The organism is Pandoraea capi, from assembly GCF_902459735.1.
Taxonomy (GTDB): domain Bacteria; phylum Pseudomonadota; class Gammaproteobacteria; order Burkholderiales; family Burkholderiaceae; genus Pandoraea; species Pandoraea capi.
The window spans coordinates 114,785-172,455 of the sequence record NZ_CABPRV010000013.1 but is presented as its reverse complement, the minus strand read 5'-3'; the positions used below and the strand labels follow the sequence as shown (position 1 = coordinate 172,455).

General features: G+C 61.9%; 47 protein-coding genes and 1 pseudogene (1 of these 48 cut by a window edge). 14 read left to right on the top strand and 34 right to left on the bottom strand.

Translation table 11 applies throughout. The features are described from left to right. Positions 1-644, bottom strand: the 5' portion of a protein-coding gene (locus tag PCA20602_RS22695) for an NmrA family NAD(P)-binding protein (protein WP_150723121.1). 451 nt of this gene lie to the left of the window's left edge; the window shows 644 of its 1,095 coding nt (coding positions 1-644); its start codon is at positions 642-644; the stop codon falls past the left edge of the window. Positions 645-743: 99 nt separating this feature from the next. After that, a complete protein-coding gene (locus PCA20602_RS22690) occupies positions 744-1,721 on the bottom strand; it encodes an enoyl-CoA hydratase-related protein (RefSeq protein ID WP_150723120.1) in 978 nt (325 codons plus the stop codon). A gap of 291 nt (positions 1,722-2,012) precedes the next feature. On the opposite strand from PCA20602_RS22690, the gene PCA20602_RS22685 reads away from it, so the two are divergent. Further along, on the top strand, positions 2,013-2,561 hold the full coding sequence (locus PCA20602_RS22685) for a winged helix-turn-helix transcriptional regulator (protein WP_150723119.1): 549 nt from the start codon (positions 2,013-2,015) through the stop codon (positions 2,559-2,561). A gap of 137 nt (positions 2,562-2,698) precedes the next feature. Here PCA20602_RS22685 and PCA20602_RS22680 read toward each other — a convergent pair whose 3' ends face one another. From PCA20602_RS22680 to guaB, 4 genes are all read right to left on the bottom strand, one after another. After that, positions 2,699-3,595 carry an oxidoreductase gene (locus tag PCA20602_RS22680; RefSeq protein ID WP_217432489.1) on the bottom strand — a complete coding sequence of 299 codons (897 nt, stop codon included), beginning with the start codon at positions 3,593-3,595 and terminating at the stop codon, positions 2,699-2,701. A 92-nt stretch (positions 3,596-3,687) separates the two neighbouring features. After that, entirely contained in the window at positions 3,688-5,271 is a 1,584-nt protein-coding gene (gene guaA, locus PCA20602_RS22675; protein WP_069344996.1) for a glutamine-hydrolyzing GMP synthase, read from the bottom strand. Next, a complete protein-coding gene (locus PCA20602_RS22670) occupies positions 5,246-5,947 on the bottom strand; it encodes a hypothetical protein (protein ID WP_150723117.1) in 702 nt (233 codons plus the stop codon). The genes guaA and PCA20602_RS22670 overlap by 26 nt, the downstream gene beginning before the upstream one ends. 6 nt (positions 5,948-5,953) lie before the next feature. Beyond that, positions 5,954-7,414 (bottom strand): IMP dehydrogenase, encoded by a 1,461-nt coding sequence (gene guaB / locus PCA20602_RS22665; RefSeq protein ID WP_044455604.1) that lies wholly within the window; start codon positions 7,412-7,414, stop codon positions 5,954-5,956. A 397-nt stretch (positions 7,415-7,811) separates the two neighbouring features. Here guaB and PCA20602_RS22660 point away from each other — a divergent pair, with 397 nt between their 5' ends. Continuing rightward, the gene (locus PCA20602_RS22660) at positions 7,812-8,741 is read left to right on the top strand and encodes a DMT family transporter (RefSeq protein WP_150723116.1); all 930 of its coding nucleotides are present in this window, start codon (positions 7,812-7,814) and stop codon (positions 8,739-8,741) included. A gap of 36 nt (positions 8,742-8,777) precedes the next feature. Here PCA20602_RS22660 and PCA20602_RS22655 read toward each other — a convergent pair whose 3' ends face one another. After that, a complete protein-coding gene (locus PCA20602_RS22655) occupies positions 8,778-9,116 on the bottom strand; it encodes an RnfH family protein (RefSeq protein WP_150723115.1) in 339 nt (112 codons plus the stop codon). Then, positions 9,106-9,540 carry a type II toxin-antitoxin system RatA family toxin gene (locus PCA20602_RS22650; protein ID WP_069344992.1) on the bottom strand — a complete coding sequence of 145 codons (435 nt, stop codon included), beginning with the start codon at positions 9,538-9,540 and terminating at the stop codon, positions 9,106-9,108. Before PCA20602_RS22650 ends, PCA20602_RS22655 begins: the two co-directional genes overlap by 11 nt. Before the next feature lie 157 nt (positions 9,541-9,697). Here PCA20602_RS22650 and smpB point away from each other — a divergent pair. Beyond that, positions 9,698-10,147, top strand: a pseudogene (gene smpB, locus PCA20602_RS22645) (SsrA-binding protein SmpB); the annotation flags it as partial. 300 nt (positions 10,148-10,447) lie between these two features. Here the strand turns inward: smpB and PCA20602_RS22640 are convergent. From PCA20602_RS22640 to ppsA, 3 genes are all read right to left on the bottom strand, one after another. Then, positions 10,448-11,419 (bottom strand): SPFH domain-containing protein, encoded by a 972-nt coding sequence (locus PCA20602_RS22640; protein ID WP_069345034.1) that lies wholly within the window; start codon positions 11,417-11,419, stop codon positions 10,448-10,450. 185 nt (positions 11,420-11,604) lie between these two features. Further along, entirely contained in the window at positions 11,605-12,039 is a 435-nt protein-coding gene (locus PCA20602_RS22635) for an NfeD family protein (protein ID WP_150723114.1), read from the bottom strand. A 155-nt stretch (positions 12,040-12,194) separates the two neighbouring features. Then, complete coding sequence (ppsA, locus tag PCA20602_RS22630) at positions 12,195-14,585, bottom strand: phosphoenolpyruvate synthase (RefSeq protein WP_150723113.1); 2,391 nt, start codon at positions 14,583-14,585, stop codon at positions 12,195-12,197. A 288-nt stretch (positions 14,586-14,873) separates the two neighbouring features. Here ppsA and ppsR point away from each other — a divergent pair, with 288 nt between their 5' ends. Next, on the top strand, positions 14,874-15,764 hold the full coding sequence (gene ppsR / locus PCA20602_RS22625) for a posphoenolpyruvate synthetase regulatory kinase/phosphorylase PpsR (RefSeq protein WP_150723112.1): 891 nt from the start codon (positions 14,874-14,876) through the stop codon (positions 15,762-15,764). A gap of 100 nt (positions 15,765-15,864) precedes the next feature. Here the strand turns inward: ppsR and PCA20602_RS22620 are convergent, their stop codons facing one another. From PCA20602_RS22620 to rpsB, 16 genes are all read right to left on the bottom strand, one after another. After that, a complete protein-coding gene (locus PCA20602_RS22620; protein WP_150723111.1) occupies positions 15,865-16,644 on the bottom strand; it encodes a TrmH family RNA methyltransferase in 780 nt (259 codons plus the stop codon). Further along, positions 16,641-17,276, bottom strand: a complete 636-nt coding sequence (gene rnhB, locus PCA20602_RS22615; protein ID WP_174981481.1) for a ribonuclease HII — start codon at positions 17,274-17,276, stop codon at positions 16,641-16,643. The genes PCA20602_RS22620 and rnhB overlap by 4 nt, the downstream gene beginning before the upstream one ends. 113 nt (positions 17,277-17,389) lie before the next feature. Further along, positions 17,390-18,565, bottom strand: a complete 1,176-nt coding sequence (lpxB, locus tag PCA20602_RS22610) for a lipid-A-disaccharide synthase (protein ID WP_174981457.1) — start codon at positions 18,563-18,565, stop codon at positions 17,390-17,392. Between the two features lie 3 nt (positions 18,566-18,568). Continuing rightward, positions 18,569-19,360: an acyl-ACP--UDP-N-acetylglucosamine O-acyltransferase gene (lpxA, locus tag PCA20602_RS22605; protein ID WP_069344985.1), complete on the bottom strand. Its 792-nt coding sequence runs from the start codon at positions 19,358-19,360 to the stop codon at positions 18,569-18,571. A 17-nt stretch (positions 19,361-19,377) separates the two neighbouring features. Next, positions 19,378-19,836, bottom strand: coding sequence for a 3-hydroxyacyl-ACP dehydratase FabZ (fabZ, locus tag PCA20602_RS22600; protein WP_150723109.1), 459 nt, complete (start codon positions 19,834-19,836; stop codon positions 19,378-19,380). After that, positions 19,833-20,921: a UDP-3-O-(3-hydroxymyristoyl)glucosamine N-acyltransferase gene (gene lpxD / locus PCA20602_RS22595; protein WP_150723108.1), complete on the bottom strand. Its 1,089-nt coding sequence runs from the start codon at positions 20,919-20,921 to the stop codon at positions 19,833-19,835. The genes fabZ and lpxD overlap by 4 nt, the downstream gene beginning before the upstream one ends. A gap of 14 nt (positions 20,922-20,935) precedes the next feature. Continuing rightward, complete coding sequence (locus PCA20602_RS22590; protein ID WP_069344983.1) at positions 20,936-21,469, bottom strand: OmpH/Skp family outer membrane protein; 534 nt, start codon at positions 21,467-21,469, stop codon at positions 20,936-20,938. Between the two features lie 52 nt (positions 21,470-21,521). Further along, positions 21,522-23,825 (bottom strand): outer membrane protein assembly factor BamA, encoded by a 2,304-nt coding sequence (gene bamA, locus PCA20602_RS22585; RefSeq protein WP_174981454.1) that lies wholly within the window; start codon positions 23,823-23,825, stop codon positions 21,522-21,524. Between the two features lie 73 nt (positions 23,826-23,898). Then, positions 23,899-25,290 carry an RIP metalloprotease RseP gene (gene rseP, locus PCA20602_RS22580; RefSeq protein WP_150723106.1) on the bottom strand — a complete coding sequence of 464 codons (1,392 nt, stop codon included), beginning with the start codon at positions 25,288-25,290 and terminating at the stop codon, positions 23,899-23,901. A 42-nt stretch (positions 25,291-25,332) separates the two neighbouring features. Next, positions 25,333-26,532: a 1-deoxy-D-xylulose-5-phosphate reductoisomerase gene (ispC, locus tag PCA20602_RS22575; protein ID WP_150723105.1), complete on the bottom strand. Its 1,200-nt coding sequence runs from the start codon at positions 26,530-26,532 to the stop codon at positions 25,333-25,335. A gap of 2 nt (positions 26,533-26,534) precedes the next feature. Further along, positions 26,535-27,344 (bottom strand): phosphatidate cytidylyltransferase, encoded by an 810-nt coding sequence (locus PCA20602_RS22570; RefSeq protein ID WP_150723104.1) that lies wholly within the window; start codon positions 27,342-27,344, stop codon positions 26,535-26,537. Further along, a complete protein-coding gene (uppS, locus tag PCA20602_RS22565) occupies positions 27,344-28,126 on the bottom strand; it encodes a polyprenyl diphosphate synthase (protein WP_150723103.1) in 783 nt (260 codons plus the stop codon). Before uppS ends, PCA20602_RS22570 begins: the two co-directional genes overlap by 1 nt. A gap of 64 nt (positions 28,127-28,190) precedes the next feature. Further along, positions 28,191-28,751 carry a ribosome recycling factor gene (frr, locus tag PCA20602_RS22560; RefSeq protein ID WP_069344977.1) on the bottom strand — a complete coding sequence of 187 codons (561 nt, stop codon included), beginning with the start codon at positions 28,749-28,751 and terminating at the stop codon, positions 28,191-28,193. A gap of 86 nt (positions 28,752-28,837) precedes the next feature. After that, positions 28,838-29,551 (bottom strand): UMP kinase, encoded by a 714-nt coding sequence (gene pyrH, locus PCA20602_RS22555; protein WP_069344976.1) that lies wholly within the window; start codon positions 29,549-29,551, stop codon positions 28,838-28,840. A gap of 98 nt (positions 29,552-29,649) precedes the next feature. Next, on the bottom strand, positions 29,650-30,531 hold the full coding sequence (gene tsf, locus PCA20602_RS22550) for a translation elongation factor Ts (protein WP_150723102.1): 882 nt from the start codon (positions 30,529-30,531) through the stop codon (positions 29,650-29,652). A 154-nt stretch (positions 30,532-30,685) separates the two neighbouring features. Then, positions 30,686-31,435 carry a 30S ribosomal protein S2 gene (gene rpsB / locus PCA20602_RS22545; RefSeq protein ID WP_039398738.1) on the bottom strand — a complete coding sequence of 250 codons (750 nt, stop codon included), beginning with the start codon at positions 31,433-31,435 and terminating at the stop codon, positions 30,686-30,688. A 493-nt stretch (positions 31,436-31,928) separates the two neighbouring features. On the opposite strand from rpsB, the gene map reads away from it, so the two are divergent. From map to PCA20602_RS22530, 3 genes are all read left to right on the top strand, one after another. Then, complete coding sequence (gene map / locus PCA20602_RS22540; protein WP_150723101.1) at positions 31,929-32,792, top strand: type I methionyl aminopeptidase; 864 nt, start codon at positions 31,929-31,931, stop codon at positions 32,790-32,792. Positions 32,793-32,882: 90 nt separating this feature from the next. After that, a complete protein-coding gene (locus PCA20602_RS22535; RefSeq protein WP_150723100.1) occupies positions 32,883-35,447 on the top strand; it encodes a [protein-PII] uridylyltransferase in 2,565 nt (854 codons plus the stop codon). Then, positions 35,444-37,132: a pseudouridine synthase gene (locus PCA20602_RS22530; RefSeq protein WP_150723099.1), complete on the top strand. Its 1,689-nt coding sequence runs from the start codon at positions 35,444-35,446 to the stop codon at positions 37,130-37,132. The genes PCA20602_RS22535 and PCA20602_RS22530 overlap by 4 nt, the downstream gene beginning before the upstream one ends. Before the next feature lie 110 nt (positions 37,133-37,242). On the opposite strand, the gene def is transcribed toward PCA20602_RS22530, so the two are convergent. The 5 genes from def to PCA20602_RS22505 form a co-directional block, all read right to left on the bottom strand. Further along, on the bottom strand, positions 37,243-37,776 hold the full coding sequence (gene def, locus PCA20602_RS22525) for a peptide deformylase (protein WP_150723098.1): 534 nt from the start codon (positions 37,774-37,776) through the stop codon (positions 37,243-37,245). A 16-nt stretch (positions 37,777-37,792) separates the two neighbouring features. Then, complete coding sequence (gene ligA, locus PCA20602_RS22520) at positions 37,793-39,928, bottom strand: NAD-dependent DNA ligase LigA (protein WP_150723097.1); 2,136 nt, start codon at positions 39,926-39,928, stop codon at positions 37,793-37,795. Positions 39,929-40,111: 183 nt separating this feature from the next. Continuing rightward, positions 40,112-41,623 carry a cell division protein ZipA C-terminal FtsZ-binding domain-containing protein gene (locus PCA20602_RS22515; protein ID WP_150723096.1) on the bottom strand — a complete coding sequence of 504 codons (1,512 nt, stop codon included), beginning with the start codon at positions 41,621-41,623 and terminating at the stop codon, positions 40,112-40,114. A gap of 39 nt (positions 41,624-41,662) precedes the next feature. Beyond that, entirely contained in the window at positions 41,663-45,178 is a 3,516-nt protein-coding gene (smc, locus tag PCA20602_RS22510; protein WP_150723095.1) for a chromosome segregation protein SMC, read from the bottom strand. Between the two features lie 155 nt (positions 45,179-45,333). Beyond that, positions 45,334-46,332, bottom strand: coding sequence for a DMT family transporter (locus PCA20602_RS22505; RefSeq protein ID WP_150723094.1), 999 nt, complete (start codon positions 46,330-46,332; stop codon positions 45,334-45,336). Between the two features lie 364 nt (positions 46,333-46,696). Here PCA20602_RS22505 and dapC point away from each other — a divergent pair, with 364 nt between their 5' ends. From dapC to PCA20602_RS22470, 7 genes are all read left to right on the top strand, one after another. Continuing rightward, positions 46,697-47,899 (top strand): succinyldiaminopimelate transaminase, encoded by a 1,203-nt coding sequence (gene dapC, locus PCA20602_RS22500; RefSeq protein WP_150723093.1) that lies wholly within the window; start codon positions 46,697-46,699, stop codon positions 47,897-47,899. A gap of 24 nt (positions 47,900-47,923) precedes the next feature. Further along, positions 47,924-48,751: a 2,3,4,5-tetrahydropyridine-2,6-dicarboxylate N-succinyltransferase gene (dapD, locus tag PCA20602_RS22495; RefSeq protein WP_069344966.1), complete on the top strand. Its 828-nt coding sequence runs from the start codon at positions 47,924-47,926 to the stop codon at positions 48,749-48,751. Positions 48,752-48,857: 106 nt separating this feature from the next. After that, positions 48,858-49,205, top strand: coding sequence for an ArsC family reductase (locus tag PCA20602_RS22490; protein ID WP_069344965.1), 348 nt, complete (start codon positions 48,858-48,860; stop codon positions 49,203-49,205). A gap of 4 nt (positions 49,206-49,209) precedes the next feature. Then, positions 49,210-50,361, top strand: coding sequence for a succinyl-diaminopimelate desuccinylase (gene dapE, locus PCA20602_RS22485; protein WP_069344964.1), 1,152 nt, complete (start codon positions 49,210-49,212; stop codon positions 50,359-50,361). Between the two features lie 24 nt (positions 50,362-50,385). Further along, positions 50,386-51,282: a 50S ribosomal protein L3 N(5)-glutamine methyltransferase gene (gene prmB / locus PCA20602_RS22480; RefSeq protein ID WP_150723092.1), complete on the top strand. Its 897-nt coding sequence runs from the start codon at positions 50,386-50,388 to the stop codon at positions 51,280-51,282. A gap of 133 nt (positions 51,283-51,415) precedes the next feature. Continuing rightward, entirely contained in the window at positions 51,416-52,843 is a 1,428-nt protein-coding gene (cls, locus tag PCA20602_RS22475; protein ID WP_150723091.1) for a cardiolipin synthase, read from the top strand. Positions 52,844-53,100: 257 nt separating this feature from the next. Continuing rightward, positions 53,101-55,038, top strand: a complete 1,938-nt coding sequence (locus PCA20602_RS22470; protein ID WP_150723090.1) for an ATP-binding cassette domain-containing protein — start codon at positions 53,101-53,103, stop codon at positions 55,036-55,038. A gap of 156 nt (positions 55,039-55,194) precedes the next feature. Here PCA20602_RS22470 and radA read toward each other — a convergent pair whose 3' ends face one another. After that, positions 55,195-56,568, bottom strand: coding sequence for a DNA repair protein RadA (gene radA / locus PCA20602_RS22465; protein ID WP_150723089.1), 1,374 nt, complete (start codon positions 56,566-56,568; stop codon positions 55,195-55,197). A 22-nt stretch (positions 56,569-56,590) separates the two neighbouring features. Beyond that, positions 56,591-57,661, bottom strand: a complete 1,071-nt coding sequence (gene alr / locus PCA20602_RS22460; protein ID WP_150723088.1) for an alanine racemase — start codon at positions 57,659-57,661, stop codon at positions 56,591-56,593. Between the last annotated feature and the right edge of the window lie 10 nt (positions 57,662-57,671).

Here is a 57,671-nt window from a genome sequence, read left to right as displayed (position 1 = left end):
GGGTTGTCGAAGAGCCAGCGCACGTAATAGCCGCAGTCATCGAGGGCGACGTGCGGCACCGCGCCGTCGCCCAGCGGCACACGCCACGTCACGACACCGTCTTCCACTGAGGGCGACATCGGCGTCATGGCCGCGATGGCCATCTCCATGTACGGCCCGGAGGTGAACACCGCAGCCCCCATACGCTCGCGATTTGTCTGGTTCTGAAACAGGATCCATTCGCCGATGCGGCCCTTGCCGTCGTAGTGACCGGTGCGAAATTTCGAGTCGTACCCGGCCTTCTTGAGCGCGTAATCCAGATTGCCGTAGACGAAGAACCGGATGCCCTCTTCGATGGCAATTTCGTAACAGCGAATCGCCCAGTACATCTCGGTCCGTTCGCCGGTGTTGAAGCCGTCGATGTTGATGAAGGCGCCGTCGCAACCACGCAGTCCTGCACGTAATGTGGCTTCGTCCGCAAACGTACCCTCGACGATCTCCGTGTTGCCGAGCGCCAGCAATTCGCGGGCGCGTCGAGAGTTGGCATCGCGGCTGAGCACCCGCACGAAGTACTTCTTGTCGGCGACCAGCGCACCGATCACCGGCAAGCCTTGTGCGCCGGTGCCACCGACGACGAAAATTCTGGACGTAGCGTGAGACGTCATAACGCGTTCCCTCCCGGGGCATGGATGTGGATGTTCAGATGCAGTGCGCGCCAGCGCGGCGCATTGGCCGCGCTGCACGCCACCTGCGGTGGACGGCGATCAGTTGCCGTGAAAGACCGGTGCGCGGCCCTGTGCCTCGGCCGTGACACCTTCGATGAAATCGTTCGTGCGGTACACCGCGCCGTACTGCGCCCCGAGCGCGGCGAATGCCGGCCCCTGACTCGCATCGATGGCGAGGTGCGCCGAGGCCAGCGTCGTCTGCACGCCAAGCGGGCCGCAAGCTGCGACCTTGTTAGCGATTGCGATGGCTCGCTCAAGCGCAGCTTGCGGTGTCTCCGCAATCTCTTGCAGCGTGCCCATGCGGTACGCATCGTCTGCCGTCCAGTGATCGCCGGTCAGCATGTAGCGCATGGCGTTGCCCCACCCCGCTTCCTGAACGAAACGCACCGTCGAGCCACCGCCCGGAAACCGTCCGTGTGTGTTTTCGTCCTGACCGAACTGCGTATTTGCCGCAGCAATACGGATGTCCGCCGAGAGGAACAGTTCGTGCGCCATGTTCCACGTATCGCCATGCACCGCGACAATTAACGGCTTCGTGCGATGGCCCGGCCCGTAGTTGAGCGGATTGACGATACGCGGCACGCCGACAAGCGGACTGCCAGCGGCCGAGGCCTTGCGGAAGGCATCGACGTCGATGCCATGCGAGAAGTGCTCGCCGTGACCGTACAGCACCACGGCCCGCAATGATGGATCGTGATCGAAGTCGTACAAGGCGCGTGCCAGCGCGCGAAACGTGTCGGGATCGATGCGGTTTTGCAATGCCGGACGATTCAGGCCCAGCAACGCGATCTGTCCACGACGCTCGACCGTCAACGTGACATCGGCGCTAAGTGGAACTTCGGCGAGCGTTGTCGGCTGCGGTGCAGGTCCGCCGGAAAGCGGCGCGGCCTGCGCGGCCGGGGGTGTCTGTTCAGCGCCGAGCGCGGTCGTTGCCGCAGTCATCACGGGGACGATCCCGGCAATGGTGGCGGTGGCCTTCATCAAAGTGCGGCGCGTGAGGTCTGGCGTTTTTTCCATGGCTTGAAGCTTCGGTAAATGCGCCCTTTCGGACGCGGGTATTCCGTCAGACGTCACGTGACAACAAGGTCCGCGATGGGTGGCGGTGCCAGTCAATTGGCAAATTCGATAGTCAATCTTATTATAAGAGTTACAATTCGTGCAAGCGGGGTCGTATTACGAATTCTTCGTTTCTTTCAATATTCAGCGCGTAACGTCGCTCATTTACTGGATTGTTGCCGTCGACGGAGGTAGTTCTTATAATCAGAGTTTCCCCACTCGGGGATTCGAAACCGCGAGGAGATCCGTGACATGCGCTCGAAAGGATTTGACGGCATGGTGTGTTCCATCGCCGGTGTGATGGGTGCGATTGGGGATCGCTGGGGTCTGCTGATCCTGCGTGATCTCGTGATCGGCCTGCACCGCTATGACGACTTCCGTCAGTCGTCCGGCGTGACCAACGCGACACTGAGTGACCGGTTGAAGCATCTGGAGGCCACTGGCCTGGTGGAGCGGCGCCGCTATCAGACGAATCCGGAGCGATTCGAGTATTGGCTCACGCCCAAGGGGCGTCAGATCGCCCCGATGATGGCGTTGATGTCGCAGCTCGGAGATCGGATGGCGATGGCAGGCACGAATGGCCCGTCACTGAAGATCGTCAACCGGAAGACGGGCGCGGACGTTCAGTTGGCGTTCATCGACAAGAGCACCGGTCAGCCGGTGACCGGGCCGGATATCGCGATTGTGGAAGGTCCGGGAGCGGATGAATTGACGCGCTGGCGTCTGGCCAAGGCGAAGCAGAATCGGGAAGCGGAGCAGAATGCGGCAGAGGATGCCGTTGCGAGTGGCGTTGCGAAATGACGAGCGGTGATGCGCCCGTCATTTTTGCTGTCAGCATCTGAGCAACGACCACGGCAAGTTCTGCACGTCGCCATCGGGACGTAAGATCGCGTCGACTCGCCGGAGCCCTGCGGCGATTGCCCTAACCTCTAAAGCATTTAACCCGGCCCTTCGCTACCAGCCGCCAACAGCGGCACCACCACATCGCTGATCGGCGTAGGAACGTGATGCAGGCGGCCATAACGCTGGATGACGCCATTTCGGATATCCCACTCAAGCGGACGATTGGCTTGTCGATCGGCAAGGATGGAAGTGCCTAAATCGGCGGGTGCACGCTGAAACGCGTCGAGGATTTCCTGCGGAACGCTGTCGCTCAGCGACGCACCGCTTGCTCGGGCCACGCTCAGACATTCGTGCAAATAGGCGGACGCCAGGCCTGCGATATCGCTTCGCGAGAACATGCCAGCGCGACGATTCGCCAGCACCATCAGGCCTGCGACCGCGTTCTGCAGGAGTTTGCGCCAGGCGACGGAGGTAAAGTCGGCTGACAGATCGACTGCGCAGCGGGTACCGCTCAGCAAATCGGCGACGCGTGTCGCTTGCGGCACGTCGGGCAAGGTCAGACGTGGTTTCGCACGCAGCCAGACGGAAGCATCGGCCTCGCGCTGCGCGGGGAACCAGACAACCGAGGGCAGCACCGTTGCGCCGTTGACATAGGGTTTGAGCTGCGCTTGCTGCTCGACACCATTTTGCAGCGCGCATACCACGGTGTTCTGATCGCATAGCGCCGCCAGCCAGTCGGCGCTGTCAGCAACCTGTGTCGTCTTCACGGCGACAAACACTACGTCGACCGGGTGATCAATCGTTGCCGGATCACTCAACACCGGACCCGGCACCACGATTTCGCCCTCGTCATGACGCAACGCCAACTGCGCATGCGCAGTGCGCCCACAAAGCACTGGCGTGCGGTCAACTTCATGCAACGCGGCAGCAATCACGGTACCAATAGCCCCCGGACCAATGAGCGCAACGGTTGGACGTTCAGACATCTTCATTCCCCCTGACAGGCATTCGAGACGAAAAAAAGCCCGCAATGAAGCGGGCTTGAGCAGTCGGTTTGCACCTACCTAGACGAGACGACGCGGGATCACTCCCACTCGATCGTCGCAGGCGGCTTACCCGAGATGTCATAGACAACCCGGTTCAGGCCGCGCACTTCGTTGATGATGCGGTTCGAGACCTTGCCGAGCAGGTCGTGCGGCAGGTGGGCCCAGTGTGCCGTCATGAAGTCTTGCGTCTGCACGGCGCGCAGTGCCACGACCCATTCGTACGTACGGCCATCGCCCATCACGCCAACGCTCTTGACCGGCAGGAACACCGCGAACGCCTGGCTCGTCAGTTCATACCACGTCTTGCCGCTGTTCGGCTCTACGGTGTTGCGCAGCTCTTCGATGAAGATCGCATCGGCGCGGCGCAGCAGATCCGCATACTCCTGCTTCACTTCACCCAGAATGCGCACGCCCAGACCCGGGCCCGGGAACGGGTGACGGTACACCATGTCGTGCGGCAGACCCAGCGCCACGCCGAGTTCGCGCACTTCGTCCTTGAACAGGTCGCGCAGCGGCTCCAGCAACTTCAGACCCAGCGTCTCCGGCAAACCGCCAACGTTGTGGTGGCTCTTGATCGTCGTCGCCTTCTTCGTCTTCGCACCGCCCGACTCGATCACGTCCGGATAGATCGTGCCCTGCGCCAGCCACTTCGCGTTCTTGAGCTTCTTCGCTTCGGCCTGGAACACTTCGACGAACTCACGACCGATGATCTTGCGCTTCTGCTCCGGATCGGTCACGCCCGTCAGGTGGCCCATGAACTGCGCCGTAGCGTCCACATGGACGACCTTCGCGTGCAGACGGCCCTGGAACATCTCCATCACCATCTGGCCTTCGTTCAGACGCAGCAGACCGTGATCGACGAACACGCACGTCAGCTGATCGCCGATGGCACGGTGAATCAGCGCCGCCGCGACGCTCGAATCGACACCGCCCGACAACCCCAGAATCACTTCCTCGTCACCGACCTGCTCGCGGATCGCCTTGACGGCTTCCTCGATGTGATCGCGCATGATCCAGTCCGGCTTCGCCCCGGCGATTTCCAGCACGAAACGTTCGAGCAACTCGCGGCCCTTCACGGTATGCGTGACTTCCGGATGGAACTGCACGGCATAGTAATGACGATTCACGTCGGCCATGCCGGCGATCGGGCAGCTCGGCGTCGACGCCATCAGCACAAAGCCTTCCGGCAGTTGCGTGACCTTGTCGCCGTGGCTCATCCACACCTTGAGCATGCCGTGACCTTCGGTCGTACGGAAATCCTCAATGCCGTCGAGCAGCGGCGTGTGACCATGCGCACGCACTTCGGCATAGCCGAATTCACGATGATTGCTGGCTTCGACCTGACCGCCCAACTGGACCGTCATCGCAAACATACCGTAGCAAATGCCCAGCACCGGCACGCCCAGATCCCAGACCGCCTGCGGTGCACGCAGATCCTGATCCTCGTACGTGCTCGCGTGGCTACCCGACAGAATGATCGCCTTCGGATTGAATTCGCGGATGAATTCGTCCGAAACGTCGTTCGGATGGATCTCGCAGTAGACGTGCGCTTCGCGAACGCGGCGTCCGATGAGCTGGGTGACTTGCGAGCCGAAGTCAAGAATGAGGATTTTGTCGTGCATCGTGAGGTACGGATGAAGTGGATTCGTTGGACGTCGGCGCCGTGGCAGAAGGCACGGGCGTGACAATGCCGGTGGCGCCCACGGGCGCGACCGGCGTGGTATTGACGGATGCGGAGCCGCCACGGGGCGGCTCCATGCGCGGCTCAGCGCGCGTGCCACGAGTCTCGTCGACGACCCGGGCATCGGAATAGTCAGCCGGTGCAGTCGGTGCATCGCGGCGGGTATCGCTCACCACACCGCCACGCACCCGCTCGCCAACCTGCTGCGCCGCCTGTACGCGCTCTTTCGTGCGCACGCTCGACGCCAGCTTGACGAGAATACCGCCGACCACCAGCAGGACAGCCCCGAGCGCGGCCAGCATCAGCTTGCCGCCACTCGACACCACCAACTGGCCGGAGATGAGCCAGCCCAGCACGAACGCACCGCTGACCCAGTTGATATGCCCCGTCACTTTGGCGACGGTTGCCGTCAACTGGCCATTCACGGTGGCGTGCCATTGCAGCCATGCCAAGCCGATGAAGGCCACGCCGAGCACCTGTGCATAAAGCACTGGCGACGGCGCAGGCACATCGATGGCCGCATACAGCGATGACCAGAACGACGCGATCAGCAGCACGCCAAGTGCCAGATTCAGCGCCGCATCGAGGAACAGTACCGTACGCAACATGGCCTTCATGGGCATTTACTCCACGTGGTAGTTGGGGGCTTCCTTCATGATCTGGACGTCGTGCACGTGCGACTCGCGCATGCCGGCGGCCGTAATTTCGACAAACTCTGCCTTCTCATGCAGATCCTTGATCGACGGGCAACCCAGATAACCCATCGACGACCGAATGCCGCCGGTCAGCTGATGCAGGATCGCATTCACACTGCCCTTGTACGCCACACGACCTTCGATACCTTCCGGCACGAGCTTGTCGGCGTTGTTGGCCGGATCCTGGAAGTAACGGTCAGCCGCGCCGTCCTTCATCGCTCCGACCGAACCCATACCACGGTAGCTCTTGTACGAGCGGCCCTGATACAGGAACACTTCGCCCGGCGCTTCTTCCGTGCCGGAGAACATGCTGCCCATCATCACGGTATGCGCGCCTGCAGCCAGTGCCTTGGCGACGTCGCCCGAGTAACGAATGCCACCGTCGGCGATCAGCGGAACGCCCGTGTCCTTGAGCGCTTCGGCCACATTGGCGATGGCCGTGATCTGCGGCACACCAACACCAGCGACGATACGCGTCGTGCAGATGGAGCCCGGGCCGATACCCACCTTGACGGCGTCGGCGCCATGCTCGACCAGCGCCAGCGCGGCGCTTGCCGTGGCGATATTGCCGCCCACGACTTCGATTTGCGGGAAATGCTTCTTGACCCATTGCACGCGGTCGAGCACGCCCTGGCTATGGCCGTGTGCCGTATCGACCACGATGACGTCAACGCCGGCAGCCACCAGCAGTTCGACACGCTCTTCGTTGTCCGGGCCTACGCCGACGGCGGCGCCCACACGCAGCTTGCCGTGCTCGTCCTTGCTCGCCAGCGGGTATTCCGTCGCCTTGGTGATGTCTTTGACGGTCATCAGACCACGCAGTTCGAAGGCATCGTTGACGACCAGCACGCGCTCGAGGCGGTGATCGTGCATCAGACGCTCGGCGTCTGCCGGCGAAGCGCCTTCACGCACGGTGATGAGCTTCTCCTTCGGCGTCATGATCACGCGCACCGGCTCGTCCAGACGGCTTTCGAACCGCAGGTCACGGTTCGTGACGATGCCGATGAGCTGCGCGCCCTCCACGACCGGGAAACCGGAAATGCCATGCTGGCGCGACAAAGCGATCACATCGCGCACCTTCATGTGCGGCGGAATCGTGATCGGATCGCGCAGAACGCCCGACTCGAAACGCTTGACCTTCGAGACTTCCCGCGCCTGCTCGGCCGGCTTCAGATTCTTGTGGATGATGCCGATACCGCCCTGTTGCGCCATGGCAATGGCCAGACGCGCTTCGGTCACCGTATCCATGGCGGCCGACAGCAAAGGCATGTTCAGGGTAATGTTGCGCGTGAGCTTGGTTTTCAGGCTGGTGTCGCGCGGGAGAACGGCAGAGTAGGCCGGGACGAGGAGCACGTCATCGAATGTGAGTGCTTTTTGGATCAGACGCATGGCAAATCCTATAGGCGCAAAACCGAATTATACAGAAATCGGCGAATGCATGGCACGTCTGCCCCACATGTCAAGGGGCTTTTTCCCCGACAATCCGGTTCAACGCCAGCCTGACGCACGCCGTCCCTCGCGTCGACCACGTTTCAAACCCTGTCGTCCCGATCTCCAGCCTCGAACGCCCGCGTGCCGTCGCGCCCGTCGGGTGCAGGATTTCACAAGCGCTGCGCCATGACCGAGTGCTATTCTTGCGCCCTTCCCGAGCCTGCCGACGCCGTCTGGCACCACTTCGACGGGTGCGACACAGCACGTGGCCGAACGGGCGTCCCGGTCAACGGGCTCAGCCGCCTACGGCATGACGCTGCGGCCCTCGGCCAAACCAACTACGAACAGGAGTTCCATGGGGAAAGGCATTGCTTACGGACTGGCAGCGGGCGCCTTGTGGGGATTGGTGTTTCTGGCACCGCGCCAGTTGCCCGGATTCTCGCCGCTGGAATTGTCGGCGGCACGCTACGTTCTGTATGGACTGGTATCCGCCGTGCTGCTCGCGCCGCTCTGGCCCCGCCTGCGCCACACCGTCACGGGGAACGACTGGCGCGCCCTGTTTCGCCTGAGTCTCGTCGGCAATCTCGTCTACTACCTCTTTGTGGCCGCCGCAGTCCAGATGGCGGGGATCGCCCCGGCCTCGCTGATCGTCGGCGTGCTTCCTGTCACCGTGACGCTGGTGGGAAGCCGGGATCACGGCGCCCTCCCCCTGTCGAAGCTCGCCGGACCGTTGGCGCTTATCGCGGCAGGCATCGCGTGCATCAACGTGGACGTCTTCACGCATGCCGCCGCCAGCGGTGGTGACTGGCGTCTGACGCTGATCGGCATCGTCTGCGCGGTCGGCGCGCTGGTGAGCTGGACGTGGTATGCCGTCGCAAACGCCCGATATCTCGCGAAATTCGGACATTTCACGAGTCAGGAATGGTCGTTGCTGACAGGAGTCGCGACGGGTGTGCTGGCCATCGCGCTGGCGATCCCGGCGGTATTGCTGCCGCACCCGGTAGCGGCCGGTGCGCCTCGTGACTGGCAGATGTTTTTGATGGTGAACATTGCCGTTGCCATCGGCGCATCGACCATCGGCAACGCGTTCTGGAACGCCGCGAGCCGGATACTGCCGCTAACGCTGTCGGGACAGATGATCGTGTTTGAAACGCTGTTCGCACTCGTTTATGGATTCGTCTACGAACAGCGTCTGCCGCGCCTGCTGGAATTGGCGGCCATTGTGTTGCTGCTGTTGGGTGTCAGCGCGTCGGTCCGGTTGCACGCCAAACCACCACCGCATTAGTATCCGGGAGACACAGGACGCGGATAACACCCCGCGTCAACTACCGCGCCGGCTGCTCCCCAGCCACTTCTGCCCTTCACGACTACCTTCGTTGCGCACTTTCTCGACGCGTCGCTGGCGCGCCAGCTTCGGATCGGCTTTGAGCCCCCGATAAATCTCGATACGATCGCCCGCATCGACGGCAGCGTCCAACGCACGCACCTTCCCGAACACCCCGGCCTTCATCCGGGCGATATCCAGCTCGGGAAAGCGTTGCAACACACCACTACGTTCAATGGCATCGCGCATCGTGGCGCCAACAGGCAACGCCAGCGGGATAATCGTCTGCTCGCCCGGCAATGCGTAGCAAACTTCGACGGTCACCTCATTTGACATAGACGGTCTCCGCACGCTTGACGAACGCGTCGACGAACGTATTGGCGATGTGACTGAAAACGGGGCCGATCACCTTCTCAAGCAGGAAATTCGCAAATTCGTAGTGCAGCGAAAATTCGATCTTGCAAGCGTTCTCCCGCAGCGCCGTGAATTTCCAGGTGCCGTGAAAACGCTTGAAAGGCCCTTCGACGAAGTGCATCTGGATGGAGTGCGGACGCTCCTGGGTGTTACGCGTCGCGAACGAATGCTTCAGGCCTTTGAAGTCGATGATCAGCGACGCCTCCATGCTGTGCTCGTCCTGATGACGAATATCGACACCACCGCACCACGGCAGGAATTTGGGGTAATCGGCGACATTGGTCACCAGGTCGTACATTTGCGCGTCCGAGAAATGCACGAGAACGGTTTTACTGACTTCGGCCATCGTCTGTCGGGCGAGGTGTATGCACGCGGCACATCCGCTATCGATATCGCATCGATCCGGCATGTGTCGCAGGCCGCCTCTTGCCGAGACTCTTTGTTAAAATCGCTATTTTACCCGAGCCCGACTCACCGGGTCCGACCAAGTTACCCGCCAAGGATCCATGAGCATCATCGACAACAGAAAGGCCTTCTTCGACTACCACATCGAGGAACGATACGAAGCCGGGATCGTGCTTGAAGGATGGGAAGTCAAGGCGATTCGCGCTGGACGAGCGCAGATCAAGGAAGGTTATGTCGTGATCAAACATGGCGAAATCTTTTTGATCGGCGCGCATATCAGCCCGCTGCAATCGGCCTCGACGCACATCACGCCCGACCCCGTGCGCACCCGCAAGCTGCTGCTCAAGGCCGACGAAATCAAGAAACTCATCGGCAAGGTGGAGCAACGCGGCTACACGCTCGTGCCGCTCAACCTGCACTACAGCAAGGGGCTCGTGAAATGCGAGATCGGCCTGGGCAAGGGCAAGAAGCTGCACGACAAGCGCGAAACGGAAAAGGAACGCGACTGGAACCGTGAGAAGGCACGACTGATGCGCAACCCCACGTAAGACGCTGGGAAAGACGGACCAGCGCCTGCCGTGGCGCGACGATGACGTTTTCAGTCAGCGTTCCGAAGAAACCGGCGACGTTCGATCAAGCGATTTTGACCACGACAGGACGTCGAGGTCACATGCAGAACCCCAGAAAAAATGCCGCTTCAATTTGCGTCGAAGCGGCATTTTCATTTCAGCCGAACAGCGGTCGCGCGTGCATGCCATGCACCTTCGAACGACTGCCAGACCGATGCTCAGTCACGAAGGCTCAGTGCAGCCTTTTATCGGCGAGCGCCCAGAGCTGCGCGACATGGCTCAGCGACGCCCCGAGTTACCAAAGCCACCCGCACTGCCTTCCGGCGGCACGCCTGAGCCGCCTTCCGTGCCGCGCACGATCTTGAGCGCCGAAGCGATCATCCCGCTCATGTCGGACAGATTGCCCGGCACGATCAGCGTGTTATTCGTCTTCGCCATCTTGCTGAACGCGTCGACATACTGCTCGGCCACCTTCAGGTTGACGGCTTCCATGCCGCCCTGCGTCTGAATGGCCGTCGCAATTTTGTGAATGGCTTCGGCGTTGGCCTCCGCCACCGCAAGAATCGCTGCGGCCTCCCCTTGCGCCTGGTTGATCGCCGCCTGACGTTCACCTTCCGACTTCTGGATCGCCGCTTCACGCGCACCGGAGGCCAGGTTGATCTGCTCCTGCTTCTTCCCCTCCGACGCCGCGATCAACGCACGCTTCTCACGCTCTGCCGTGATCTGGGCCTGCATGGCATGCAGAATTTCCTTGGGCGGCGTCAGATCCTTGATCTCGTAACGCAGCACTTTCACGCCCCAGTTCGCGGCGGCCTCGTCGAGCGCATTCACCACGCTGTGGTTGATGAACTCGCGCTCTTCGAACGTCTTGTCCAGTTCGAGTTTGCCGACCACGCTACGCAGCGTCGTTTGCGCCAACTGCGTGATCGCGACGATGAAGTTGCTCGAACCATACGACGCCTTCATTGGATCCGTCACCTGAAAGTACAAAATGCCGTCGACCTGCAACTGCGTGTTGTCCTTGGTGATACAGATCTGGCTCGGCACATCGAGCGGAATTTCCTTGAGCACATGCTTGTAAGCCACGCGATCCACGAATGGCACGACGATCGACATGCCGGGAGTGAGTGTCGCGTGATACTTGCCCAGACGCTCCACCACCCATGCGTGCTGCTGCGGCACGATCTTGATCGAGCGCGCTGCAATGATCACCGCGATGATGAAGAGAATAAATGCGACGTTGGATATCATGTTTTCCCCCGAAAGCGTCTGCCCCACTAGCAGACTGGTTTCCTGTCACCCGCGATAGCAGGTCTTGCTCTCAGACAGCGGTAAAGACTAAGTGTTCGCTGGGGTCAGGAGCATCGACGCATGTCGACGCCCGCTGGCACGACAATCCCATCCACCTGACATCCCTGAGTTCCCGTTACCTCCGTTTAGGGCGTGGCATGCACGACGTACAACCGGCTGCCGCGCACTTCCCGGATCACGAACCATCCGGCATCGGGCGCTTCGCCCGGCATCAGCTCGACATCCCACTCGGCGCCACGATACATGGCGCGAGCCTGACCATCAGACCGCCACGACTCCACACGCAGTCGCTGGCCGATATCGAGATTGGTATTGGGGTCTGCCGACGCATCGACCTTGATGCGGCGCTTACCGAACCGGCTACGACGCAGCACCCAGACCGCCACACCCGCCACCACCGCTGCCGTCACCCATTGCAACGGCCAGTCGGCGCGCAGCAGCGCGGCAACACCACCGGCAGCGACGCCGAGCGCCACCATCAGGAGATAGAACGTCCCGCTCGCCAGCTCCAGCACCACGATCAATCCGGCAACGCCGAACCAAAGCCAAGCCTGCTCCATTGCAACTCCCAAAAACAAAAAACCCCGGTGTAATACCGGGGTTTATAGCATGAAACGTACCGACCAGCGCGTGCATCCCAAGGGAATGCCCAGCTTTTCGGTCGCATCCGAGATGCCGCTCGGACGCGTCCTATTTCAGGCGTTTCTCGTCGAGCTTACTTCGTCAGCTTGGCGAGCTGCTGCCACGTCTCCATCACCGTATCCGGGTTGAGAGACATCGACGCAATCCCTTCCTTCGCCAGCCACTCAGCCAGGTCCGGATGGTCCGACGGGCCCTGACCGCAGATACCGACGTACTTGCCCTTCGACAGGCAAGCCTTGATCGCGCGGCTCAGCATGAACTGCACCGCCGGGTCACGCTCGTCGAAGTCCTTCGCCAGCAATTCCATACCCGAATCGCGATCCAGACCCAGCGTGAGCTGCGTCAAATCGTTCGAACCGATCGAGAAGCCATCGAAGAACTCGAGGAACTCGTCGGCCAGAATGGCGTTCGACGGCACTTCGCACATCATAATCAGCTTCAGACCGTTTTCACCGCGCTTCAGACCGTAATCGGCGAGCATGTTGACCACGCGCTCTGCCTGACCCAGCGTACGCACGAACGGCACCATGATTTCGACGTTCGTCAGGCCCATTTCGTCGCGAACACGCTTGAGCGCACGGCACTCCATCTCGAAGGCTTCAGCGAAGTCTTCCGAGATGTAACGCGACGCGCCACGGAAACCCAGCATCGGGTTTTCTTCGTCCGGCTCGTAACGCGAACCACCGATTAGCTTCTTGTACTCGTTGGACTTGAAGTCCGACAGACGCACGATCACGCTCTTCGGATAGAACGCCGCAGCGATCGTGGCGATGCCTTCGGCCAGCTTGTCGACGTAGAACGCACGCGGCGACGCATGACCACGAGCCACCGACTCGACCGCCTTCTTCAGGTCGGCGTCGATATTCGGGTACTCGAGAATCGCGCGCGGGTGCACACCGATGTTGTTGTTGATGATGAACTCGAGGCGCGCCAGACCCACACCTTCGTTCGGCAGCTGCGCGAAATCAAAGGCCAGTTGCGGGTTGCCCACGTTCATCATGATCTTGACCGGGATCTTCGGCATTTCGCCGCGCTGGATCTCGGTGACCTCGGTCTCGAGCAGACCGTCGTAGATCTTGCCTTCGTCGCCTTCCGCGCACGAAACGGTCACCAGCGCACCGTCCTTGAGCACGTCGGTGGCGTCGCCGCAACCCACGACTGCCGGCACACCCAGTTCACGCGCAATGATGGCCGCGTGGCAGGTACGGCCGCCGCGGTTCGTCACGATGGCCGACGCACGCTTCATCACCGGTTCCCAGTTCGGGTCGGTCATGTCGGCAACCAGCACGTCGCCCGGCTGCACGCGTTCCATTTCGCTCGGGTCCATGATCACGCGCACAGGACCGGCGCCGATCTTCTGGCCGATAGCGCGGCCCGTGGCCAGCACCGGGGCATCACCCTTGAGCTTGAAGCGCTGTTCGGCCTTGCCTGCCGACTGGCTCTTCACGGTTTCCGGACGCGCCTGAAGGATGTAGATCTTGCCGTCCTTGCCGTCCTTGCCCCACTCGATGTCCATCGGACGACCGTAGTGCTTCTCGATGATCAGCGCGAACTTGGCCAGCTCGGCGCAATCGTCGTCGGTGATCGAGTAGCGGTTGCGCAGCTCCATCGGCACGTCGATGGTCTTCACACGGCCCGGTTCGCCCGGTTGCGTGAATTCCATCTTGACAAGCTTCGAGCCCAGCGTACGGCGAATGATCGGGTACTTGCCGGCGTTGAGCGTCGGCTTGAAGACATAGAACTCGTCCGGGTTCACGGCGCCCTGCACGACCGTCTCACCCAGGCCATAGCTGGCCGTGATGAAGACGACGTCCTGGAAGCCCGATTCGGTGTCGATCGTGAACATCACGCCCGACGCGCCGCAGTCCGAGCGCACCATGCGCTGCACACCGGCCGACAGCGCCACTTCGGCGTGCGTGAAGCCCTTGTGAACGCGATACGAAATGGCACGGTCGTTGTACAGCGACGCGAACACGTGCTTCATGCGATCGAGCACGTCTTCGATGCCGACGACGTTCAGGTAGCTTTCCTGCTGACCGGCGAACGACGCATCCGGGAGGTCTTCGGCCGTGGCCGACGAACGCACCGCGAACGACGCGTCCGGCTGGTCGGCCGTGATGCGTGCGAATTGCTCGCGGATATCCTTCTCGAGCTGCGGTTGCAGCGGCGCGTCGATGATCCATTGACGGATTTCGGCACCGGCCTCAGCGAGGGCCTTGACGTTGTCCACGTCAAGGCCCTCGAGACGCTTGGCAACGCGCTCGGTCAGGTTGTTGTGCTGGAGGAACTCGCGGAATGCGAAAGACGTCGTGGCGAAGCCACCCGGCACGCGAACCCCTGCGTTGGCCAGTTGGCTGATCATTTCGCCAAGCGATGCATTCTTGCCGCCGACCGACTCGACGTCGGTCATGCGCAGATGCTCAAACGGCACCACGTAGGCGCCGTCGTGTGCTGCGTTAGTCATAAAAGCCCCTAAAGTAAGAAAAAAAAATTCTCGATGGATCGGCTGGGACTGACATGGGCCGATCGACCTGTTGGATAAGGAATCGCGCTGTGATGGCGCCTACGCCGCGCTTTGGTATCGTCGAGTGCCAGGGGCTAGCGCCCGACGACTGGCTCCGAACCACCGCCAATTCCCGGAACACCCCACCAGACGGGGCTTCCACGGAACTTCGCGCGATGGTCGCGCAATTGCTTATCCAACAAGTTGCCGCTATTCTACCGTGCAATGCACCATTTTGCGATTCTGCGCATGAGCGACGCCACCACTCCCGGAAATTCCCCGTCCCCCGCCGCTGGCACGCCCGCCGCACTGGCCAAACCCATCGCCACGCGGCCCGTTTTCATCGTGTCCGATGGCACGGGGATCACCGCCGAAACGTTTGCGCACTCGATCCTCGCGCAATTCGAGATGCGTTTCCGTCAGATTCGCGTTCCGTTCGTGGATTCCGTCGATAAAGCCTATGAAACGGCGCAACGGATCAACGAAATGTATCGGAGCGAGGGCGTACGTCCGATCATCTTCAGCACGCTGGTGGATGCCCGGGCCAACGAAATCCTGCGCAATTGTCAGGGCGTGATCCTGGACATGTTTCAAACGTTCATCGAACCGCTGGAACTGGAACTCGGCCTGAAGTCGATGCACGCCATCGGGCGCGTTCACCAGAACGCCGATAGCGAAGCGTACAAGAACCGGATCGAGGCGGTGAATTTCTCACTTGCGCACGACGACGGACAATCCAACAAGAATCTGCAGAGCGCCGACGTGATTCTCGTGGGCGTGTCGCGTAGCGGCAAGACCCCGACGACGCTCTACCTCGCCATGCAATATGGCGTAAAAGCCGCCAACTATCCGTTGATTCCCGATGATTTCGAGCGCGAGAAACTGCCCTCCACGCTCGATCAGTACAAGGACAAGATTTTCGGACTTTCCATCGATCCGCAACGTCTTTCGGAGATCCGCAACGAACGTCGCCCGGGCAGCAAATACGCATCGCTCGAGAACTGTCGTTACGAAGTCAACGAGGCCGAGGCCATGATGCGTCGTGAAGGCATCAAGTGGCTGTCCTCGACGCATAAGTCGATCGAAGAAATCGCCACGACGATCCTTCAGGAAATCAAGCTGGAGCGCGACGTTTACTAACGACGTCGAGCCCTGCGCAGAAGCACACAGAAATAAGAAAGAAGTAAAAAGGGACGCCATGAGCGTCCCTTTTGCCACGTCCCAAGACTGAAGAACGTCGTTACGACAACCGCTGTCGCACCGCTTCGAACAGACAGATCGCCGCACAGGCGGCGACGTTCAGCGACTCCATGCCGCCGGGTTGCGGAATGCGGATGGGCGTCTGCACCCGATCGAGCCAGTGCGGTGAAACACCCGCGCCCTCGTTCCCGAATACCCAGGCCACCGGGGCGCTCAAGTCCTGCTCATAAAGCGATGTACTCGCTTGCAAGCTGGTCGCCAATAGCGGCACCGACAAACGCGGCGCCAGCGAATCCGGCGTGCAATGCTCCACGATATTTAGCGAAAAATGAGCGCCCATCCCGGCGCGCAACACTTTGCTCGACCACGTGAGTGCCGTACCCGACATGCAATAGATGTCGTGTACACCGGCAGCCGCGGCGCTTCTCAAGATGGAACCAACGTTCCCCGCATCCTGCACAGCGTCGAGAATGACGCAGTCGGTAGTCTGCGACGCAGGCAAATGCCCTGACGGCATCTCCACGACGAACAGCAGCGACACGCCATTGACGAGCGTCGACAACGGTTCGAACAGCGCATCCGGCAGACACACACGGCGATCAGCATCGACCTTCGCCCAGATATGCGCCACTTCGGCATTTTCGAGTGCCGACTCCGCCGCGACACAGACGAGCGGTTGTCCGAGCGCCCCCAGGTAGGCGTCCGCAAGGTGTACGCCTTCGAGTAGCGTCTGCCCCAGCTTACGTCGTTGCTGATTCGACTGCGCCAGTTGCTTCAGGCGCTTGTAAAACGGATTGTCTTTAGAGCTGATGAGTTTCATGACGAACGCACCATGCGCGACACCGTCAGCGTGCCGAAAATTTCAAACGCTTCGCGCACCGGCGCAAACGACTGACGATGATGCGGACTCGGTCCATGTGCACGCAGCGCTGCAAGATGCTTCGGCGTACCGTATCCGACGTGTTCGTCGAAACCGTACTGTGGAAACTCCTCATGCAACGCGGCCAATTGACGGTCGCGCGTCACCTTGGCCAGAATGGACGCCGCCGAAATCGCGGGCACCTTGTCGTCGCCCTTGATGACGGCCTCCGCGCGCATCGGCAGCGCCGGACAACGATTCCCGTCGATGAGCGCCAATGCCGGCACGCGCGACAGACCGTTCACCGCGCGCTGCATCGCCAGCATCGTCGCGTGCAAAATGTTCAGCGAATCGATCTCGGCAACACTCGCTTCGGCGATGCAAAACGCGAGCGAGCGCTCCACGATCTCCTCGTACAGTGCTTCGCGTCGCAACGCCGTGAGTTTCTTCGAATCGGCCAGCCCCTTGATCGGGCGCGACGGATCGAGGATGACCGCAGCCGTGACGACAGGACCCGCCAGCGGTCCGCGCCCGACTTCATCAACACCGCACGTCAGATCGCCCGCGACATCCGCGAACAGATCGAACATCATTTGCGGTGCTGACGCCTTGGCGCTTGCGCGCGCCCGAGGCGCAACCGATGCCGGTGACGCTCCCCTGCCCGATGGCGACTTACGTACCGTTCGACGCACTTTGACGTCTTCACTCATATGCGCCCCTTCTCACGAAGCACGCGCTCGATCACTTCCGCCGAGCGTGCCGCCGTGTTCTGGCGCAACTGCTCGTGAATCTTCGTAAAGCGCGCCTGTAGCGATTCGCGCAACGCCGAGTCCGTCAACTGCTTCCAGACGGCGTCCGCGAGTGCCTCGGGCGTCGCAAAATGTTGCAGCAATTCCGGCACGACAAACTCGCCGCAAAGAATGTTAGGCAAGCCGACGTAAGGCAGATAGCCCTGTCGTTTCATGATCTGCGCCGTCAGCCAGGGCACCTTGTAGGAGATGACCATCGGCTTCTTGTACAGCGCAGCTTCCAGGGTGGCCGTCCCACTGGCGAGAAGCACGCTGTCCGCCGCCTCCAGGGCCAGCGGCGCGCGGCCATCGATCACCGTCAGATGAAGATCGCGATGTGCATCGAAAATCGGCTGCATCAGCGTACGCAAGCGCGGCGTTGCTGCCGGCAGCACGAAACGAATCGAGGGATCGCGCTTCGCGAGCAGACGCATGGCGGCAAAAAACACCGGCGTCAGGCGCTGCACTTCAGACGTACGACTGCCCGGGAGGATCGCCACGACAGGCGCATCGCCTTCGAGCCCAAACTTCGCTCGCGCACCCGCGACATCAGGCACCATCGGAATCTTGTCGGCCATCGGATGGCCAACGAAGGTCGCGTCGATGCCTGCGCGGTGATAGATCTCCGGCTCGAACGGGAACAGGCACAGCATGTGGTCGACGGCGCGCTTGATCTTCTTGATCCGCCCACCACGCCACGCCCAGATCGACGGGCTGACGAAGTGAATCGTCGGAACCCCCGCTTCACGCAGCTTGATTTCGAGATCGAAATTGAAGTCGGGTGCGTCGAAGCCGACGAACGCCATCGGCTTCTCGGCGAGCCAGCGCTCGCGAAGCTGCTTGCGAATCGAGAGAATCTCGCGCAGATGCTTGATGACTTCGACGTAACCCATGACGGAGAGCTTGTCGATCGGCCAATAGGCGTCGAAGCCCTCTTCCGCCATATGGGGCCCACCGACACCTGCGTACGCGATGTCGGCCGGAAGACGCTGCTTGAGGCCGGCAAGCACATTGCCGGCAATGAGATCGCCCGACAGCTCCCCGGCCACCATCGCCAGGGTTCGCTGGCCGGCGCCGGGAAGGGTCGGCGGCATAGGTCAGCGCACGATACCGCGCGTGCTTGCGTTGAGGAAGTCGAGCAGCGAACGGACCGCTTCGAAGACGTCCGGCGCACCCGCATTGCCAAAGGCTTCGATTTGCACCTTGGCCTCGTCGAGCGTCAATCCGCTCTTGTAAAGCAACTTGTAGGCGTGGCGCAGGGCCGTGATTGCATCGGCCGAGAAGCCGCGACGACGCAGGCCTTCGACGTTGATGCCGTAAGGCACCGCGCGGTCGCCCGACGCGATGACGAATGACGGCACGTCCTGCACTAGCACCGAAGCACCGCCCACCATGGCGTGAGCACCGATGCGCACGAACTGGTGCACACCGGTCATGCCGCCGATGATGGCCCAGTCGTCGACATGCACGTGACCGGCCAATTGCGCGTTGCTCGAAAACACGGTGTGGTTGCCAACGTGGCAATCGTGCGCGATGTGCACGTAAGCCATGATCCAGTTGTCGTTACCGACGCCGGTCAGACCACCATCCTGCACCGTACCGGTGTGAATGGTCGTGAACTCGCGAATCGTGTTGCGATCGCCAATGACGAGCTTGGTCGGCTCGCCCGCATACTTCATATCCTGCGGACTACCGCCAATCGACGCGAACGGGCCAATCTTGTTGCCCTCGCCCAGCGTCGTGTGACCGTCGACAACCGTATGCGCGAGAATCTGCGTACCGGCGCCGACCGTCACGTTCGGACCAACAATCGCATAAGGGCCGACGACCACGTCGTCCGCCAGTTGTGCCTTCGGATCGACGACTGCGGTGGAATGAATGTTCGTCATGAGCGTCTCGTTTCCGGTTATTCGCCGTTCTTCTTGACCATGCACATGAACTCGGCTTCAGCAGCAACTTCGCTTCCCACCATCGCGCGCCCCTTGAACCAGTAGATGGCGCGCTTGTGCTTCACGAAGTCGACGTCCAGCACAAGCTGATCACCCGGCTCGACCGGGCGTTTGAAGCGAACGTTATCAATCCCTACGAAATAGTAAAGTGTGTTCTCGTCGTGCACCGGTTCGTCGGAAAACGTCAGCAGTGCAGCGGCCTGCGCCAGCGCTTCGACGATCAGCACGCCCGGCATCACCGGACGCTGCGGATAATGGCCGGTGAAATACGGCTCATTGATCGTCACGTTCTTGATGACCTTGATGTTCTTGTGCGGCTCCAGTCCGATCACGCGATCCACCATCAGCATCGGATACCGATGCGGCAGCAGCTTCATGATCTTGTGGATGTCGATATTGATAGTGGTCTCGCTCATTTGTCTTGCAGGTCCTTGACCTTCGCTTCAAGTTGTCGCACGCGATCGCGCATCTTGTCCAGATTGCGCATGATGGCCGCGTTTTTGTTCCATTCGGCGTTCGGAATTGCCGGGAATGCGCTGGTAAATGTGCCCGGGCCGGGGATCGATTTCGACACGCCCGACTTGGCGGTGACGATCACCTTGTCGCCGATCGTCACATGACCGGCAACACCGACGTTACCGCCCAGCATGCAGAACTTCCCGATAGTGCTGCTCCCGGCAATGCCCGTGCAAGCAGCAATCACCGTGAACGCTCCGACACGCACGTTGTGCGCGATCTGCACCAGATTGTCGATCTTGCAACCGCGCTCGATGACCGTATCGGCCATGGCGCCGCGATCGATCGTCGTGGATGCGCCGATCTCTACATCGTCCTCGATCACCGCGCGGCCGACCTGGGGAATCTTGACCCATTCGCCGCCTGTAGCAGAGAAATCGGGGGCAAAACCGAACCCGTCCGAGCCGATCACGGCACCAGCCTGAATCACGCAGCGGGCGCCGATGACTGTCGTGTGATAAAGCGTGACGTTCGGATAAACGAGCACATCGTCGCCTACCGTCGTACCCCGACCGACGAACACATTCGCCATCAGGCGAACACGCTCACCCAGCCGCGCACCGGCCTCGATCACGACGTTCGGTCCGATCACGCAGGATGCCGGCACCACGGCTGTCGGATCGACACTGGCACTCGGATGAATCCCGGCAGGCGGCACCGGCGTAGCCGCCTGAGCAAACATCTGCGCGACCCGCGCGAAGTAGGCGTACGGATTCGGCGCGACGATCCACGCGCGGCCTTCGTGCGAAGGCAGCTTATCGAAGTCGGCTTTGGAAAGAATGACGGCGGCAGCGCCCGAGTTAGGCACTTCCGCGAGATACAACGGATTGGACAGGAAGGCGAGTTGACGGGCACCTGCGCGATCAAGCGGCGCAAGACCGTCGACGCTCACGTTTTCGTCGCCCACGAGTTCGCCGCCGAAGCGTGCGATCAACTGCGCCAGCGTGACGGAGGGAACGGATGGAGCGGACGACGATCCCGACATGGACTGCGCACCCGTCACTTGCCGCTGGTGCTACCCGAACTTGCGTTCAGGGTCTTGAGCACCTTGTCCGTGATGTCGATACGCGGGCTCACATAGACCGCTTCCTGCACGATCAGATCGTACTTGTCCGCTTCCGCAATCTGCTTGATGACCCGGTTAGCGCGGTCGAGCACGGCGGCGAGTTCTTCGTTGCGACGCTGGTTCAGGTCTTCACGAAACTCGCGTTGCTTGCGTTGAAACTCGGTGTCGGCAGCGGCCAGATCACGTTGACGCTTGGCACGCTCGGCGTCGCTCAGCGTCGGATTGTCCTTGTCGAGCTTGTCCGACATCGCCTTGAGACGTTGAGCCATATCTTGCAACGCCTTGTCCCGCGTGGAGAACTCGGCTTCGAGTTTGGCTTGCGCAGCCTTGGCCGGCGTGGAGTCGCGCAGAATGCGATCCGAATTGACAGCGGCGATGCGCGCATCCTGAGCCGAAGCCGCAAATGCGACCCCGGCCAGCAACGCCGCGGCGACGCCGCGAAGGCAATGCTTACGGATACCGTTCAATGTATTACCCCTTACAACGATGAAACATTCGGAACCGGTCGAAGTACCGTCGTTAGAACGACGTACCGACCTGGAACTGGAATTTCTGATACTGGTCGCCCGTCTTCTTGACGAGCGGGAAGCCCATCGACAACTTGAGCGGGCCAATCGGCGAAATCCACGACAGGCCGAAACCGTAAGAATAGCGCAGGTTGTTAACGGTAATCGCCTGGCCGTTATCGAACACGTTACCACCATCGAAGAACGTGAAGATGCGGAGCGTACGGTCATAACCCGTGCCCGGCAGCGGGAACGTCAGTTCGACGTTACCGATCAGCTTCGATGCACCACCCAGCGGTTCGCCGTTGGTGTCCTTCGGACCCAGCGAGCTCGGCTCGTAACCACGCACCGAACCGATACCGCCGGCGAAGTAGTTCTTGAAGATCGGGAACGGCTGACCGCCCAACCCGTGGCCGTACCCGACTTCACCGTTCAACGCCAGCGTGAAGCCGCGGCTAACCGGATAGTAGTACTGGTGCTGGTAATAAGCGCGGAAGTACTTGGTCGTCCCAATCGGCGTACCGACTTCAATGTTGGCCTGCTGATAGTGACCACGGTTCGGGATCAGCGCGCTGTCACGCGAGTCGCGCGACCAGCCCACCGTCAGCGGGTAGTTGTTGCTGACGTAACCGAACTGGTTCGCATAGTCGATGTAGCGCTGCGGCGTCGTGCCATCACTCGTCAGATGCAGACGCGTCTGTTCGAAGCCCAAACCGAAGAAGACCGTGTCGACTTCCGAGAACGGCACACCGAACTTCAGGTTACCGCCGAGCGTATTGATACGGAAATCCGAATCGCTCGTCAGCAGCAGCGGCTGGTACGTACGATAGTAAATATCCGTAATACGGCTCACGCCGTCGACCGTGAAGTACGGATCGACCTGCGTCACGGCGAGGGTACGGTACGTCTTACCGGTGTTCACGTTCACCGACAGCGACGTGCCCGAGCCGAACACGTTGTCCTGGCTGATACCTGCCTGCAACACCACCTTGTCGGTCGACGAGAAGCCCGCACCGATGTTGATGGTACCGGTCGGTTTTTCTTCCACCTTCACCTGAAGGTCGACCTGGTCGTTCGAACCGGCAACCGGCTCGGTCGTCACGTTCACGTCGGTGAAGTAACCCAGGCGGTTGATACGGTCCTGCGACAACTTGAGGCGGTCGGCGTCGTACCACGAGCTTTCGAGCTGACGCAATTCGCGGCGAATGACTTCGTCACGCGTACGCGAGTTGCCCACGATGTTGATCTTGCGAACGTACACGCGACGACCCGGATCGATCGTCAGCGTCAGCGCAACGGTGTGGTTGTTGCGGTCGATAGTCGGCTGAGCGTTCACGTTCGCGAAGGCGAAGCCGTAGTTGCCCAACAGATCGGAAATGGCCTTCGTGCTCGCTTGCAGCTTGGCAGCCGAGAACGTATCTCCAGCCTTCAGTTGCACGAGCTTCCGCACGTCGTCCTCCTTCCCAAGCATCTCACCGGAGAGCTTGACGTCCGACACCTTGTACGGTTCACCTTCGTGCAGGTTGATCGTCAGGTACATCTGGTCCTTGTCCGGCGTAATCGAAACGTCGGTGGAGTCGATGTTGAATTCCAGATACCCGCGATTCAGGTAGAACGAGCGCAGCTTTTCCAGGTCGCCCGTCAGCTTGTCCTTGGAGTACAGGTCGTTCTTCGAATACCAGGACAGCCAGTTCGGCGTACCCAACTCCATTTCTGCCGTCAGATCCGACGAGGAGAATGCCTTGTTGCCGACGAAATTGATCTGCTGGATCGTGGCCTTCGGGCCTTCCGTCACGGCGAACTGGATGCCAACGCGATTACGTTCAAGGGGGGTGATCGTCGTCTTGACCTCGGCTGCGTAGTAACCGCGCGTGAGATATTGACGCTTAAGTTCCTGCTCCGACTTGTCGAGCAGGTTACGGTCGAAGGTGCGACCTTCGGTCAGGCCGACCGAGCGCAGAGCCTTCTTCAAACCGTCCTTGTCGAATTCCTTGATGCCGAGGAAGTCGATGGAAGCGATAGCGGGACGCTCGTTGACGTGCACCACCAGCACGCTGCCCTGCGCTTCAACGCTCACATCGGAGAACAGGCCCGTAGCGTAAAGGGCACGAATTGCTTCGGTGCCCTTATCATCGTTGAACTTGTCACCCGGCTTGACGGGCAGGTACGAAAACACGGTACCGGGTTCAATACGCTGCAAGCCCTCCACTCGGATATCCTTGACCACGAAGGGCTCGACGGCGCGTGCCAGAAAACTGTGTGCCGCCAGAACCGCAATCACCAGGGTCTTCGGAACAAGGTGGTATTTATTCGACAACTTGCTTCCCCAAGAAACAATTGAATCGTAAAAACTCGGATTTGCCTGCGACCGGCAGGCACGTGACGCTGTCCTAGTGCAGCAACTTCGACAGGTCGTTGAAAAGTGCTACGGCAGAGAGCGCAAGGATGCAAACGATGCCCACTCGTTGCAGCGCGCCCTGCCACCGCTCGGAAACTGCCCGACCGGTAATCGCTTCGACCGCATAATATAACAGATAGCCACCGTCCAAAACCGGAATCGGCAATAGATTCAATACGCCCAGGCTAATGCTGACAAGCGCCAGAAAGGCTACGAAATAATCGAGCCCGAGCCGCGCCGAACGTCCCGCGTAGTCCGCAATCGTGACCGGTCCGCTGAGATTTTTGAGCGATGCCTGCCCGGTGATCATTTTCCCGAACATCCGCACGCTGAACGCCGTCACATCCCACGTACGCTGCGCCCCTCGTCCGATCGCCTCAAACAATCCGTAACGAACCGTCACCGAGTCGACCTGACTGGCCAAGGCCGCTCCGATTTTGCCGACGCGCGCACCACCCGCCGTCGCGGGGTCTGCTTCGGCGCTCGGTGTCAGCGTGACGTTGCTCAAGGCGCCATCGCGGCGCACGGTCAGCGTCATCGGCTTGCCCGGATGCGCCCGCACCGCATCCACAAGCGCCTTGGCCGACGCCACGGGACTGCCATCCACCGCCGTGATCTCATCGCCTACGCGCAGCCCGGCAAGCCCCGCCGCCCCACCCGCCATGATCTGCCCGACCTTGACCCGTGCCGACGGCACGAGCCCCAGACGCTGCATGAAGTCCTGCTCGCCGTCGGCGTCGAAGTGCTGGCCAGCCGCATCCAACGTATATTCAGCACGACCGTCCCGCGTCCGGGCGACCAGTGTCACGCGCTGCCCCTCGATCATCGGATCGACGAGACGCCAGCGAAGATCTTCCCAGGAGCGGACAGCCGTTTCATCCCCGACCGCCTCATCGGGATTTCTCCCGTTGTCACGGACACCGGTAATCAGTTCACCGCCCGAGAACCCCGCCCGAGCCGCAAGCGTGCCCGCCGCCGGCGGCGCAATGCGCGCCACAGGCTCGGTCACGCCAGCCAGATTCAGGCCCGTGTAAAGCGCAATAGCAAGAAGGAAATTGGCAATCGGCCCTGCGGCGACGATGGCGAAGCGCTTGTAGACCGATTTCTGATTGAACGCCCGGGAACGGTCTTCCGGCGCCACGATCTGGGTCTCGTCTCGCTCGTCGAGCATACGGACATAGCCGCCGAGCGGCAGCGCGCAGATCGTCCATTCCGTGCGATCCCGGCCCATCGTCCACTTGAGCAATGGTGCACCGAAACCCACGGAAAACCGGAGCACCTTCACACCACACAATCGCGCGACGGTGTAGTGGCCCAGCTCATGGAACACCACCAGGACGCCAATGGCGATGGCGAACGCAAGCAACGTGGTCAGCAAATTCATGAGCAGACGGGCCCCGGAGACGTTACGACATGATGAGCGGCGTCAGGAACGCGCCGGCGCAGGCAACTTGGCGACGATGGTCGCCGCCAGTTCACGTGCACGGCGGTCAGCCTCGAGCACCACGTCGAGCGACGTGGCTTCGCCTACCGGTACGGCGTCGAGCACCTGCTCGACAACCTGTGCAATCGCGGTAAAACGGATACGTCCATCGAGGAACGCCGCCACCGCCACTTCGTTCGAAGCATTGAGCAGCGCGCCGGCCGTGCCACCACGATGCAACGTGTCGAATGCCAGACGCAAGCACGGGAAACGACGCAGATCCGGCGCTTCGAACGTCAGCTTGCCGATGTCAGCAAGATTCAGCCCCGGCACGCCCGACGTCACTCGATCCGGGAACGCAAGCGCATGGGCGATCGGCGTACGCATGTCGGGGTTACCGAGTTGCGCCAGCGTAGAGCCATCCGTATAGGTCACCATCGAGTGAATCACGCTTTGCGGGTGAATCAGCACCTCGATCTTCTCGGGCGGCATATTGAACAGCCAGTGAGCCTCGATGACCTCCAGGCCCTTGTTCATCATGCTGGCCGAATCCACCGAGATCTTCCGGCCCATGACCCAGTTCGGATGGGCGCACGCCTCGTCCGGCGTGACGTTATCGAGAGACGCCAGTTCGCGCTCCCGGAACGGACCGCCCGAAGCCGTCAAGACCAGTTTTTCCACGCCACGCGTGGAAATCCGATTTTCGCCAGCGACCTGCGGCAGGCACTGGAAGATGGCGTTGTGTTCGCTGTCGAGCGGCAGCAAGGTGGCCCCTGCGCGCTCGGCCGTGGCCATGAACAACGCACCGGACAGCACCAGCGACTCCTTGTTCGCCAGCAAGATTCGCTTGCCCGCACGTGCGGCGGCGAGCGTCGACTGAAGGCCTGCTGCACCGACGATCGCCGCGACGACCATCGTAGGCTCCGCCGCTTCCGCGATATCGACGAGCGCTTGCGGGCCATAGGCCACATCGATCTTCAATCCGGCTTCGGCCAGTCGAGCCGAGAGGACGCTTGCGCCTTCGGCATCTGCGACAACCGCGACTTTCGGACGATGCGCAACGCACTGCTCGAACAGACGGTCGAGGTTACGGTGTGCCGACAGTGCGTAGACCGAGAAGCGATCGGGGTGACGCCCCACGACATCGAGCGTGCTAACGCCGATAGAGCCTGTGGAGCCAAGAATGGAGAGACGTTGCGACATGATCAGACGAAGAGCAGAGCCAGCGGTAGCACCGGGAGGAGCGCGTCGATTCTGTCGAGCACGCCGCCATGACCGGGCAGCAGCGCGCTGGAATCCTTCACGCCGGCTTGCCGCTTGAGTTGAGATTCGAACAGATCGCCCACGACCGAAAAGGCGACCAGGACCGTGAGCGTCAATGCGCCGAGTGCGAGGCCCTGCGTGCTGGCGAGATAGGAAACGATCGTGGGGGCTTGCAGACCGCTGGTGAGCACCACTGCCGCGACCACGAGCACCAACAGCCAACCACCGATTGCACCTTCCCAGGACTTGCCCGGACTGATGGATGGCGCAAGCTTGCGCTTGCCGAACGCCCGGCCGGCAAAATACGCGCCGGTGTCGGCGAGCCACACGATCACGAGCACGGAGAGCAGGAAAGCCACGCCGCGCTCACGCGCCAGACAAAGTGCTTGCCACGCAGCAATCAGCACCACGGGCCCGGCGACCAACAACAGGCCGCGCCATGCGCCCTTCGTCGCCGGTTTGCGCGCAAGTGTGTAAGGTCCTGCGAGCAGCCAGAAGATTGCGGCGGGTTTGAGCCAAATGGAAGACAACGTCCAGCCGCCACCCCAAGTCAGCCCGACGCCGAGCAAGGCCAGTGCGCCGTAGAAGATCGCACCGGTGCCGTTGAGTCCGACCAGTCGCCCCCACTCCCAACCCGCGGCAGCCACGATGACGGCCGCGAGCAATGCGAACTGCGCCGGCGTACCGACGAAGATCACGGGCAAAAGAATGGCGAGAAGTACGACAGCGGTAATAACGCGTGTCTTGAGCATCAGGCGGATTGTCCCGAGGGGTTCTGGACTTGAGCGCTGGTACGGCCGAAACGGCGTTCGCGCTGCTGAAACTCGGCGATGGCCCGCTTGAGCGTATTGGCGTTGAAGTCCGGCCAGAATTCTTCGGTGAAATACAACTCAGTGTACGCCAGTTGCCAAAGCAGAAAATTACTGACGCGCTGATCGCCGCCGGTGCGGATAAAGAGATCCGGCTCCGGCGCATAAGCCATGCTGAGATAAGGCGCGAGGTCGTCCTCTGAGAACGATGACTCGAGTGCCGACGCCCCGCCCTGCGCAACGCGCGCCGCGGCAAGCTTCTGAGCGGCCTGGAGAATATCCCATCGCCCGCCGTAGTTCGCGGCGATGGTCAACGTCAGTCCCTTATTGTCCTGCGTGCGCTCCTCTGCCCGCCGGACGAGTTCCTGAATGCGCGGCTCGAACGCTTCGAGCGCGCCAATGACGCGAAGACGGATGCCATTACTGTGCAACTTACCCACCTCGCGTTCGAGCGCGAGAATGAACAACTGCATCAGCGTCGAGACTTCATCCTGAGGACGACGCCAGTTCTCGGAACTGAACGCGAACAGGGTCAGGTACTCGACGCCGAGCTCAGCACATGCCGTCACCGCCTCGCGCACGGCATCAACGCCGCGCTTGTGCCCCGCCACGCGGGGCAATTTACGACTGGTAGCCCAACGCCCGTTGCCATCCATGACGATGGCAACGTGGCGCGGAATGCTCGCTGTCTCTGGAGCAGAAAGCGTAGAGCTGAGAAAACCCATTGAGATACGGCGCGAGAGTCGAGCGCGAAAGTCTGCGGAGATCGTGCGGTAAGTGCCGAGGCACTCAGACCGTCATGATCTCGGCGTCCTTCTGCTTGACCAGCTCATCGATCTCGGCGACGAACTTGTCGGTAAACTTCTGAACGTCGTCACCACCACGACGCTCGTCGTCTTCCGAAATTTCCTTGTCCTTCACCAGCTTCTTAAGCTGCTCATTGGCATCGCGACGCAGGTTACGCACGGCAACCTTGGCGTTTTCACCTTCCGACTTGACCAGCTTGGTCATTTCGCGACGGCGCTCTTCGGTCAACTGGGGCATCGGCACACGAATCAGGTCACCCTGCGTTGCCGGGTTCAGACCCAGATCCGACTCACGAATCGCCTTCTCGACCTTGGCCACCATGTTCTTTTCCCACGGTTGCACGCCAATCGTGCGCGCGTCGACCAGGCTCACGTTGGCCACTTGAGAGATGGGCACCATCGAACCGTAGTAATCGACCTGGACATGATCGAGCAGACCCACGTGTGCGCGGCCGGTACGAATCTTCGCCAGGTTGTTCTTGAACGACTCGATCGAGCTCTTCATCTTTTGCTCGACATTCTTCTTGACGTCAGCAACGCTCATGGCAACCTCCAAACCTAAAATTTGTTACGCAAACATAAATGATACGGCGTCGGCGCGCCAATGCACGCGGACGCCGCAATTTGAACTCAAACGTGGACGAGCGTTCCCTCGTCTTCGCCGAGAATGACGTGTTTGAGCGCACCCGGCTTCACGATCGAGAAAACGCGCACCGGCATCTTCTGATCGCGGCACAGCGCAAAAGCCGTCGCGTCCATGACCTGCAAGTTCTTCGAGATCGCCTCGTCGAAGCTGATGGTCGAGTACTTTACTGCGTCCGGATCCTTCTTGGGATCGGCCGAGTACACGCCGTCGACCTTGGTCGCCTTGAGCACCACTTCTGCGCCGACTTCCGAGCCGCGCAATGCCGCAGCCGTGTCGGTCGTGAAGAACGGGTTGCCCGTACCGGCGGCAAAGATCACGACTTTCCCTTCTTCGAGTTGGCGGATCGCGCGCGGGCGAATGTACGGCTCGACGACCTGGTCCATACGCAGCGCGGATTGCACACGCGCTTCGATGCCGGCGTGACGCATGGCGTCCTGCAACGCCAGGGCGTTCATCATCGTGGCGAGCATCCCCATGTAGTCGGCCGTAGCGCGGTCCATGCCTGCGGCACCACCAGCCACACCGCGGAAAATATTGCCACCACCGATCACGACGGCCAATTGCGTGCCCAGGCGAACGACTTCGGCGATATCGCCAACCATCCGTTCGATGGTTGCGCGGTTGATACCGAACGAATCGTCACCCATGAGGGCTTCACCAGAGAGCTTGAGAAGTACGCGTTTGTAAGGAGTAGACATGGCGGTCCTTAAGAATTCTGGTCGGGCACTGTTGGGGTATTCTGGATGAAACAACGGGGACGGCACCGCCGCCCCCGGATACTACGGTACTGCGCGAATTACGACTGCTTTGCAGCGGCCACTTGCGCAGCCACTTCGGCAGCGAAGTCGTCCTGCTTCTTCTCGATGCCTTCGCCGACCACGAACATGGTGAAACCCTTGACCGTGGTGTTGTTGGCCTTGAGCATCTGCTCGACGGTTGCCTTGTCGTCCTTCACGTACGTCTGGTTGAACAGCGAGACTTCCTTCAGGAACTTCTGCACGCTGCCTTCCACCATCTTGGCGACGATCTCGGCCGGCTTGCCCGATTCGGCAGCCTTTTCGGCGGCAACCTTGCGTTCCTTCTCGATCAGTTCCGACGAAACCTGATCACCCGACACAGCGACCGGCTTCATGGCGGCGATGTGCATGGCAACGTTCTTGCCGACTTCAGCATCCGCACCTTCGTACTCGACGACCACGCCAATGCGCGTGCCGTGAAGGTAAGCGGCCAGCTTGCCCGACGTTTCATAGCGCTGGAAGCGACGGATCGTCATGTTTTCACCGATCTTGCCGATCAGGTCGGCACGAATCTGGTCAACGGTCTTGCCGTCGAGCGGCAGCGCCGACAGGGCAGCGACGTCAGCCGGGTTGTTCTCTGCGACCAGCTTGGCCAGGTCGTTGGCGAACTTCAGGAAGTCGTCGTTCTTCGAGACGAAGTCGGTTTCGCAGTTGATTTCGACCACGGCACCCTTGCCGCCATCGATGTAAGCCGAGATCACGCCTTCTGCGGTGATACGGCTCGCGGCCTTGCTGGCCTTGCTACCCAGCTTGACACGCAGGATTTCTTCAGCACGGACCATGTCGCCGTTGGCTTCGGTCAGCGCCTTCTTGCACTCCATCATCGGCGCATCGGTCTTGGCGCGCAGTTCGCCCACCATTGCTGCAGTAATTGCCGGCATATCGTTACTCCTGTATATCGAATCAGTCGGGAAAGGGCATCGCTCGGACGGCCTCACCGCCCGCCCCTGGCGACCCGCACACCCGACGCGGGGAAATCGGACTAAAAAAAAGGGGCGCCACAAGCAGCCCCTTTTGTTACGCAGCGGTGGCCGCTTACGCCTCTTCGTTCACTTCGACGAACTCGTCGCCTTCGCCGCGAACGGCTTCAACGACTTCCTTGACGGCGTTTGCACGGCCTTCGAGGATCGCGTCAGCGACGCCTTGGACGTACAGCTCGACAGCCTTGCTCGAGTCGTCGTTACCCGGGATCACGTAGTCCACACCTTCCGGCGAGTGGTTCGTATCGACCACAGCGATCACCGGAATGCCCAGCTTGTTGGCTTCGGTGATGGCGATCTTGTGATAGCCGACGTCGACGACGAAGATGGCGTCGGGCATGCCGCCCATTTCCTTCACGCCACCGATCGACTTTTGCAGCTTGGCCATTTCGCGATCGAACAGCAGCGCTTCCTTCTTGCTCATGCGCTCTTGCTCGCCGGCTTCCAGCGCCTGCTCCATGTCCTTGAGCTTCTTGATCGACGACTTCAGGGTCTTGAAGTTCGTCAGCATGCCGCCCAGCCAACGGTTGTTGACGTACGGCATACCGGCACGTGCCGCGGCTTCGGCCACGATGTCACGCGCTTGACGCTTCGTACCCACGAACAGGATCGTGCCGCGGTTTGCTGCCAGTTGACGCACGTACTTCAGTGCGTCCTGGTACATCGGCAACGTCTTTTCGAGGTTGATGATGTGAATCTTGTTGCGATGGCCGAAGATATAGGGGGCCATCTTGGGGTTCCAGAAACGGGTTTGGTGACCAAAGTGGACGCCCGCTTCCAGCATCTGACGCATCGTGACAGACATGTGATTCTCCGTGAGGGTTAGGTCTTAGACCGGCTGCCGTACCCGTTTCGTCAGACTGCCATACAGCTTTGCATGACCCGCCTGCGAAGATCGGGCACCCTGGGTGCGCCGGCCCGCGATTTCAAAAGTTCCAAGTCGATGAAGCGAACATCGCCAGGCTTTTTCACCGGATCGAACGCCATTTAGCACCAAATTGGGGCCAACTGCGTCAAAATCTCGATGAAACTCGCCAAAAACCGAGGGGAAACCCTCGACCTTATTGACAACTCGTCCTCGACTTAGCCCGAGATTATAGCATCGCAGCGCCCCTGTACTCAAGCGGCATGTGAACTTGCGATGACAAGCCGGAAATGCCCGGTTTGCGCGGCTTGCCAGCCAATCGGGCAGCCTTTCCGACGACGCCTTCGGAATCGGCGAAACCGCCCCTCGGAACGCTCCGAAATCCGCGCCAGGCAAGGCTAAAAGCCGGCCAAAACCTGGCATTGATGCGATAATGCGTCACTGTTTACGCAATTTGCCCGATTCCGCAATGGCTATCACCCTCAAGAATGCCCACGACATTGAAATGATGCGCGTCGCCTGCCGTCTGGCCAGCGAAGTGCTCGATTTCATCACGCCGCACGTGCGCGCCGGCGTCACCACCGGGGAGCTCGACCGCCTCTGCCACGAATTCATGGTCAAGGAACAAGGCACGGTTCCCGCACCGCTGAACTACCAGCCGCCCGGCTACCCCCCTTACCCGAAAGCCACATGCATTTCGGTCAATGACGTGATCTGCCATGGCATTCCCGGCGAGAAAGCCCTCAAGAACGGCGACGCCCTGAACATTGACATCACGGTGATCAAGGACGGCTATTTCGGGGATACGAGCCGAATGTTCATCGTCGGGGACGGCACGATTCTCGCGAAACGTCTGGCGCAAGTGACCTACGAGTGCATGTGGCTCGGCATCAATCAGGTCCGCCCGGGCGCACGTCTTGGCGACATCGGACAGGCGATTCAGACGCACGCCGAAGCACAGGGTTACAGCGTAGTGCGCGAGTATTGCGGCCACGGTATCGGTCAGGTCTTCCACGAAGATCCGCAGATTCTGCATTACGGACGTCAAGGTACTGGCCTCGAATTGCAGGCTGGCATGATTTTTACCATCGAGCCGATGATCAATGCGGGTAAGCGAGAAATTCGGACGATGCCTGATCAATGGACGGTCAAGACACGCGATCGCAGCCTGTCGGCACAGTGGGAACACACGATCCTCGTGACCGAAACCGGCCATGAGGTGCTGACGCACTCGGCACTCACGCCGCCGCCGCCGCCGGGGTCCTCGTATGTAGCGTCTTTCGCAGCATCCGTCTGAGCAATCATCGTCCGGCCGCCGGCAATGTCGGCGGTCGCCCGGCCCCGACACTTTTCGGCCTCAGTCGTTATCCACCCTCTGGAAGCCGCCATGCACGCACGTGCACACGCCCCTTCACCGCTACGTCAGGCCCTCAAGGACCGCAAGACGGAACTCGTCGAGCGCTTCGCCACGCACGGCAAGATCGACGTGCTTCTGCACGGCTTGTCCCACGCCGTCGATCAGTCGATGCGCGATGCCTGGGTCGAATTCCAGATGCCAGAGGACTTTGCGCTTGTGGCCGTCGGTGGCTACGGGCGTGGCGAGTTGTATCCGTATTCGGATGTCGACATTCTGCTGTTGCATCGCAGCGCTGAAGCCGACGCGCTGACCTCGCACGTCGAGCCTTTCATTGGCTTCCTCTGGGACATTGGCGTTGAGATCGGCTCCTCCGTGCGAACCGTCGACGAGTGCATTTCCGAGGCGCACGCCGATATCACGGTGCAAACGAGCCTGCTCGAAGCGCGGCTTCTCACCGGAAATCAGGCGCTTTTCGACGAGTTCCAGCAACGCTTCTCGGCGGATCTCGACCCGCTCGCGTTCTTCCGAAGCAAGCAACTGGAGATCCGCCAGCGTCACGCCAAGTATCAGGACACGCCTTACAGCCTCGAACCGAACTGCAAGGAAAGCCCGGGCGGATTGCGCGACCTGCAAGTCATACTGTGGATGACGAAGGCCGCTGGCCTCGGCAACAGCTGGGCAGAGCTATCCGCACGCGATCTGTTGACGGACCGCGAACTGAAGGAACTGCGGCGCAACGAGCAATTCCTGAAAGGTTTGCGTGCCCGCCTGCATTTGCTCGCGCGACGACGCCAGGATGTTCTCGTGTTCGACCTTCAGACGGCGCTCGCGCAAAGCCTCGGCTTCGACGCTACGACGACGAAGCGGGCCAGCGAGCAGCTCATGCGTCGGTACTATTGGGCAGCGAAAGCCGTCACGCAGCTCAACACCGTGCTATTGCTGAACGTGGAAGCGCGCCTGTTTCCGCAGACCAGCGGCGTTACCCGCGTTATCAACGAGCGCTTCGTCGAGAAGCAGGGCATGATCGAAATCGTGGACGACGAGCTGTACGAGCGTCATCCGAATGCGATTCTCGAAACGTTCCTGCTCTACGAGCAGGTCGTCGGCGTGAAAGGGTTGTCTGCCAGAACGCTACGCGCGCTGTACAACGCTCGCGAACTGATGAACGCACAATGGCGGGCCGATCCGGAGAACCGTCGCACATTCCTGGCCATCCTCCAGCAACCGCAGGGCATCACCCATGCTTTGCGATTGATGAATCAGACGAGTGTGCTGGGCCGCTACCTGATCAATTTCCGTCGTGTCGTGGGGCAGATGCAGCATGATCTGTATCACGTGTACACGGTCGATCAGCACATCCTGATGGTCGTGCGAAACATTCGTCGTTTCGCTGTCGCGGAACACGCGCACGAGTACCCGTTCTGCAGCCAGTTGATCGCCAACTTCGACCGTCCGTGGGTGCTGACGATTGCCGCCCTCTTCCATGACATTGCCAAGGGGCGCGGCGGTGATCACTCGACACTCGGCATGGTCGACGCGCGAACGTTCTGCATGCGTCACGGCATCTCCAGGGAAGACACGGAATTGATCGTCTGGCTCGTCGGTGAACATCTGACGATGAGCACCGTCGCGCAGAAGCAGGACACCACCGATCCCGAAGTCATCCGCCGCTTCGCAGAAAAGGTGGAAAACGAGCGGCGCCTCACAGCGCTCTATCTCCTGACGGTGGCCGACATTCGCGGCACAAGCCCAAAGGTGTGGAATGCCTGGAAAGGCAAGCTGCTCGAAGACCTCTATCGACTGACGTTACAGGTGCTGGGCGGCGCCAATCCAGATCCGCATTCGCAACTGAAAACGCGCAAGGAAGAGGCACTCGGATTACTGCGCCTGTACACGGTGCCCGAGCGCGCACAGGAAGCGTTGTGGAATACGCTGGACGTTGCGTATTTCCTGCGTAACGACCCGGCTGACGTGGCCTGGCAAACGCGTCATCTGTGGCGGCATGTCGATAGTGAATCGCCGATCGTGAAAGCACGTCCGTCACCGATTGGCGAAGGACTGCAAGTGCTGGTCTACGTGCGCGATCAAGTCGATCTGTTCGCGCGTATTTGCGGCTACTTTGAGCGCAAGGGCCTGTCGATTCTCGACGCCAAGGTACATACGACCAGTCAGGGTTTCGCACTGGATAGCTTCCTGCTGACCGACCCTGGCCTCGACACCAGTTATCGCGACATCATCAATCTGGTGGAAAGTGAACTGGTATCGCTACTGACGCGCCCCGAACCGCTGGCCGAACCGAGCAAGGGGCGCTTGCCTCGACGCTCGCGCAGCTTCCCGGTCACACCGCGCGTCGACCTGCGGCCCGATGAGCGAGGCCAGTACTACCTGCTGTCGGTGTCGGCCAACGACCGCACCGGCTTGCTATACGCGGTCGCTCGCGTGCTTGCGCGTCATGGCGTTAGCGTGCGAACCGCCCGCATCAATACCCTCGGCGAGCGTGTCGAAGACACGTTCCTCCTCGATGGCAGCCGCTTGCAGGACAGCCGCCTGCAAATTGCCGTCGAGACCGAATTACTCGAAGCATTGGAACCATGAGCGATACCCCCCGCGCCAAACTGAGCGCGAAACACCCCCGAACCCTCGACAAGACTCGCGCGCCTGTGCGTTCGTCCGGCGCGCTGCGTCGTCCGACCAAGTCGGTGCCTGCGTCAATGCTCGACGCCAATGGTGCGCCCAGGAAGCCTGCCGGGAAGCCGGCACGTCCTCGTCCGGCGGACGATGCTTCGGCGCAGACGGGTGCACGCCGTCCGGCAGGAAACAGCACCGCACCTCGCAAACCGGCGGGTGGCGCGGCGCCGTATGAGAAGCGTGCGACGGGCGAACGCCCGCCGGCACGTGGTCAGCGCGAGCGCGTTGCTGGCGCTCGCCCGCCCAAGCGCGACTTCGACGACCGCGCGCCGCGCCGTTTCGACGAGGACCGTCCGCGCCGCAATACCGAAGGCGGTGCTCGCGGCGATTTCGCTCGTCCGGCCAAGCGTGACTTCGACAACCGCGCACCGCGCCGTTTCGACGAGGACCGTCCGCGCCGCAATACCGAAGGTGGCGCTCGCGGCGATTTCGCTCGTCCGGTCAAGCGTGACTTCGACAATCGCGCACCGCGCCGTTTCGACGAGGACCGTCCGCGCCGCAACACCGAAGGTGGCGCTCGCGGCGATTTCGCTCGTCCGCCCAAGCGAGACTTCGACAACCGAGCACCACGTCGCTTCGATGAGGACCGCCCGCGCCGCAATACCGAAGGTGGTGCTCGCGGCGATTTCGCTCGCCCGCCCAAACGTGATTTCGATGACCGTGCGCCGCGTCGCTTTGACGAAGACCGCCCGCGCCGTAGCGGTGAAGGTGCCCCCCGGGGACGTTTCGCCCGTGACGATCGCGAGAATCCGGCGCAGCGCACTACGCGCCCGGCCCGTGCACCACGCGTCGAGCGCGATGACGAAGACGACATCAAGGTCCATCACGACGCGGTAGGCTCGCTGCGCCTGTCGAAGCGCATGTCCGAACTCGGCCTCTGCTCGCGACGCGAAGCAGATGAGTGGATCGAAAAAGGCTGGGTGCGTGTCGACGGCAAAGTGGTGAAGGAACTCGGCACCAAGATCCTGCCCACGCAGGAAATCACGGTCGTCCATGCGGCACAAAAGGAACAGGCCAACCGTGTCACCATCCTGCTGCATAAGCCCGTGGGCTATGTCTCCGGGCAAGCGGAAGACGGTTACGATCCCGCAGTGGTGCTCGTGACAAGCGAACACCATTGGGCCGAAGACGACGCCGGTGTACGCTTCTCTCCCTCCCATCTGCGCAGCCTCGCGCCTGCCGGCCGCCTCGACATCGACTCGACCGGGCTTCTCGTCCTCACACAGGACGGCCGTATCGCCAAGCAGTTGATCGGTGAGGACTCGGATATCGAGAAGGAGTACCTCGTGCGTGTCTCATACAACGAACACACGCAGAATGTGGAAGCCCATTTCCCCGCCGAACGCCTTGCGCTGCTGCGCCACGGACTCGAACTCGACGATCAGCCGCTCAAGCCGGCGCAAGTCGACTGGCAGAATCCGGAGCAGTTGCGCTTCGTCCTGAAGGAAGGCAAGAAGCGTCAGATCCGCCGGATGTGCGAACTGGTCGGTTTGCACGTGACCGGCCTCAAGCGCGTGCGCATGGGACGCATCACGCTCGGCAACCTGCCCGTCGGTGAATGGCGCTATCTGCGCACCGGCGAAGGGTTCTGATCGGCCCTCGACTCATCGAACGCAGTCATGAAAAAGCCCGCCTTGAAGGCGGGCTTTTTCATTCAACTCAGCAGCGATCGTCGATCCACTGCCACCGGGGCAAGTGTGCCTCAGTCGTCACTATTCGGATCGAGTCCCGGAAACAGGATTTCGGTGAAACCGAATTTGCTGAAGTCGGTAATGCGCATCGGATAGAGCTTGCCGATCAGGTGATCGCACTCGTGCTGCACCACGCGGGCATGGAAGCCTTCGGCCACGCGATCGATGGCGCGTCCTTGCTGATCGAACCCTTCGTAACGCAGCATCGAGTAGCGATTGACCATGCCGCGCAGTCCCGGTACCGACAGACACCCCTCCCACCCCTCCTCCATATCCTGCGTGAGCGGCGTAATGGTCGGATTGATGAGTACAGTCTCCGGCACCTCGGGCGCGTCCGGATAACGCTCGTTGTGCTCGAAGCCGAAGATCACCACCTGCAGATCGACGCCGATCTGCGGCGCGGCGAGTCCTGCGCCGTTCGCATGTTTCATGGTTTCGAACATATCGGCGACGAGCTCGTCCAGCTCGGGCGTGCCGAAGTGTTCGACAGGTCTGGCGATACGCAGCAAACGCGGATCGCCCATCTTCAGAATGTCGCGAATCATCGGTTGGATCCTCACATCAAAGCGCAGCCAACATCGCGCGCATAGCGTCTTCGTCGAGCACCGGCACACCCAGCGCCTCAGCCTTCGCCAACTTGCTGCCCGCTTCCGCGCCCGCCACCAGGTAGTCGGTCTTTGCAGAAACGGAGCCTGCAACCTTTGCGCCCTGTGCCTCGAGCATTGCCTTCGCCTCGTCTCGCGAGAGCGTCGGCAGCGTACCCGTCAGCACAAAAGTCTTGCCTGCCAATGGCAACGGCGCCACGGCAGCCGGCTCCGACTCCGGCCAGGTCACGCCCGCCGCGCGCAGTTGCTCGATCACTTCGACATTATGATCTTCGCAGAAAAAATTGTTGATCGACTCGGCCACAATGGGTCCGACGTCGGGCACCGCCAGCAGTTCCGTCAAATCGGAGTCTCGCTTGCACACTGCGATGAGATTATCGAGCTTGCCGAAATGACGCGCGAGATCCTTGGCCGTCGCCTCGCCCACGTGGCGAATGCCCAGCGCGAAGATGAATCGCGCCAACGTCGTGTGACGCGCCTTCTCCAATGCCGCCACGAGATTGGACGCCGACTTGTCGGCCATCCGATCCAGCGCCGCCAGCTTCGCCACGCCCAGTTTGAACAAATCTGCGGGCGTCCGAATGATCTGCTGGTCGACGAGTTGCTCCACGAGCTTGTCGCCGAGCCCCTCGACATCAAGCGCACGACGCTGCGCAAAATGCAGCAACGCCTGCTTGCGCTGCGCGGCACAAATGAGGCCGCCCGTGCAACGGGCAATCGCTTCGTCCGGCAGCTTCTCGATGGCCGATCCACACACCGGGCACTCCGTCGGCATGACGAAGGCGCGGGCGTCCGCCGGGCGGCGATCCAGTACAGACCCGACCACCTCGGGAATCACATCTCCCGCACGACGCACGATCACGGTGTCGCCGATCATCACGTCCTTGCGACGAATCTCATCCTCGTTATGCAGCGTGGCGTTCGTCACCGTCGCGCCCCCCACGAACACGGGCGCCAGCCGGGCGACCGGCGTGATCGCCCCCGTACGTCCCACCTGCACTTCGATATCCAGCAGTGTCGTCAGCGCTTCCTGCGCCGGAAATTTGTGGGCCAGTGCAAAGCGAGGCGCACGTGAGACGAAACCGAGACGATCCTGCTCGTCGCGACGATTGACCTTGTAGACCACACCGTCGATGTCGTACGGCAACGACGCTCTCGCCTCACCCACGGCGCGATAGAACTTCAGTAGCCCGTCCGCCCCCTTCACGACCTCGCGACGATCATTCACCGGAATGCCCAGCGTGACGTACCAGTCGAGCAACGCCGAATGGGTTTCCGGCATGGATACGCCAACCAGTTCGCCCACGCCATAAGCGAAGAACGACAGCGGACGTTTGGCCGTGATCTTAGAATCAAGCTGACGCAAACTCCCGGCCGCAGCATTGCGCGGGTTGACGAATACCTTTTCGCCCGCCGCCTCCTGTGCCTGATTGAGTTTGTCGAAGTCTGCCCGGAACATCAGTACCTCGCCGCGCACTTCCAGCACGTCGGGCGGTTGTTCGGTATCGAGCTTCAATGGAATCGTCTTGACCGTGCGAATGTTCGCCGTGACGTCCTCCCCGGTCGTACCGTCACCACGCGTCGCGGCCTGCACCAGCACGCCCTGTTCGTACCGCAAGGCAATGGCCAGCCCGTCGAACTTCAACTCGGCGGCGTATTCGACCGAAGAGCCGAACAAATCATCGGACGGTGCATTCGCCACACCAGCGGCATTCGCAGGCGTCGCGTCGCGTAACCCGTCGGACACACGACGATCGAACGCCTCGACATCCTCGTCGGCAAAGCCGTTATTCAGCGACAGCATGGGCACGCGGTGCACGACCGGCGCAAATCCGTCGACAGGTTTGCCACCCACGCGTTGGGTCGGCGAATCGGCGCGCTGCAATGCTGGGAAATCGTTCTCCAGCGCGACCAGTTCGCCAAACAAACGATCGTATTCGGCGTCGGGAATCAGCGGTGCGTCGTCCTCGTAGTACGCGCGGTTGTGACGTGCCAACTCGATGCGCAACTCGGCAGCGCGTTGGGCAGCTGCCGTGGCATCGGCAGTCGTAGGGGCGTTCGCGCCCTGACCCGGAACGGAAGTTTGGGACATGCGTGCAAGACTCGGGGTACGAGAAGTCAGAACATTATGCCTTCGACGCGCGCACCTGCGCGCCGTCGATAGGTGGAATCAATCGGAACAAAAACGCCGCTCACCCGACGGTGAACGGCGTGCATCGAACGCGACTCGAAAACGAATGGCTTGGTATCGTCGGTTGTCGCGTCGGCCCTGAATTTACTGGCTGAACAGGCGGCGCGTCACAGGCGAACCCGCCGGAAGCCCACGTGCTTCAAGGCGCTCGTACAGCTTGAGCAACTGCTTGTCGACGTTTTGCAGTGCAGCATCCGAAAGCGGGCGACGTTGATCGTCCACAACCCGGCCGCCAATGCGTTGCCCGATCGAGCGTGCGTAATCGCACATCAGACGGAACGGCAGGAGGTCTTCGTCGGCAACCGGTACGTCGAGCAGCATCGTGATCAGATCACCGCCCTTGTACGTGAGGTCGTCGCGCAGGAAGTTCGTGTCGCCGAATTGCAGCATGAACACCGGATTCTGCCGGGCGTCGAGCTTGACGAAGCGCATGCCGTCGCGCGAGAGCAGCAAACCGTCCTGCGTCGCGACCGCCTGCACGTAGTTCGCCGACCACGGCGCACCGTCCGACAGCACGTTGACCGACAACTGAGCATCGCACTGCGCGGCGAACGCATCGAGTTCACGGCCTCGGGCCACCGTCTCCATCATGTCGGGCAGTTCCGGCAAGGCGTCGACGGCGTCTGCCAGCGTTTGCACGAGATTCGAAAATTCGGAGAATTCCACCTCGTTCAGTGCACCCGCGCGGTTGGCCAGTTGTACCGCCATACGCAGTTGGTGATAGCGTCCACCCGTGCGAATCGGCTCCCAGGACGACGCCTCGTCCAGACGGCCTTCCACGTTGACCGGCTTGCTGCCCGCACGGCGCATGCGCACCGTCAGCGGCATCAGACGCTCCGCAGCCACCATATTTGCCAACGGCAACTCGACGATGCAATCGATACGCTCGTCGATGATGGGAGGCGGGCCGCTCGGCGTCGCCGGACGCACGGCCGCAGCCCCCTGCGTCGACGGCACCGCATCGGCAGCGGCGGGCGGCGCGGTCGTGACGGCAGTGGGGACACGGTCCGACGCCCCGGCCGCCGCAGCGGCAGCACCAGCCGCCGCCGCGTCGACCGTATCGTCAGCCGCCAGTTCCGCGTCGACGCGTGCCACGGCGCTGACCGCATCGGCCTCCTGGACATCGCGCGCTACGGCGTCATCTTCCTGCCGGGCGGCCGATTCGGCATCAGCAACTTCTGCTGTCGCTACCGACTCACCCGACTCCCCGGCACCACCCGCCTCGGCCGCAGCGCGAGCGGCGGCCTCCTGCGCAGCACGCTTGCGAGCCGCCGGCGGTGCATCCCAAGCATCTTCATTGATGGCAAAAGCGTCCTGCACCGACGTCGTCGCCGTAGCCGTTGCCGGCCCAAGCGTCGGTTCACGGCGCTCGCCCGATTGCGCGGGTACGCGCGGCGGCGAAAGCGTCGGTTCGATGAACGGGCGGTCGTCGTCGGCATCCGGCGCACCGGCGGTCGCATCGATGCCGGCGCCGTCGACCGGCATCCGACGCGGTATGCGTGCCCGTGCCTTGCTGCCTTGCCAGGCGTTATAGGCCACGACCCCCAGCAGTACCACTACCCCTGCGGCAATCAAGCTCAGCTGCAGTTCATTCATGCGCGGCGTTCCTCTCTCTTCTCCATCGTGGGCGCGGGGTCAAGCGATCTCGGCCAGATTGATCGCAGACTCCATGTCCACAGCCACGATCCGCGACACCCCTTGCTCCTGCATGGTGACGCCGATGAGCTGATTGGCCATTTCCATCGCGATTTTGTTATGCGAAATAAATACGAATTGGGTGCGGTCCGACATGCGCGCCACCATCTTGGCGTAGCGCTCGGTGTTGGCGTCGTCGAGCGGCGCGTCGACCTCGTCGAGTAAACAGAACGGCGCCGGATTGAGCTGGAACATCCCGAACACCAGCGCAATGGCCGTGAGCGCCTTCTCTCCGCCAGACAACAAATGAATCGTGGAGTTCTTCTTGCCCGGGGGCTGTGCCATGACTTGCACGCCCGCGTCGAGAATTTCGTCGCCGGTCATGATGAGCTTCGCCTGTCCGCCGCCGAACAACATCGGGAACAGCTCGCCGAAATGCTTGTTCACTTCGTCGAACGTGCCTTGCAGCAACACACGCGTTTCTTCGTCGATCTTGCGGATGGCGCCTTCGAGCGTTTCGATGGCATCGTTCAGGTCGGCCGACTGCGCATCGAGGAAGACCTTGCGCTCGCGCGCCGTCTCCAACTCTTCCAGCGCGGCCATGTTGACCGGGCCGAGTGCGTTGATCGCGTTGTTGATGCGAGTCACTTCACCTTGCAGATACGACGGCTTCATATCCGTCGTCAGCTTGGCCGACAGCGCCTCTTCGTCGACTTCGGCGGTCGTCAGTTGCTCGACGAACTGTTCGCGATTCAGACGCGCCGCCTGCTCCTTCAACTGCAATTCCGTGATGCGATCGCGCAGCGGCTGCAACCCGCGCTCGGCCGCCAGGCGTTCTTCGTCGCTCTGGCGCAGCTTCTGCGTCAGGGCATCGAGTTCGATGCGGGCTGCGCCCAGAATCTCTTCCTTCTCGGCACGCAGTTCGAGGGCGTCCTGCAAACCGTTTTCCACAGTCTGCTCGGTAATCTGTGCGAGTTCGGCCTGCGCCTGCTCGATCGAGACGACAAGGCGCTCGGCTTGTTCGAGCGCCGTCTGGATACTGCGACGGTGTTCGTCGATCTTGCTCGAGATGCCCTTCTGACCGTAAGACGCTTCCTGCGCCAGACGCTCGAGCTCACGGGCGCGGTTACGTGCATCGGACAGTTGACTGTCGAGCGATTCGAACTCGAGTTGCCCGTCTTCGAACGTGGCCTGCAATTCCGCCAGACGCGAATCGCTTTGCTCGAAGTTCGCCTCCGATTCGGCGCGCATGGCCAGCTGCTCTTCGATCTGCGCAGCAATTTCACGCAGCTCTTCGTCGATCTGGGTGCTGCGGGCGTTATAGCGCTCGTAAGCTTGCGTGAGCTTGAGCACGTCCATCTGCAGGGCGTGGACACGTTGCGTGGCACGCTCGGCGCGGGCACGAACTTCCGTCAGCGCCTGCGCCGCCTGGCTGTACGCAGCCTCAGCGCGCACCGCCGCCGACTTGGCCTCGTCGGAGAGCAAGGCTTGTGCGCGCAGTTGCTTGCCGAGATTCTCAATTTCCTGCTGGCGGGCGAGCAAACCGGCTTGTTCGGAGTCCGCGGCATACAACTGCACGCCGACACGCGTCACCTGATGGCCCGCCTTGACGACAATCGACGCGCCCTCGGGCAGTTGCGCTCGCGCGGTCATGGCTTGCGCCAGATCATCGGCGACGAACACATGGCCGAGCCATTCCTGCAAGACCGCGCGCAGGCCCGGATCGTCGATACGCAACAATGCCAACAACGGGCGCAGCGACGCGGGTGCTTCTTGGGGACGCGCAGCAGGCGGCGGCGAATAGAACGCCAGCTTGGCCGGCGGCGCATCGCTCGCGAAGGCCTTCACCCAGTCGAGGTTGCTGATTTCCAGCGCAGCCAGACGCTCGCGCAGCACCGATTCGAGCGCGTTTTCCCAGCCCGGCTCGATATGCAGCTTCTTCCACAGACGCGGCAGTTGTGCCAGCTCGTGCTTGTCGAGCCACGGCTGCACCTTGCCTTCCGTCTGCACACTTTCCTGGAGTTGCTTGAGCGCCGTCAGACGCGCCTCAAGCTGCGCAATCGTCGCCGCCTCGGACTGCACCCGGGCCTGCGCTTCGGCACGCTCGGCTTCGAGGCGCGGCAAACGCTCCTGTGCGTCGGCCAGTTCGGCCTGCGCATCTTCGAGCATCGCCTGATGTTCGGCCAGGTCGCCGCGCTGCATCTCCAGCTCGGCCTCATCAGGCTTGTCGAGCCCGCGGGCTTCGCCCTGCAAACGCTCCTGACGCTGTTGCAACTGCTGCAATGCCTGATCGGCATTACGTTGATGCGCGGCTTCGAGTTTCAGACTCTGCTCAACCTGCGCGATCTCGCTACGTTGTTCGTTGAGGAGGTTCTGCGCGTCGCGCCAACCGGATTCCAGCGCAGGCAGCGCCTCATTCTGCTCGGCGGCCTGATCCTGTGCGGTCGCAGCACGCTCTTCCGCAATGATGAGTTCTTCTTCGGCGAGCGCCAGTTCCTCTTCGGACTGTGCCGAACGGGCCTGCCACTGCTCGCGCTGCGACGTCAGCGCCGCCAGTTGGGCCTGCACGCGATTACGCGACTCGACGACGTAACGAATTTCGGCTTCGAGACGGCTGACTTCCGAGTTTGCCTCGTACATGGCGCCTTGTGCAGCCTGTACGGCATCGGTGGCCGTGTAGTGGGCCGCGCGCAGTGTCTCGAGGTCCGACTCCGAGCCGCGCAAGCGCGCCATCTGCGCTTCGAGATCGACCTGCGCCGATTCGATGGCGCGTTGCTGACGCTCCTGCTCGTTCTGCGCTTCGTTCTTCCGAAGCAGCCAGAGCAGTTGCTGCTTCTCCTCCCCATCGCGCTGCAAGTCCTTGAATCGATTGGCGACGACGGCCTGCGATTCGAGCTTTTCGAGGTTCGTGCCGAGTTCGCGAAGAATGTCCTCCACGCGCGTGAGGTTTTCTCGCGTGTCCTGCAACCGGTTCTCGGTCTCGCGACGACGTTCCTTATATTTGGAAACGCCCGCGGCTTCCTCGAGGAATACACGCAGTTCTTCCGGCTTGGCCTCGATGATCCGGGAAATCATCCCCTGCCCGATGATGGCGTAGGCACGCGGCCCGAGACCGGTCCCCAGGAAGATGTCCTGAATGTCACGGCGGCGGGCCGGCAGGTTATTGATGTAGTAGCTGGAGGTGCCATCGCGCGTGAGCACGCGCTTGACGGCGATTTCGGCGTACTGGCTCCACTGCCCGGCGGCGCGCCCGGCGCTGTTGTCGAACACCAGTTCGACGCTGGCGCGGCTCGCCTGCTTGCGGGCAGTCGACCCGTTGAAGATCACGTCCTGCATCGATTCGCCGCGCAGCTCCGAGGCGCGCGACTCGCCGAGCACCCAGCGCACGGCGTCGATGATGTTGGATTTGCCGCACCCGTTCGGGCCGACGATCCCGACCAGTTGGCCAGGCACCGCGAAGTTCGTCGGGTCGACGAAGGATTTGAAGCCAGCGAGTTTGATGGAAGTCAGACGCACGGCAGGTTCGCTTTATCGGTCATTGAATGATGGGAAAGACGCAGACGCGCTAGCTGGTCCTGTCGGGCCTGCGCACGCTGGCGTGGGCAGGCCGCATTACTGCAAATTTCTTGCTGCTTTCCGCCTTGCTTACGGCGATACAGCGACGGTACGCATCATACCATCGCATCCCCCGCCGTCGCGGATTTACAACGCCGCGAATCGGGCAAAATTCCGGAGAGCACGCCGGCTGCCACGATGCACAACCCGCCCGTGATTTCCCGCGCCCCCAGCCCCTCGCTGGCCAGCCACCACGACGAGATCGCCGCCACGACGATTTCGAAAAGCATGATGAGCGCGGCCTGATTGGCCGGCACCCTCGCCAGCCCGAACTGAACGATGACGTTGGTCAGCGCGATGGTGCACCCCAGCGCCAGCGCAACCGCTGCGGTCGCAGCGCTCGAGGTCAGCGCCGAGACGGCGGCCTGCCCGCTCTGCACGCCGCCGTCGAACGGCAGCACCAGCAGACCGCCGACCACGCAGCCAAGATATAGCGTCCAGCTGCGCATTTCGCCGCGCACATCCGGCAGCGACTGACTGACGCGCCGCAGCAACACGTTGTTCATCGCGAACGCCGCACCGGCAATCACCCCCGCCCACTCGCCAGGGTTGTTCGGCACAGGCCAGCCAAGTTCAGGCGACCAGAGCATCAGCCCGGCGCCACCCAGCGCGAGCGCTATTAGCCCCACGCCGCGCAGCCCCACGCGCTCACCCAGCAGCCAGTGAGCAAACAACGCCGTCCACACGGGGGTCAGATAGAACAGCAGCAACACCCGCATGACATGCCCGTGGGTCGTGCCCCAGACGAACGCGACATTGGTTGTGCCGCCGGCGAACGCCACGCCGACGAGCAGCCAGGACCATCGCAGCGTGCCGAGCGAGCGGCGATAGACCACCGTGAGCAGCAGGATGGCCACGGAGGCGGTGCATATCTGTGCGGGTACGGCCGCTACGCCCCATTGGGCAAGGATCCGATAGGGAAACCAGGCCAGCCCCCATACGGACGATCCGATGAGAATGGCCAGAGCGGGCGCGGCTCGTGTGCCCAAAGAGGTGCTGGCGGCGCCGGACCCAGCCGACTCCGGTCCACGCGCGCCGTTACCGGCTACGGTCATGCTGTTGACTCCTGAAAAACCTGAGATACTCCGCAGACTTGCCCTATTGGCGCCTCGGAATGTGCTGAATTACGCGGTGATCGCGCTTTGTGGGCGCCGTGACGGTATAATTTTCGCTTTACCGATCTTGCCATTCTTGAACGCGTCCGGGAACCCCTTTCGCGTGATGAAACGGATAAGCGCAGGTCGATATCCGGCTTGCCGTGCGCCGGATCTGCCGCCTGAAAGGTACGGTGTCGCATTGCGCACCGACGCGCCCCAGATCTCGCCCAGTCGCCCTGTGCGGCCCCGGGTGGCCCCGAATTTGCTCGTCGACGCCATGAATGGCGTTGCGACCCCTAGCCCTGAGTCTGTTTGAATCCAAGTGAACCCATTACTCGACAAGCTCCAGCCCTACCCCTTTGAACGCCTGAAGTCGCTCGTCGCGGACGTCACGCCCGCGAGCGCGTACAAGGCCATCAGCTTCGGCATCGGGGAGCCCAAGCACCCCACGCCGCAGTTCATCAAGGAAGCCCTGATCGAAGGGCTGGGCGGTCTCTCGAACTATCCCGCCACGGCAGGCGGCGAGCCGCTGCGCTCGGCCATCGCCCACTGGCTCGAACACCGGTACGCGTTGCCCAACGTCAATCCGGCGACGGAAGTGCTGCCGGTCACCGGCTCCCGCGAAGCCCTGTTCTCGTTTGCCCAGGCCGTCGTCGACGGTGGCAAGCCGGGCGCCCGGGTACTGTGCCCGAACCCGTTCTACCAGATCTACGAAGGCGCGACGCTGCTCGCCGGCGCTACGCCTTATTACGCGGACAGCGACCCCGCACGCAACTTCGCACCGGACTACGACGCGGTGCCCGCCGACGTCTGGCGCGACGTCCAGCTCGTCTACCTGTGCTCGCCGGGCAATCCGACTGGCGCCGTGCTGGGGCTGGCAGACTGGAAGCGCCTGTTCGAACTGTCCGACCAGTATGGCTTCGTGATCGCTTCAGACGAGTGCTATTCCGAGATCTACTTTGACGAAGAGCGTCCGCCGCTGGGTGGTCTCGCTGCGGCGCACCAACTGGGCCGTGGTTTCGAGCGTCTGGTCGTGTTCTCCAGCCTGTCCAAGCGCTCGAACGTGCCGGGCATGCGCTCGGGATTCGTTGCTGGCGACGCCGCCATCCTCAAGAAATTCCTGCTCTACCGTACCTACCATGGCTGCGCGATGAGCCCGGCCGTGCAGGCCGCGAGCATTGCCGCGTGGAACGACGAAGCCCACGTGCGTCTGAACCGTAGCAAGTATCTGAAGAAATTCCAGACGGTCACGCCGATGCTCGCCGAGGTGCTCGACGTACGCCTGCCGGACGCCGGGTTCTACCTGTGGGCGAAGGTCGATGCGAAGACCGGCCTGTCCGATACGGAATTCACGCGCCAGTTGCTGGCGCAATACAATGTGGCCGTACTGCCCGGATCCTATCTGGGACGCGCGGCGCACGGCGCCAACCCGGCCGAAAACTATGTGCGCATCGCCCTCGTGGCCGATGTGGACGAATGCACCGAAGGCGCACAGCGCATCGTGCAATTCTGCCAATCCCTTTAATCCTCACTGCAAACGATTCTCGCCATGTCGCAACAACTGCAAACCATCATCGACCAAGCTTGGGAAAACCGCGCCGAGATCTCGGCCAAGTCCGCCCCCGCCGAAGTCCGCGAAGCTGTCTCGCACGTCATCGCCGAACTGGACGCCGGCGCACTGCGCGTCGCCCAGAAGCAAGACGGCCAGTGGATCGTGAACCAGTGGATCAAGAAGGCCGTGCTGCTGTCGTTCCGCCTCGAAGACAACGCCGTGATGCCCGCCGGCGGCTTCAGCCAGTTCTACGACAAGGTGCCGAGCAAGTTTGCCGATTACACCGCCGAAGACTTCGCACGCGGCGGCTTCCGCGTGGTGCCCCCGGCCGTGGCCCGTCGCGGCTCGTTCATCGGCAAGAACGTCGTGCTGATGCCGTCATATACCAACATCGGCGCTTACGTCGATGAAGGCACCATGGTTGACACGTGGGCTACCGTCGGTTCGTGCGCCCAGATCGGCAAGAACGTTCACCTGTCGGGTGGCGTGGGCATCGGCGGCGTGCTCGAACCGCTGCAAGCCAACCCGGTCATCATCGAAGACAACTGCTTCATCGGCGCCCGCTCGGAAGTCGTGGAAGGCGTGATCGTCGAAGAAAACTCGGTGATCTCGATGGGCGTGTACCTCGGCCAGTCGACCAAGATCTACGACCGTGAAACGGGCGAAGTGCATTACGGCCGCGTGCCGGCCGGTTCGGTCGTCGTGCCGGGCAACCTGCCGTCGAAGGATGGCAAGTACAGCCTGTATTGCGCCGTGATCGTGAAGAAGGTCGACGCGCAAACGCGCGCCAAGACGGCCATCAACGATCTGCTGCGCGGCGAATAAGCCAGCGCGGTATTGCGAGGCGGGTGTCGTAGCGCCGACCACGGCGTGATGCGACGTGCCTGCCTCGCGCCTTGTTTCTGCAATTGCGACATCAGGAGTTCAGGCAATGACAGCGGTGCTGTACGGCATTCCCAACTGCGATACCGTGAAGAAGGCGCGCACGTGGCTCGACGAGCATGACGTGGCGTACGACTTTCACGACTTCAAGAAGGCGGGCGTGAACGACGCACTGCTGGGCACCTGGCTCGCTCAGGTGCCGCTCGCCACGTTGCTCAACCGCAAGGGCACCACGTGGCGCAAGCTCACGCCGGAGCAACAGGCTGCGGCGGCCGATGAATCGGTCGCCCGTACCCTGATGATCGAAAACCCGTCGCTCATCAAGCGCCCTGTGCTGGTGGCCGACGGCAAGGTTTCCGTGGGCTTCACGCCCGACAGCTACGCTTCACGATTCTGATTTCATGACTTCCTCCCAAGGCGCCACGCTGGCGCTTACCGAGCAACTGATCGCCCGTCACTCGGTGACGCCCGAAGATCGCGACTGTCAGGCCATTCTGGCGCGCCGCCTCACGGCGATCGGCTTCGCGTGCGAGACTATCGCCTCGAACGGCGTGACCAACCTGTGGGCCGTCAAGCGCGGCACGCGCGGCACCGACGGCAAGCTGCTCGTCTTCGCAGGCCACACCGACGTCGTACCGACGGGCCCGGTCGAGCAATGGCATTCCGACCCGTTCGCACCGACGCATCGCGACGGCATGCTTTACGGACGTGGTGCTGCCGACATGAAAACGTCGCTCGCCGCCTTCGTCGTCGCCTCGGAGGAATTCGTCGCCCAGCATCCGGACCACGCGGGCGCTATCGGCTTTTTGCTGACGAGCGACGAGGAAGGCCCCGCCACCGACGGCACCGTGAAGGTCGTCGAAGCGTTGCAGGCACGCGGTGAACGTCTGGACTATTGCGTCGTCGGCGAACCGACGTCCAGCCAGCGCCTCGGTGACATGGTCAAGAATGGCCGCCGTGGCTCGATGTCCGGCAAGCTCATCGTCAAAGGCGTGCAGGGCCATATTGCCTACCCACATCTCGCCAAAAACCCGACGCACGTGTTCGCCCCGGCGCTCGCCGAGCTGACGCAGACCGTGTGGGACAACGGCAACGAATACTTCCCGCCGACGACCTGGCAGATTTCGAACATCCACGCAGGCACCGGCGCGACTAACGTCATTCCGGGCGAGTTGATGGTGATGTTCAACTTCCGCTTCTCGACGGCCAGCACGTCTGACGGGCTCCAGCAACGCGTGCATGAACTGCTCGACCGTCACGGTCTGACCTACACGATCGACTGGTCGATCAGCGGTCAACCGTTTCTCACGCCGCGCGGCGATCTGTCAGACGCGCTGTCGAGCGCCATTCGCGAGGAAACGGGGCTTGAGACCGAACTGTCGACGACCGGCGGCACGTCGGATGGCCGCTTCATTGCGCGCATCTGCCCGCAGGTGATCGAATTCGGCCCGTGCAACGCCAGCATCCACAAGATCGACGAACACATTGCCGTGGCTGACATCGAGCCGCTCAAGAACGTCTATCGTGGCGTGCTGAAACGCCTGGTCGCGTAAGGTGTGCGAGGCGAATCCATCATCATGACGACCCAGACCCCTCACCCTTTCCAGACGCTGCGCGACCTGCTGCGCTACGCAGTGTCGCGCTTTACCGAAGCCGAGCTTGCGTTCGGTCACGGCTCGGCGTCTGCCTACGACGAAGCCGCCTACCTGCTGCTGCACACGCTCCATCTGCCCATCGATACGCTCGATCCGTTTCTCGACGCACGTTTGCTGCCCGAGGAAATCACGCGCGCGCTGTCGGTGATCAATCGCCGCGCCGGCGAGCGTGTGCCTGCGTCGTACATTACGAACGAAGCATGGATGCACGGCCATCGGTTCTACGTCGATGAGCGCGTCATCGTGCCGCGCTCGTTCGTCGGCGAACTGCTCGAAGATGCGTTGCAGCCGTGGGTCAACCATGCCGAAAACGTTGCAGACGTCCTCGAACTCTGCACCGGCTCGGGCTGCCTTGCCATTCTCGCGGCGGAGACATTCCCGGCGGCACAGATCGATGCCGTCGACATTTCGCCGGACGCGCTGGATGTCGCCAGGATCAATGTGGCGGACTATGGCCTCGAAGATCGCGTCGCGCTTCACCTGGGCGATTTGTACGCCCCGCTGCCCGAAGGCAAGCGCTACGAAGTCATCATCACCAATCCGCCGTACGTGAACGAGGGTTCGATGCAGATGCTGCCGGCTGAGTATCTTCACGAACCGCGCCTGGCGCTGGCGGGTGGCGACGACGGCATGGATGTCGTGCGTCGCATCATTGCAGGCGCTCGCGAACATCTGACGGACGATGGCGTGCTTGTCGTGGAAATCGGCAACGAGCGCGAGTTCGTCGAAGCGGCATTCCCTGACCTGCCGATCACGTGGCTGGCAACCAGCGCCGGCGACGACATGGTCTTTCTGGTACAAGCCGCGGATCTTCCCTGAATCCACGGCAACACCGGCGGACATCGATGTCCCGGCATGTCCGCCGATTCCCCCTCGCCTAAGTTCACGCACCCCGGTTACACTCGGGTTCCCGGGTCCGCGCGACTCACGGCATGGAGGAAGGTAGTCCGTCATGGTGCTCAACTGGCTCGACGTCGGCTTTGCCGTCGCCTGTCTGCATGCCCTAGGGATCGCCGCTGCGATCCATGCGGTCCTGACGGTTCGTACGTCACAAGGCGCCGTGGCATGGGCCGTATCGCTCGTGACGATGCCGTATCTCACGCTCATCCCCTATCTGTTCCTCGGCCGCTCGAAATTCGTCGGCTATGTAGAGGCGCGTCGAGCACGCAATGAAGCGTTGCAATCGCGCATGGGAGAGACGCAATGGAGCGGCGAGCCGCCCGTCGCGATGGAAGCCCATCCGGAGTTCGCCTCGCTGACTGCGATGACCGGCATGTCCTTCGTAGCGGGCAACCGTGTTCGGCTGCTGGTCAACGGCCGCGCCACGTTCGACGCGATCTTCGCCGCCATCGACCGTGCACGCGACTACATCATCGTGCAGTTCTTCATCGTCAAGGACGACGCCCTCGGTCGCGCACTTTCCGCACACTTGCTGGCCCGTGCCGCGACCGGCGTGAAGGTCTATTTCCTTTACGACAGCATCGGCAGTCATGATCTGCCGCGCAGTTACTGCGAAAAGCTGCGCCAGGGCGGCGTGCAGGTGCATGAGTTCGCCGCAAAGAAGCGCGGCATCTTCGTCAACCGTTTTCAGTTGAACTTCCGCAATCACCGCAAGATCGTGGTGATCGACGGCAACGAGGCATTCATCGGCGGGCACAACGTCGGGGTCGAGTACCTCGGGGAAAAGCCACCGCTCGCGCCGTGGCGCGACACGCATATTTCGGTGCGCGGGCCCGCAGTCGTTGGTATCCAGCGAGCCTTTGCCGAAGACTGGCATTGGTGCACGGGTACGGTACCGGAATTGAACCGGCAACCTGTCGCGTCCGGCGAGGACATGCACTGCCAGGTCGTGCCGAGCGGCCCGGCCGACCGTCTGGAGACATCGTCGCTGTTCTTCGTCACCGCGATCAACGCCGCGCAACAGCGCGTGTGGCTCACCACCCCCTACTTCGTGCCGGACGAAGCAGTATTCTCGGCGCTGCGTCTGGCGGTGCTACGCGGTGTCGACGTCCGCATACTGATCCCCGACAGGCCCGATCACTACGTGGTGTTCGAAGCGACGACCTCGTACGCTTACGAAGCCGCCCGCAGCGGCATCAATGTCTATCGCTACCACCACGGCTTCATTCATCAGAAGGTCGTGCTGATCGACGACAGCGCAGCCGCAGTGGGTAGCGCGAACCTCGATAACCGGTCGTTCCGCCTGAACTTCGAGCTCATGCTGCTGACCGTCGACCGGGCGTTTGCGGACGACGTCGCCTATATGCTGACCAACGACTTCGAACACGCCACGCTCCTGAACAAAGACGACTTTCGGAAGATTCCGAAATGGCGTCAGATCGTGATGCGCGTGTCGCGACTGTTCGCCCCGATTTTGTAGCGTGCGCTGCGTCCCGCGCGCGTGACCTGCGCGAGGCAAACGGCTTTCGGTTTGCCTCGTCAAATGTTTCACCACACTGACAAACGGCTTTCACAAGGGCGCCGTCGCCTTTAGCAAGCTGCGCCTGCGGCACACGCCGCGATGCCACTCGACGATTTCCGCAGACAATTCGCCCACAGTCGGTAAAATACGCGTTTTTCCGCTCAACACGGCGGCCCGCCGGCACTCTCGTGCTCGCCCGCGCTGCCGTTCCCGCTGTGATCCGATTCGAACACCTCAGCCTCGCGCGCGGCACGAAGCCGCTCTTCGAGGACACCTCCGTGACGCTCAACCCGGGCGAGCGCGTCGGCCTCGTTGGCGCCAACGGCGCGGGCAAATCCACGTTGTTCGCCCTGCTGCGCGGACAACTGCACGCTGATGGCGGCGACGTTTTCGTCCCCAGCGGCTGGCGCGTCGCGCATGTGATGCAGGAAACGCCCGCGGTCGAACGCACGGCGCTCGACTACGTCCTCGACGGGGATACGCGCCTGCGCGAGATCGAAGCGACCATTGCCGCCGCCGAAGCCGCACATGACGGCCACACCCAGGCCGAAGCGCACGCCGCCTTCGCCGACGCCGACGGCTACACCGCCCCGGCGCGTGGCGAAGCCCTGCTGCTCGGCCTCGGCTTCACGCTCGCGCAAACCCAGTTGCCTGTCGCCAGCTTCTCCGGCGGTTGGCGCATGCGTCTGAACCTGGCGCAAGCGCTGATGTGCCCGTCAGATCTGCTGCTGCTCGACGAACCGACCAACCACCTGGACCTCGATGCCATCGTCTGGCTCGAAGACTGGCTCAAGCGCTATCCGGGCACGCTGATCGTGATTTCCCACGACCGCGAATTTCTGGATGAAGTCTGTAACGTCACCCTGCACATCGAGAACCAGCAGATCAAGCGTTACGGCGGCAACTACAGCCAGTTCGAAATCCTGCGCGGCCAGCAACTGACGCTGCAACAAAGCGCATTCGAGAAGCAGAAGAAGACGATTGCCCATCTGGAGTCGTTCATCACGCGCTTCAAGGCCAAGGCGTCGAAGGCCCGACAGGCACAAAGCCGGATGAAGGCGCTGGAGAAGATGGAGCGCATTGCGCCCGCGCATGTGGCGTCGCCGTTCACGTTCGAGTTCCGTCCGGCCGACAGCGCCCCGAATCCCATGCTCGTGCTCGAAGCCGTGCGATGCGGTTATGCGCTCGACGACGGCAGCGACAAGATCATCCTGCCGCACGTCACGGTGTCGGTGCAGAACGAGCAACGCATTGGCCTGCTCGGCGCCAACGGTCAGGGGAAGTCGACCCTCATCAAGACCTTGGCCGGCACGCTTGCGCCTCTGGCCGGTACGGTCAAGACCGGCAAGGGCCTTCAGATCGGCTACTTCGCGCAGCATCAGGTCGAGACGCTGCGTCATGACGATTCGCCGTTGCAGCACTTGCAGCGTCTCGCGCCAGACACGCGTGAGCAGGAGTTGCGCGACTTCCTCGGTGGCTTCAACTTCCGGGGCGACATGGCGACGGCATCGATTGCCCCGTTTTCCGGCGGCGAAAAGGCACGCCTCGCATTGGCGCTGATCATCTGGCAAAAGCCGAATCTGCTTCTGCTCGACGAACCGACCAACCATCTGGACCTCGAAACGCGTCATGCACTGACGATGGCCCTCGCCCAGTTCGACGGCACGTTGATTCTCGTCTCACACGATCGGCACCTGTTGCGTGCCACGACCGATCAGTTCCTGCTGGTCGCGGGCGGCGAAGTGAAAGCGTTCGATGGCGATCTCGACGACTATCGCGACTGGCTGCTGCAACACGCAGCAGATCAACGCGCGGCAGCGCGGGAAGCCAGCAGCGGTGGCAGCGATAACGCGGGTGACGACGGCGTCAATCGCAAAGATCAGAAACGCGCGGAGGCACAGGAGCGTCAGCGTCTGTCCCAGTTACGCAAGCCGTTGCAGCGCAAGATCGAGAAGCTGGAGCAGACGATGAGCAAGCTCTCGGATGAGAAAGCGAAGCTGGACGCGATTCTCGCCGACAGCGGCACGTATGAGGCGGAGAAGAAGACGCTTCTGACCGACAGCCTCAAACAGCAAGCCGAGGTCACGGCCAAGCTCGCGGATGTGGAAGCCGAGTGGCTCGAAGCGCAAGAAGCCATCGAGCAGATCGTCTGACGAGATCACCCAGACAGCACGGGAGCACGGGAGCACGGACAGATACGTCCGATGTCGGAAATTCCCTGCCCCCCCGACGCCGCCGCATCAATCCCGGTGTAAAAAAAGCCGCTTCGATTTCGCATCGAAGCGGCTTTTTCGTTCATGTCTGTGGCATCACAAACCGGCCACGACTGATATCGCCTGTTCCAGACGGTCGACGGCGTGCACTTCCAGCCCATCGATCGGTTGTTTCGGCGCATTCGCTTTCGGAATGATCGCAATCGAAAAGCCAAGCTTGGCGGCTTCCTTGAGACGATCCTGGCCGCGCGGGCTCGGCCGGATCTCCCCGGCGAGGCCAACTTCGCCGAACGCGACGATGCCACGCGGCAGCGGCTTGTTACGCAGCGACGAGTGAATCGCAAGCAACACGGCCAGGTCCGCCGCCGGCTCCGTGATCTTCACGCCACCGACGGCGTTCAGAAACACGTCCTGATCGAAGCACGCAATGCCCGCGTGCCGATGCATCACCGCCAGCAACATCGCCAGTCGGTTCTGTTCCAGCCCGACGGCGAGACGCCGCGGATTCGGCACCTGCGCCGTATCGACCAACGCCTGCACTTCGACGAGCAGCGGGCGCGTCCCCTCCTGCGTCACGAGCACACACGACCCGGGCACGCTCTGCTCATGCTGCGAGAGGAACAGCGCCGACGGATTGGCCACGCCGCGCAGCCCCTTCTCCGTCATCGCGAACACCCCCAGCTCGTTCACCGCACCGAAGCGGTTCTTGAACGCCCGGACCAGACGGTACGACGAATGCGTATCCCCTTCGAAATACAGCACCGTATCGACAATGTGTTCCAGCACGCGAGGCCCGGCGAGGCTACCTTCTTTCGTCACGTGACCGACCATGATGACCGTCACGCCGATCTGCTTGGCCGTGCGGGTCAGTTGCGCCGCGCACTCGCGAACCTGCGCTACCGATCCGGGGGCGGATGTCAGTGCTTCCGAGTAGATCGTCTGAATCGAGTCGATGACGACCACGTCGGGCTTCTCGGATTCGATCGCGCCGAGAATCTTCTCCAGCTGGATTTCCGCCAGCAGATCCAGCTCACCCCCGCCCTCACCTGCGGCACCGAGGCCGAGGCGCTGCGCTCGCAGCGCAATCTGCGCCCCCGACTCTTCGCCGCTCACGTACAACGCACGTCGTTCACGCGCGAGATGCGCGAGCGATTGCAGCAGCAACGTCGACTTGCCGATCCCGGGGTCCCCCCCGATCAGCACGACACCGCCCGCCACCAGACCGCCGCCCAGCACGCGGTCGAATTCACTCACACCGCTGGAAAAGCGCGGAACGTCAGAGGCTTCGATTTCCGCCAGCTTGCGCACCGGCGTGCTCTTGGCGAGCGACTGATAACGATGCCCGGTGGACGCTTCCGCCACCGATTCGACGAGCGTGTTCCAGCCGTTGCAGTTGGGGCATTGCCCCGCCCACTTGGGGGTTTGACCACCGCATTCGGTACAGATGTAGACGGTCTTGGCTTTAGCCATGCAGCAATTCCTGTGGTGACGCTTAGAAAGCGTGAAGCGGCACGCGACGCGCCACCGCACACATCAATTCGTAGCCGAGCGTGCCGGCCGAAGCCGCCACCTCGTCGATGCAAAGACCGCGTCCCCACAACGTGACCGGCGTACCCACACGCGCCTGCGGCACCGGCGTCAGATCGACGGACAGCATATCCATCGACACGCGGCCGATCGTGCGCGTGCGCACTCCGTCGACCAGAATCGGCGTGCCGGTCGGCGCCACACGCGGATAGCCGTCGGCATAGCCGCACGCCACGGTGCCCACACGCATCGGCGCGTCTGTCTTGAACACGCTGCCGTACCCCACCGTGCCACCGGCCGGGACGTCCTGAATGCCGATCAATTCGGCTTCGAGTGTCATCGTGGGTTGCAGATCGAGCTGCGCCGCCGTCACTTCGAGCCCCTTCGGCGACGAACCGTACAGCATGATGCCGGGACGCACCCACGCACCATGCGCACTCGGATGGAACAACGTCGCGGCGGAGTTGGAGAGGCTGCGCTCGCCGGGCACGTCGCACGCGCCGCGCTCGAATGTCTCCATCTGATAGGCAATGCCGCGATCGCCATCTGCGTCCGAAAAGTGCGTCATCAGTACGATCTGGCTGACGCCGGCAATCGCGCGGGCACGTTCCCACGCAGCGCGAAAACGCTCGGGCGCGAAACCGAGACGGTTCATGCCGGAGTTCATCTTGAGCTGGATGTTGAGCGGCTTGCTCAGCCGCGTGGTTTCGAGCATGCGCAGTTGCTCGTCGCTATGCACGGTCGTCGTCAAACCGTATTTATCGATGACGGCCAGGTCTTCCGGCTTGAAGAAACCTTCGAGCAGCAGGATGGGGCCGGCCCACCCGAGTTCGCGCAAACGCACGGCCTCGTCGAGGTCGAGCAGGCCGAAACCGTCGGCGTCGCGCAATCCGGGATAAGCGTTTTCGATGCCGTGCCCGTAGGCGTTGGCCTTCACGACGGCCCATACCTTGGCGTTGGGCGCGTGACGGCGGGCGACATCGAGATTGTGGGCAAGTGCTGCGGTATGAATCGAAACTTTGATTGGACGGGGCATGGCGAGGATC

Coding starts and splice junctions, on each gene's coding strand:
- rnhB (WP_174981481.1), bottom strand. CDS start 17,276: ATGATGTTCGATCTGTTCGCGGATGTCGCGGGCGATCTGACGTGCGGT.
- PCA20602_RS22620 (WP_150723111.1), bottom strand. CDS start 16,644: ATGAAACTCATCAGCTCTAAAGACAATCCGTTTTACAAGCGCCTGAAG.
- PCA20602_RS22650 (WP_069344992.1), bottom strand. CDS start 9,540: ATGGCCGAAGTCAGTAAAACCGTTCTCGTGCATTTCTCGGACGCGCAA.
- fabZ (WP_150723109.1), bottom strand. CDS start 19,836: ATGAGCGAGACCACTATCAATATCGACATCCACAAGATCATGAAGCTG.
- ppsA (WP_150723113.1), bottom strand. CDS start 14,585: ATGACTAACGCAGCACACGACGGCGCCTACGTGGTGCCGTTTGAGCAT.
- PCA20602_RS22490 (WP_069344965.1), top strand. CDS start 48,858: ATGACAGCGGTGCTGTACGGCATTCCCAACTGCGATACCGTGAAGAAG.
- PCA20602_RS22570 (WP_150723104.1), bottom strand. CDS start 27,344: ATGCTCAAGACACGCGTTATTACCGCTGTCGTACTTCTCGCCATTCTT.
- PCA20602_RS22680 (WP_217432489.1), bottom strand. CDS start 3,595: ATGAAGATGTCTGAACGTCCAACCGTTGCGCTCATTGGTCCGGGGGCT.
- PCA20602_RS22690 (WP_150723120.1), bottom strand. CDS start 1,721: ATGGAAAAAACGCCAGACCTCACGCGCCGCACTTTGATGAAGGCCACC.
- radA (WP_150723089.1), bottom strand. CDS start 56,568: ATGGCTAAAGCCAAGACCGTCTACATCTGTACCGAATGCGGTGGTCAA.
- def (WP_150723098.1), bottom strand. CDS start 37,776: ATGATTCGCGACATTCTGAAGATGGGCGATCCGCGTTTGCTGCGTATC.
- map (WP_150723101.1), top strand. CDS start 31,929: ATGCGTCACTGTTTACGCAATTTGCCCGATTCCGCAATGGCTATCACC.
- lpxB (WP_174981457.1), bottom strand. CDS start 18,565: ATGCCGCCGACCCTTCCCGGCGCCGGCCAGCGAACCCTGGCGATGGTG.
- PCA20602_RS22635 (WP_150723114.1), bottom strand. CDS start 12,039: ATGGAGCAGGCTTGGCTTTGGTTCGGCGTTGCCGGATTGATCGTGGTG.
- tsf (WP_150723102.1), bottom strand. CDS start 30,531: ATGCCGGCAATTACTGCAGCAATGGTGGGCGAACTGCGCGCCAAGACC.
- prmB (WP_150723092.1), top strand. CDS start 50,386: ATGACGACCCAGACCCCTCACCCTTTCCAGACGCTGCGCGACCTGCTG.
- dapE (WP_069344964.1), top strand. CDS start 49,210: ATGACTTCCTCCCAAGGCGCCACGCTGGCGCTTACCGAGCAACTGATC.
- ppsR (WP_150723112.1), top strand. CDS start 14,874: ATGAGCGACGCCACCACTCCCGGAAATTCCCCGTCCCCCGCCGCTGGC.
- PCA20602_RS22660 (WP_150723116.1), top strand. CDS start 7,812: ATGGGGAAAGGCATTGCTTACGGACTGGCAGCGGGCGCCTTGTGGGGA.
- rseP (WP_150723106.1), bottom strand. CDS start 25,290: ATGAATTTGCTGACCACGTTGCTTGCGTTCGCCATCGCCATTGGCGTC.
- rpsB (WP_039398738.1), bottom strand. CDS start 31,435: ATGTCTGTCACGATGCGTCAGATGCTGGAAGCGGGCGTCCACTTTGGT.
- PCA20602_RS22685 (WP_150723119.1), top strand. CDS start 2,013: ATGCGCTCGAAAGGATTTGACGGCATGGTGTGTTCCATCGCCGGTGTG.
- lpxA (WP_069344985.1), bottom strand. CDS start 19,360: ATGACGAACATTCATTCCACCGCAGTCGTCGATCCGAAGGCACAACTG.
- cls (WP_150723091.1), top strand. CDS start 51,416: ATGGTGCTCAACTGGCTCGACGTCGGCTTTGCCGTCGCCTGTCTGCAT.
- PCA20602_RS22535 (WP_150723100.1), top strand. CDS start 32,883: ATGCACGCACGTGCACACGCCCCTTCACCGCTACGTCAGGCCCTCAAG.
- uppS (WP_150723103.1), bottom strand. CDS start 28,126: ATGGGTTTTCTCAGCTCTACGCTTTCTGCTCCAGAGACAGCGAGCATT.
- frr (WP_069344977.1), bottom strand. CDS start 28,751: ATGAGCGTTGCTGACGTCAAGAAGAATGTCGAGCAAAAGATGAAGAGC.
- lpxD (WP_150723108.1), bottom strand. CDS start 20,921: ATGTCGGGATCGTCGTCCGCTCCATCCGTTCCCTCCGTCACGCTGGCG.
- PCA20602_RS22655 (WP_150723115.1), bottom strand. CDS start 9,116: ATGTCAAATGAGGTGACCGTCGAAGTTTGCTACGCATTGCCGGGCGAG.
- pyrH (WP_069344976.1), bottom strand. CDS start 29,551: ATGTCTACTCCTTACAAACGCGTACTTCTCAAGCTCTCTGGTGAAGCC.
- PCA20602_RS22515 (WP_150723096.1), bottom strand. CDS start 41,623: ATGAATGAACTGCAGCTGAGCTTGATTGCCGCAGGGGTAGTGGTACTG.
- PCA20602_RS22530 (WP_150723099.1), top strand. CDS start 35,444: ATGAGCGATACCCCCCGCGCCAAACTGAGCGCGAAACACCCCCGAACC.
- guaA (WP_069344996.1), bottom strand. CDS start 5,271: ATGCACGACAAAATCCTCATTCTTGACTTCGGCTCGCAAGTCACCCAG.
- ligA (WP_150723097.1), bottom strand. CDS start 39,928: ATGTCCCAAACTTCCGTTCCGGGTCAGGGCGCGAACGCCCCTACGACT.
- PCA20602_RS22505 (WP_150723094.1), bottom strand. CDS start 46,332: ATGACCGTAGCCGGTAACGGCGCGCGTGGACCGGAGTCGGCTGGGTCC.
- ispC (WP_150723105.1), bottom strand. CDS start 26,532: ATGTCGCAACGTCTCTCCATTCTTGGCTCCACAGGCTCTATCGGCGTT.
- dapD (WP_069344966.1), top strand. CDS start 47,924: ATGTCGCAACAACTGCAAACCATCATCGACCAAGCTTGGGAAAACCGC.
- guaB (WP_044455604.1), bottom strand. CDS start 7,414: ATGCGTCTGATCCAAAAAGCACTCACATTCGATGACGTGCTCCTCGTC.
- PCA20602_RS22670 (WP_150723117.1), bottom strand. CDS start 5,947: ATGAAGGCCATGTTGCGTACGGTACTGTTCCTCGATGCGGCGCTGAAT.
- alr (WP_150723088.1), bottom strand. CDS start 57,661: ATGCCCCGTCCAATCAAAGTTTCGATTCATACCGCAGCACTTGCCCAC.
- PCA20602_RS22640 (WP_069345034.1), bottom strand. CDS start 11,419: ATGATATCCAACGTCGCATTTATTCTCTTCATCATCGCGGTGATCATT.